This is a genomic window from Ponticaulis profundi (assembly GCF_042659465.1).
Lineage (GTDB): Bacteria > Pseudomonadota > Alphaproteobacteria > Caulobacterales > Hyphomonadaceae > Ponticaulis > Ponticaulis profundi.
In genome coordinates, this window is sequence record NZ_JBHSSW010000002.1 from 57,672 (window position 1) to 113,428 (window position 55,757).

General features: G+C 54.6%; 57 protein-coding genes (2 of these 57 cut by a window edge). 37 read left to right on the plus strand and 20 right to left on the minus strand.

Features of this window, described 5'->3' with window-relative positions:
• From ACFQDM_RS01155 to ACFQDM_RS01180, 6 genes are all read left to right on the plus strand, one after another.
• A protein-coding gene (locus ACFQDM_RS01155) for a histidine phosphotransferase family protein (protein WP_377374370.1) crosses the window boundary here: on the plus strand, positions 1 to 329 show its 3' portion. Its footprint begins 304 nt before the window's first position; only the last 329 of its 633 coding nucleotides appear in the window; its start codon lies beyond the left edge, outside the window; its stop codon occupies positions 327 to 329.
• 136 nt (positions 330 to 465) lie between these two features.
• Positions 466 to 3,246, plus strand: a complete 2,781-nt coding sequence (locus ACFQDM_RS01160) for a chemotaxis protein CheW (protein ID WP_377374371.1) — start codon at positions 466 to 468, stop codon at positions 3,244 to 3,246.
• A complete protein-coding gene (locus ACFQDM_RS01165; protein WP_377374372.1) occupies positions 3,243 to 3,698 on the plus strand; it encodes a chemotaxis protein CheW in 456 nt (151 codons plus the stop codon). Before ACFQDM_RS01160 ends, ACFQDM_RS01165 begins: the two co-directional genes overlap by 4 nt.
• A gap of 17 nt (positions 3,699 to 3,715) precedes the next feature.
• Positions 3,716 to 4,081 carry a response regulator gene (locus ACFQDM_RS01170; protein WP_377374375.1) on the plus strand — a complete coding sequence of 122 codons (366 nt, stop codon included), beginning with the start codon at positions 3,716 to 3,718 and terminating at the stop codon, positions 4,079 to 4,081.
• A 14-nt stretch (positions 4,082 to 4,095) separates the two neighbouring features.
• A complete protein-coding gene (locus ACFQDM_RS01175) occupies positions 4,096 to 5,256 on the plus strand; it encodes a protein-glutamate methylesterase/protein-glutamine glutaminase (RefSeq protein ID WP_377374378.1) in 1,161 nt (386 codons plus the stop codon).
• Entirely contained in the window at positions 5,256 to 6,095 is an 840-nt protein-coding gene (locus ACFQDM_RS01180) for a CheR family methyltransferase (RefSeq protein ID WP_377374381.1), read from the plus strand. The genes ACFQDM_RS01175 and ACFQDM_RS01180 overlap by 1 nt, the downstream gene beginning before the upstream one ends.
• Positions 6,096 to 6,127: 32 nt before the next feature.
• On the opposite strand, the gene ACFQDM_RS01185 is transcribed toward ACFQDM_RS01180, so the two are convergent.
• The 5 genes from ACFQDM_RS01185 to ACFQDM_RS01205 all read right to left on the minus strand — a co-directional run bounded on the left by ACFQDM_RS01185 (position 6,128) and on the right by ACFQDM_RS01205 (position 11,930).
• Positions 6,128 to 7,609 carry a PepSY-associated TM helix domain-containing protein gene (locus ACFQDM_RS01185; protein ID WP_377374384.1) on the minus strand — a complete coding sequence of 494 codons (1,482 nt, stop codon included), beginning with the start codon at positions 7,607 to 7,609 and terminating at the stop codon, positions 6,128 to 6,130.
• Positions 7,610 to 7,627: 18 nt separating this feature from the next.
• The gene (locus ACFQDM_RS01190) at positions 7,628 to 8,203 is read right to left on the minus strand and encodes a hypothetical protein (protein WP_377374387.1); all 576 of its coding nucleotides are present in this window, start codon (positions 8,201 to 8,203) and stop codon (positions 7,628 to 7,630) included.
• Between the two features lie 9 nt (positions 8,204 to 8,212).
• Entirely contained in the window at positions 8,213 to 10,369 is a 2,157-nt protein-coding gene (locus ACFQDM_RS01195; RefSeq protein WP_377374389.1) for a TonB-dependent siderophore receptor, read from the minus strand.
• 194 nt (positions 10,370 to 10,563) lie between these two features.
• Complete coding sequence (gene ctrA / locus ACFQDM_RS01200) at positions 10,564 to 11,277, minus strand: response regulator transcription factor CtrA (RefSeq protein WP_377374392.1); 714 nt, start codon at positions 11,275 to 11,277, stop codon at positions 10,564 to 10,566.
• 269 nt (positions 11,278 to 11,546) lie between these two features.
• Positions 11,547 to 11,930 (minus strand): response regulator, encoded by a 384-nt coding sequence (locus ACFQDM_RS01205; protein ID WP_377374395.1) that lies wholly within the window; start codon positions 11,928 to 11,930, stop codon positions 11,547 to 11,549.
• A gap of 211 nt (positions 11,931 to 12,141) precedes the next feature.
• Here ACFQDM_RS01205 and fliI point away from each other — a divergent pair, with 211 nt between their 5' ends.
• The gene (gene fliI, locus ACFQDM_RS01210) at positions 12,142 to 13,458 is read left to right on the plus strand and encodes a flagellar protein export ATPase FliI (RefSeq protein WP_377374397.1); all 1,317 of its coding nucleotides are present in this window, start codon (positions 12,142 to 12,144) and stop codon (positions 13,456 to 13,458) included.
• Entirely contained in the window at positions 13,458 to 13,868 is a 411-nt protein-coding gene (locus ACFQDM_RS01215; RefSeq protein ID WP_377374399.1) for a hypothetical protein, read from the plus strand. Before fliI ends, ACFQDM_RS01215 begins: the two co-directional genes overlap by 1 nt.
• 2 nt (positions 13,869 to 13,870) lie before the next feature.
• Here the strand turns inward: ACFQDM_RS01215 and ACFQDM_RS01220 are convergent, their stop codons facing one another.
• Positions 13,871 to 14,899, minus strand: a complete 1,029-nt coding sequence (locus ACFQDM_RS01220; RefSeq protein WP_377374401.1) for a hypothetical protein — start codon at positions 14,897 to 14,899, stop codon at positions 13,871 to 13,873.
• A 343-nt stretch (positions 14,900 to 15,242) separates the two neighbouring features.
• Between ACFQDM_RS01220 and ACFQDM_RS01225 the strand changes: the two genes are divergently transcribed.
• Entirely contained in the window at positions 15,243 to 15,917 is a 675-nt protein-coding gene (locus tag ACFQDM_RS01225; protein WP_377374403.1) for a sensor histidine kinase, read from the plus strand.
• Here the strand turns inward: ACFQDM_RS01225 and ACFQDM_RS01230 are convergent, their stop codons facing one another.
• The 3 genes from ACFQDM_RS01230 to ACFQDM_RS01240 all read right to left on the minus strand — a co-directional run bounded on the left by ACFQDM_RS01230 (position 15,918) and on the right by ACFQDM_RS01240 (position 19,162).
• Complete coding sequence (locus tag ACFQDM_RS01230; RefSeq protein WP_377374405.1) at positions 15,918 to 16,952, minus strand: alpha/beta hydrolase; 1,035 nt, start codon at positions 16,950 to 16,952, stop codon at positions 15,918 to 15,920. It lies immediately after the preceding gene.
• A gap of 29 nt (positions 16,953 to 16,981) precedes the next feature.
• Complete coding sequence (locus ACFQDM_RS01235; protein ID WP_377374407.1) at positions 16,982 to 17,632, minus strand: TetR/AcrR family transcriptional regulator; 651 nt, start codon at positions 17,630 to 17,632, stop codon at positions 16,982 to 16,984.
• 150 nt (positions 17,633 to 17,782) lie between these two features.
• Complete coding sequence (locus ACFQDM_RS01240; RefSeq protein ID WP_377374409.1) at positions 17,783 to 19,162, minus strand: flavin-containing monooxygenase; 1,380 nt, start codon at positions 19,160 to 19,162, stop codon at positions 17,783 to 17,785.
• 208 nt (positions 19,163 to 19,370) lie between these two features.
• Between ACFQDM_RS01240 and ACFQDM_RS01245 the strand changes: the two genes are divergently transcribed.
• The 3 genes from ACFQDM_RS01245 (at position 19,371) to ACFQDM_RS01255 (ending at position 21,920) form a co-directional block, all read left to right on the plus strand.
• Positions 19,371 to 19,850, plus strand: a complete 480-nt coding sequence (locus ACFQDM_RS01245; RefSeq protein ID WP_377374411.1) for a PaaI family thioesterase — start codon at positions 19,371 to 19,373, stop codon at positions 19,848 to 19,850.
• Positions 19,847 to 20,269, plus strand: coding sequence for a PaaI family thioesterase (locus ACFQDM_RS01250; RefSeq protein ID WP_377374413.1), 423 nt, complete (start codon positions 19,847 to 19,849; stop codon positions 20,267 to 20,269). The genes ACFQDM_RS01245 and ACFQDM_RS01250 overlap by 4 nt, the downstream gene beginning before the upstream one ends.
• A gap of 127 nt (positions 20,270 to 20,396) precedes the next feature.
• Positions 20,397 to 21,920, plus strand: coding sequence for a sensor histidine kinase (locus ACFQDM_RS01255; protein WP_377374415.1), 1,524 nt, complete (start codon positions 20,397 to 20,399; stop codon positions 21,918 to 21,920).
• On the opposite strand, the gene ACFQDM_RS01260 is transcribed toward ACFQDM_RS01255, so the two are convergent.
• Positions 21,912 to 22,925, minus strand: coding sequence for an NAD(P)/FAD-dependent oxidoreductase (locus ACFQDM_RS01260; RefSeq protein WP_377374417.1), 1,014 nt, complete (start codon positions 22,923 to 22,925; stop codon positions 21,912 to 21,914). The two genes, ACFQDM_RS01255 and ACFQDM_RS01260, sit on opposite strands and share 9 nt — an antisense overlap.
• 72 nt (positions 22,926 to 22,997) lie before the next feature.
• Positions 22,998 to 24,815 (minus strand): tetratricopeptide repeat protein, encoded by a 1,818-nt coding sequence (locus ACFQDM_RS01265; RefSeq protein WP_377374420.1) that lies wholly within the window; start codon positions 24,813 to 24,815, stop codon positions 22,998 to 23,000.
• Positions 24,816 to 24,955: 140 nt separating this feature from the next.
• On the opposite strand from ACFQDM_RS01265, the gene flbT reads away from it, so the two are divergent.
• From flbT to ACFQDM_RS01310, 9 genes are all read left to right on the plus strand, one after another.
• On the plus strand, positions 24,956 to 25,393 hold the full coding sequence (gene flbT, locus ACFQDM_RS01270; RefSeq protein WP_377374422.1) for a flagellar biosynthesis repressor FlbT: 438 nt from the start codon (positions 24,956 to 24,958) through the stop codon (positions 25,391 to 25,393).
• Entirely contained in the window at positions 25,341 to 25,694 is a 354-nt protein-coding gene (flaF, locus tag ACFQDM_RS01275) for a flagellar biosynthesis regulator FlaF (protein ID WP_377374425.1), read from the plus strand. Before flbT ends, flaF begins: the two co-directional genes overlap by 53 nt.
• A gap of 82 nt (positions 25,695 to 25,776) precedes the next feature.
• The gene (locus ACFQDM_RS01280) at positions 25,777 to 26,535 is read left to right on the plus strand and encodes an alpha/beta hydrolase (RefSeq protein WP_377374427.1); all 759 of its coding nucleotides are present in this window, start codon (positions 25,777 to 25,779) and stop codon (positions 26,533 to 26,535) included.
• Positions 26,536 to 26,765: 230 nt separating this feature from the next.
• Positions 26,766 to 27,596: a flagellin gene (locus ACFQDM_RS01285; protein ID WP_377374430.1), complete on the plus strand. Its 831-nt coding sequence runs from the start codon at positions 26,766 to 26,768 to the stop codon at positions 27,594 to 27,596.
• 367 nt (positions 27,597 to 27,963) lie between these two features.
• A complete protein-coding gene (locus ACFQDM_RS01290) occupies positions 27,964 to 28,788 on the plus strand; it encodes a flagellin (RefSeq protein ID WP_377374572.1) in 825 nt (274 codons plus the stop codon).
• Between the two features lie 432 nt (positions 28,789 to 29,220).
• Positions 29,221 to 30,045, plus strand: coding sequence for a flagellin (locus ACFQDM_RS01295; RefSeq protein ID WP_377374573.1), 825 nt, complete (start codon positions 29,221 to 29,223; stop codon positions 30,043 to 30,045).
• Between the two features lie 355 nt (positions 30,046 to 30,400).
• The gene (locus tag ACFQDM_RS01300; protein WP_377374433.1) at positions 30,401 to 31,225 is read left to right on the plus strand and encodes a flagellin; all 825 of its coding nucleotides are present in this window, start codon (positions 30,401 to 30,403) and stop codon (positions 31,223 to 31,225) included.
• Between the two features lie 67 nt (positions 31,226 to 31,292).
• Positions 31,293 to 31,646: a flagellar protein FlaG gene (locus tag ACFQDM_RS01305; protein ID WP_377374436.1), complete on the plus strand. Its 354-nt coding sequence runs from the start codon at positions 31,293 to 31,295 to the stop codon at positions 31,644 to 31,646.
• A 114-nt stretch (positions 31,647 to 31,760) separates the two neighbouring features.
• On the plus strand, positions 31,761 to 32,594 hold the full coding sequence (locus ACFQDM_RS01310) for a flagellin N-terminal helical domain-containing protein (protein WP_377374439.1): 834 nt from the start codon (positions 31,761 to 31,763) through the stop codon (positions 32,592 to 32,594).
• A 104-nt stretch (positions 32,595 to 32,698) separates the two neighbouring features.
• On the opposite strand, the gene ACFQDM_RS01315 is transcribed toward ACFQDM_RS01310, so the two are convergent.
• A complete protein-coding gene (locus tag ACFQDM_RS01315; protein WP_377374442.1) occupies positions 32,699 to 34,447 on the minus strand; it encodes a cation:proton antiporter domain-containing protein in 1,749 nt (582 codons plus the stop codon).
• A 230-nt stretch (positions 34,448 to 34,677) separates the two neighbouring features.
• Here ACFQDM_RS01315 and ACFQDM_RS01320 point away from each other — a divergent pair, with 230 nt between their 5' ends.
• A complete protein-coding gene (locus ACFQDM_RS01320; protein WP_377374445.1) occupies positions 34,678 to 35,325 on the plus strand; it encodes a MarC family protein in 648 nt (215 codons plus the stop codon).
• A 44-nt stretch (positions 35,326 to 35,369) separates the two neighbouring features.
• Here ACFQDM_RS01320 and pseB read toward each other — a convergent pair whose 3' ends face one another.
• Entirely contained in the window at positions 35,370 to 36,488 is a 1,119-nt protein-coding gene (pseB, locus tag ACFQDM_RS01325) for a UDP-N-acetylglucosamine 4,6-dehydratase (inverting) (RefSeq protein WP_377374447.1), read from the minus strand.
• Between the two features lie 102 nt (positions 36,489 to 36,590).
• Here pseB and ACFQDM_RS01330 point away from each other — a divergent pair, with 102 nt between their 5' ends.
• The 7 genes from ACFQDM_RS01330 (at position 36,591) to ACFQDM_RS01360 (ending at position 44,440) form a co-directional block, all read left to right on the plus strand.
• Positions 36,591 to 37,460: a glycosyltransferase gene (locus tag ACFQDM_RS01330; protein ID WP_377374449.1), complete on the plus strand. Its 870-nt coding sequence runs from the start codon at positions 36,591 to 36,593 to the stop codon at positions 37,458 to 37,460.
• A complete protein-coding gene (locus ACFQDM_RS01335) occupies positions 37,457 to 38,242 on the plus strand; it encodes a cytidylyltransferase domain-containing protein (protein ID WP_377374452.1) in 786 nt (261 codons plus the stop codon). Before ACFQDM_RS01330 ends, ACFQDM_RS01335 begins: the two co-directional genes overlap by 4 nt.
• Complete coding sequence (locus tag ACFQDM_RS01340; RefSeq protein WP_377374455.1) at positions 38,242 to 39,126, plus strand: SDR family oxidoreductase; 885 nt, start codon at positions 38,242 to 38,244, stop codon at positions 39,124 to 39,126. The genes ACFQDM_RS01335 and ACFQDM_RS01340 overlap by 1 nt, the downstream gene beginning before the upstream one ends.
• A complete protein-coding gene (locus ACFQDM_RS01345) occupies positions 39,084 to 40,160 on the plus strand; it encodes an N-acetylneuraminate synthase family protein (RefSeq protein WP_377374458.1) in 1,077 nt (358 codons plus the stop codon). Before ACFQDM_RS01340 ends, ACFQDM_RS01345 begins: the two co-directional genes overlap by 43 nt.
• Positions 40,160 to 40,690, plus strand: a complete 531-nt coding sequence (locus ACFQDM_RS01350) for a GNAT family N-acetyltransferase (RefSeq protein WP_377374461.1) — start codon at positions 40,160 to 40,162, stop codon at positions 40,688 to 40,690. Before ACFQDM_RS01345 ends, ACFQDM_RS01350 begins: the two co-directional genes overlap by 1 nt.
• A gap of 386 nt (positions 40,691 to 41,076) precedes the next feature.
• Positions 41,077 to 41,571 carry a hypothetical protein gene (locus ACFQDM_RS01355; protein WP_377374463.1) on the plus strand — a complete coding sequence of 165 codons (495 nt, stop codon included), beginning with the start codon at positions 41,077 to 41,079 and terminating at the stop codon, positions 41,569 to 41,571.
• Positions 41,572 to 41,749: 178 nt separating this feature from the next.
• The gene (locus ACFQDM_RS01360) at positions 41,750 to 44,440 is read left to right on the plus strand and encodes a hypothetical protein (RefSeq protein WP_377374466.1); all 2,691 of its coding nucleotides are present in this window, start codon (positions 41,750 to 41,752) and stop codon (positions 44,438 to 44,440) included.
• A gap of 9 nt (positions 44,441 to 44,449) precedes the next feature.
• Here the strand turns inward: ACFQDM_RS01360 and ACFQDM_RS01365 are convergent, their stop codons facing one another.
• Positions 44,450 to 44,998 (minus strand): pseudouridine synthase, encoded by a 549-nt coding sequence (locus tag ACFQDM_RS01365; protein WP_377374469.1) that lies wholly within the window; start codon positions 44,996 to 44,998, stop codon positions 44,450 to 44,452.
• Between the two features lie 9 nt (positions 44,999 to 45,007).
• Positions 45,008 to 45,325, minus strand: a complete 318-nt coding sequence (locus ACFQDM_RS01370) for a hypothetical protein (protein WP_377374471.1) — start codon at positions 45,323 to 45,325, stop codon at positions 45,008 to 45,010.
• 409 nt (positions 45,326 to 45,734) lie between these two features.
• On the opposite strand from ACFQDM_RS01370, the gene ACFQDM_RS01375 reads away from it, so the two are divergent.
• Positions 45,735 to 46,358: a 2OG-Fe(II) oxygenase gene (locus tag ACFQDM_RS01375; RefSeq protein ID WP_377374474.1), complete on the plus strand. Its 624-nt coding sequence runs from the start codon at positions 45,735 to 45,737 to the stop codon at positions 46,356 to 46,358.
• Here the strand turns inward: ACFQDM_RS01375 and ACFQDM_RS01380 are convergent.
• Both ACFQDM_RS01380 and ACFQDM_RS01385 read right to left on the minus strand, forming a co-directional pair.
• Positions 46,355 to 46,825: a MarR family winged helix-turn-helix transcriptional regulator gene (locus ACFQDM_RS01380; protein ID WP_377374476.1), complete on the minus strand. Its 471-nt coding sequence runs from the start codon at positions 46,823 to 46,825 to the stop codon at positions 46,355 to 46,357. The genes ACFQDM_RS01375 and ACFQDM_RS01380 overlap by 4 nt on opposite strands.
• Positions 46,822 to 47,238, minus strand: coding sequence for an organic hydroperoxide resistance protein (locus tag ACFQDM_RS01385; protein ID WP_377374479.1), 417 nt, complete (start codon positions 47,236 to 47,238; stop codon positions 46,822 to 46,824). The genes ACFQDM_RS01380 and ACFQDM_RS01385 overlap by 4 nt, the downstream gene beginning before the upstream one ends.
• A gap of 171 nt (positions 47,239 to 47,409) precedes the next feature.
• On the opposite strand from ACFQDM_RS01385, the gene ACFQDM_RS01390 reads away from it, so the two are divergent.
• Entirely contained in the window at positions 47,410 to 47,892 is a 483-nt protein-coding gene (locus ACFQDM_RS01390; RefSeq protein ID WP_377374481.1) for a DUF2721 domain-containing protein, read from the plus strand.
• Between the two features lie 12 nt (positions 47,893 to 47,904).
• Here ACFQDM_RS01390 and ACFQDM_RS01395 read toward each other — a convergent pair whose 3' ends face one another.
• Positions 47,905 to 48,366: an OmpA family protein gene (locus ACFQDM_RS01395; protein ID WP_377374484.1), complete on the minus strand. Its 462-nt coding sequence runs from the start codon at positions 48,364 to 48,366 to the stop codon at positions 47,905 to 47,907.
• A 272-nt stretch (positions 48,367 to 48,638) separates the two neighbouring features.
• On the opposite strand from ACFQDM_RS01395, the gene ACFQDM_RS01400 reads away from it, so the two are divergent.
• The 3 genes from ACFQDM_RS01400 to ACFQDM_RS01410 all read left to right on the plus strand — a co-directional run bounded on the left by ACFQDM_RS01400 (position 48,639) and on the right by ACFQDM_RS01410 (position 49,853).
• Positions 48,639 to 49,061, plus strand: coding sequence for a hypothetical protein (locus ACFQDM_RS01400; RefSeq protein WP_377374487.1), 423 nt, complete (start codon positions 48,639 to 48,641; stop codon positions 49,059 to 49,061).
• 110 nt (positions 49,062 to 49,171) lie between these two features.
• Positions 49,172 to 49,417 carry a hypothetical protein gene (locus ACFQDM_RS01405; protein ID WP_377374490.1) on the plus strand — a complete coding sequence of 82 codons (246 nt, stop codon included), beginning with the start codon at positions 49,172 to 49,174 and terminating at the stop codon, positions 49,415 to 49,417.
• A 106-nt stretch (positions 49,418 to 49,523) separates the two neighbouring features.
• A complete protein-coding gene (locus tag ACFQDM_RS01410; protein WP_377374493.1) occupies positions 49,524 to 49,853 on the plus strand; it encodes a hypothetical protein in 330 nt (109 codons plus the stop codon).
• An 81-nt stretch (positions 49,854 to 49,934) separates the two neighbouring features.
• Here ACFQDM_RS01410 and ACFQDM_RS01415 read toward each other — a convergent pair whose 3' ends face one another.
• Positions 49,935 to 51,467: a vWA domain-containing protein gene (locus ACFQDM_RS01415; protein WP_377374496.1), complete on the minus strand. Its 1,533-nt coding sequence runs from the start codon at positions 51,465 to 51,467 to the stop codon at positions 49,935 to 49,937.
• On the opposite strand from ACFQDM_RS01415, the gene ACFQDM_RS01420 reads away from it, so the two are divergent.
• Positions 51,466 to 51,657, plus strand: coding sequence for a hypothetical protein (locus ACFQDM_RS01420; RefSeq protein ID WP_377374499.1), 192 nt, complete (start codon positions 51,466 to 51,468; stop codon positions 51,655 to 51,657). The genes ACFQDM_RS01415 and ACFQDM_RS01420 overlap by 2 nt on opposite strands.
• Positions 51,658 to 51,721: 64 nt before the next feature.
• Here the strand turns inward: ACFQDM_RS01420 and ACFQDM_RS01425 are convergent, their stop codons facing one another.
• The gene (locus ACFQDM_RS01425) at positions 51,722 to 53,794 is read right to left on the minus strand and encodes a DUF885 family protein (RefSeq protein WP_377374502.1); all 2,073 of its coding nucleotides are present in this window, start codon (positions 53,792 to 53,794) and stop codon (positions 51,722 to 51,724) included.
• A gap of 143 nt (positions 53,795 to 53,937) precedes the next feature.
• Between ACFQDM_RS01425 and ACFQDM_RS01430 the strand changes: the two genes are divergently transcribed.
• Positions 53,938 to 54,729: a SapC family protein gene (locus ACFQDM_RS01430; protein ID WP_377374504.1), complete on the plus strand. Its 792-nt coding sequence runs from the start codon at positions 53,938 to 53,940 to the stop codon at positions 54,727 to 54,729.
• Positions 54,730 to 54,938: 209 nt separating this feature from the next.
• Positions 54,939 to 55,757, plus strand: partial view of a protein-disulfide reductase DsbD family protein gene (locus ACFQDM_RS01435; RefSeq protein ID WP_377374507.1) — the beginning only. 1,317 nt of this gene lie beyond the right edge of the window; only the first 819 of its 2,136 coding nucleotides appear in the window; it begins with the start codon at positions 54,939 to 54,941; its stop codon lies off the right edge, out of view.

Below are 55,757 nucleotides of genomic sequence, written 5' to 3' on the forward strand. Positions count from 1 at the left end.
TCCGCACAACGGAAAGCCTCAGCTATTCGCAGCTGCGTGTGATGATGAACATTGTCATGCTGGGGCTGGCGTGTCTTTCACGCGACGGCGACCTCGAAATTTCCATATATAACGGCAATGGTGTCGAGATCGCTTTGAGAGCAAGCGGGCGTCGCGCCAAGATGGCACCGGATGTGCGTGCTGCTCTGACCGGCGCTGAACCGGAAGATGGCTGGGACCCTCGAACCATCCAGCCTTATTTTACCATCTCGATTATTGAAGAAGTTGGTGGTAAGTTCTCATTCGAAACAGGTGAAGAAGAAGTGAAGTTCTTGGTTACTGGATTGTAACTGCATTAAGTGAAATTTTTTGAATTCTAATGAATTCGGGAATTCATTGAATAATATCACCGCAAGAAAGCAATTTCTTAATATAGATGCGCCAGTGTGTGCCCACTAGTCGGAATATAACTATTCAGGTGGGCACATGGACGACCTACTAAGTGAATTTATCACTGAAACAGCAGAAGCTCTGGATGTGATTGATGCGGAGCTCGTGCGTTTCGAGGCAGAGCCGAACGATCAAGGCATTCTCAATAACATCTTTCGCCTTGTTCATACGATCAAAGGCACGTGCGGCTTTCTGGGCCTGCCACGGCTTGAGGCTGTAGCCCACGCATCAGAAACCCTTCTTGGCCGGTTCCGTGATGGAACAGTGCCAGTCACACCAGCCGCTGTGACATTGGTTCTGGAATCAATTGACCAGATTAAAGACTTAATGTCGCACCTTGAAGACGAGCAGGCAGAACCTGCCGGTGACGATGCCGAGTTGATTGGTCGCCTTGAGCATGCGTCGGAGGGTGGTCTCTCTGAAGATACGGCACCCGCCGCTGAAGCGCATGCGCCAGCTCCTGCACCGGTCGTTGAGGCCGTCGCGGAAGAAGAGAAGAAGCCTGCGCCGGACAACCTGCCGGAAGGCGCGCGTTGGGACCCGGATCTCGGCCGTGAACTTCGCCCTGGCGAAGTGTCTCTTGCAGAACTCGAAGCGGCTTTTGCTTCTGCTGATGTGGAAGACATCACCGCTGAAGAGCCTGTTGTGGACGTCGCTGAAGAAGCTGCTGCCCCAGACGTTCCGGAAGTCAAAACCGTCAAGGTTGAGACCGCTGCGGAAGCCGCTGCGGCGATCGATCTGATTTCCAAGCATGACGAAGACCATACCGGTCGTTCTGACTCCTCACCACGTGCCAATCAGAGCATCCGTGTAAACGTGGATGTACTTGAGCACTTGATGAACATGGTTTCCGAACTCGTTCTGACCCGTAACCAGCTGCTTCAGATGGTTCGCGCAATGGACGATTCCGAATTCAAAACACCGCTGCAGCGTCTGTCGAACGTCACTGGCGAGCTTCAGGATGCGGTCATGAAGACCCGCATGCAGCCAATCGGTAATGCCTGGAAGAAAATTCCGCGTATTGTCCGCGACGCCTCAAATGACCTTGGCAAGAAGATCAAGCTGGTCATGGAAGGTGATCAGACGGAACTCGACCGTCAGGTTCTTGAACTCATTCGCGATCCGCTGACTCACATGATCCGCAACTCTTGCGACCATGGTATCGAGCTGCCGTCGGATCGTATGGCTGTCGGAAAACCGGAATCCGGTACAATCACGCTGCGCGCGTATCATGAAGGTGGTCACATCCACATTGAACTGCGCGATGACGGTGCTGGTCTCAAGACAAGCCGTATCCGTCAGAAAGCCATCGAGAAAGGCGTGATCACGCCGGACGAAGCTGAGTCCATGAGCGACAAGCAGATCAACAATCTGATCTTTGCGCCTGGCTTCTCGACAGCAGAAAAAGTCACCAATCTTTCCGGTCGCGGTGTTGGTATGGACGTGGTCCGCACCAATATCGAACTCATCGGTGGCGCCGTCGATCTGACATCGATGGAAGGCGAGGGCACGGTCTTCGTGATCAAGATCCCGCTGACGCTGGCAATTGTGTCCGCTCTGATCGTGGGTGTTGAAGGACAGCGCTTTGCGGTTCCACAACTCTCTGTCGTCGAGCTGGTTCGCACCGGTTCACACAGCGATCACCAGATTGAGTCGATCAATGGTACGAAGGTTCTGCGTCTGCGCGATCGCCTTCTGCCGGTTCTGCCGCTTTCCGGTGCGCTCAATCTTGAGCAAAACTGGAACGAGAACGAAAATCACTTCGTCATCGTAATGCAGGTCGCCAATCAAACCTTTGGTCTGGTCGTCGACGAAGTCTTCGATACCGAAGAAATCGTTGTTAAGCCGCTTTCGACCGTTCTGCGCAGCGTATCGGAGTATTCTGGTTCCACCATCCTTGGCGATGGTTCGGTGATCATGATCCTCGACCCGATGGGTATTGCACGCCTCGCAGCTTTCGACACGACGAACGCGAAAAACCAGGCTCAGACAAAGGCTGCTGTGGCTGCGAAGAGTGCCGAGCAGGCGCTGGAACGCACGAGCCTCCTGGTCTTCTCTGCCGGTGGTTCCGAGCCAAAAGCTTGCCCATTGTCTCTCGTCACGCGTCTCGAAGAGATCGAAGTGTCGAAGTTCGAAATGACAAACCGTGGTCCGGTTGTTCAGTATCGTGGACAGCTCATGCCAGTGGTTCACCTGTCCGGACACATGTCCATTGCTTCAGAGGGACGCCAGCCTGTTCTGGTTATCTCTCAGGGCAAACAGGTTGTCGGTCTCGGCGTCGATCAGGTTCTCGACATCACCGAAGATGTTCTGGACTTCAAGATTGCCGACGAAGCACCAGGCATTCTGGGTACAGCAGTCATCGACGGCAAGGCGACGGAAGTTATCGACATTGGTCACTTCCTCTCCATGGCTGATCATGACTGGGCCGAAGCGCTCGAAGAGTCCAAGCAGGAGCCTCAATCGGTTCTGCTCTTCGAAAGCAACCCATTCTTCCGCAATATGCTGGCACCGCTCCTCAAAGCATCTGGCTATCGCGTAACAGCGGTCGGTTCGGCTGAAGAGGCCCTCAATCTGCGCCTGATGCCGGAGCAATTCGACATCGTTCTGGCGGATATTGATGAGAATGCGGAAGCGTCTCGCTTCTTCGAGCAACTCTCGACCGACTCTGAATGGACGGAAGTGCCGCGCATTGCACTGTCGAACCGCGACACCACGCCGGGAACAGACTTCACCGGTTGTGTTCGCAAATCTGATCGTCACGGTCTGCTGGCCATTCTTGACCAGGCAGCAAACCTGAAAGGTAAAGCAGCATGAGCTCGACTGAGTACATTACACTGAAGATCGGTGGCCAGCTTTTCGGTGCTGCCGTGTCTGATATCCATGATGTGTTCGCACCTACGTCGATCACACCGGTTCCTCTGGGGCCTCCGGAAGTTGCGGGCGTGCTCAATCTGCGTGGTCGTATCGTGACAGCGGTGGACAGCCGTGCGCGTCTCGGTCTGCCAGCGCGCGACCCGGAAGCTTCAGTTATGGCGATTGGCATTGAGCTCGGTAACGAATCTTTCGGCCTGCTCATTGATGAGGTCGGAGAAGTGATGCGTCTGAAGGATGACGAGCGCGAGGAAGTTCCCACAAATTTGGACCCTGTCTGGGCACAAATTGCATCCGGTGTTTACCGTTTGGAAAAGGAACTTCTGGTCATCTTGCAGATCGGAAAAATCCTGTCATTTGCGACAGATAATGAAGCTGATCGGGCTGCGGCCTAAGAAGCAAGGAGAGTGATATGAAGCGCTGCTTGATTGTTGATGACTCTCGCGTCGTTCGTAAGGTGGCGCGACGTATCGTCGAAGATCTGGACTTCACGACGGAAGAAGCTGCAGACGGCTCTGAGGCTCTGGAAGCTTGCCGCAATCACATGCCGGATGCCGTCCTGCTGGACTGGAACATGCCTGTGATGAACGGCATCGACTTCCTGCGAGCGCTTCGACGTGAGCCGGGCGGTGACGCACCGATTGTTGTTTTCTGCACGACAGAGAATGACATGAACCACATTGCGGAAGCCATTCGCTCTGGTGCGAATGAGTACATCATGAAGCCGTTCGACAGCGAGATCATTGAATCTAAATTCGCTGAAGTCGGCCTGGTCTAACAGGCGGAAAACACATGTTGAGTGGCGTTCAAACCAGACAGGCTCCTGGTCAGCGCATTCGGGTTCAGCTGGTCGACGACTCTGCCGTCGTTCGCGGGCTGACACGTCGCTGGCTGACTGGACTGGATGACATTGAAATTGTCGCCGTCAGTGTTGACGGTGCACAGGGGGTCGCAGATGCCGCGACCCATCGTCCGGATGTGATCATCCTGGACGTGGAAATGCCGCGCATGGACGGGCTGGAAGCGCTGCCGCACCTGCGCCGTGCTGCGCCTAAGGCGAAAATTCTGATGGCGTCGACGCTGACGCACAAAGGCGCCAGAACCACAATTCAGGCTCTGTCACTTGGTGCTTCGGATTATCTGCCGAAGCCTGAGGCGAACCAGATTGGCGGCGCTGAGGCGTATCGCGATAGTCTGATCGACAAGATCCGTATTATCGGCTCGCCCGATCTGGCCCGTGCGCCAGCTCTGCCGGCCAAACCATTGCAGCCATTAGCACCGCGCCCGGTCGCTGGCAAAGCGCCGATCACGGCTCAGCCAACCAATCATGCACCAGGCCAGCCTGGCCTGCGTCCATTGCCGCTGACACGCATGCAGCCTGAAGCGATTGTGGTTGCGAGCTCGACAGGCGGTCCACAGGCTCTGCAGGCGGTTCTGCCGGCGCTGTGCAAATCCACGCAATTACCGATCCTGGTCGTTCAGCATATGCCACCGACCTTTACGGAGATTCTGGCGGACCATCTGAACGATGTCTGTGCGCACACAGTGTGTGAAGCCAAGCATGGACAACCGGTTCTGGCTGGGCATACTTATATTGCACCGGGTGGCTATCACATGACGGTCAAACGTCAGGCGGGTCGCCCGATCATTGAACTCAATCAGGACCCACAGGTGAATTTCTGTCGTCCTGCTGCAGACGTCCTGTTCAAGGGCGCTGCGGATGTCTGGGGTGGATCGCTCGCTGCGGTCGTGCTGACAGGTATGGGATCTGACGGATGTAAAGGCGTTGGCGCTATCCTCGAAAAGGGTGGGCGGTCTTTCATTCAGGATCAGGAATCAAGTGTCGTCTGGGGAATGCCGGGCTCTGTGTTTAACGCAGGTTTTGCTCATTCCGTTCACCCACTCGGTGAGGTCGCTCCGGCGGTCGAAAAATTCTTGCGAGGAGGCAGGTAATGAACCCGGCAGATTTCGATTTTGTGACGTCTGAGTTGAAACGACGCTCGGGTATCGTCATCGGGAAAGACAAGCTCTACCTGCTCGACAGCCGGCTGTCTCCGCTGGCCCGCAAAGAGGGGCTCGCATCGATTGAAGAACTGATCAGCGTTGTACGTACTCGTCGGGACGAGCGTCTGATGGCGCAGATCGTTGATGCGATGACTACGAACGAGACATTTTTCTTTCGTGACAAGACGCCGTTTGATCACCTCGAAAAGGTTGTCTTTCCGGAGCTGTCAAAAGCGCGTCCGGGACAGCGTATCCGCATTCTTTGCGCTGCGTGTTCAACCGGGCAGGAGCCTTACTCGATTGCGATGATGCTGGACCAGAACCCGAAGCTGGTTGGTGGCGCTCAGGTTGAGATTGTTGCGGCGGACATTTCTGATCGCGTGCTCGAGAAAGCGAAAGCCGGCCTCTACAGCCAGTTCGAGGTTCAGCGTGGTTTGCCGATCCGCTATCTGATGAGCTATTTCACCCAGCAGGGTGATCTCTGGAAGCTTTCTGACTCGATCAAGTCAAAGGTCAGTTTCCGCAAGATGAACCTTCTGGAGCCGATGAATGCTCTCGGCAGCTTCGATGTTGTGCTTTGCCGTAATGTGCTGATCTACTTCGATCTGCAGACCAAGCGCGACATTCTCAATCGCCTGTCGAAGCAGATGAATGACAAGAGCTATCTCTTGCTCGGTGCAGCAGAAACGGTTGTCGGTGTTTGCGATGCGTTCGCTGCGAGCAAGGATAATCGCGGTCTCTACGAAAAAGGTGGCGACGGACGCCGGTCCGGTATCCGCGCAGCCTGATTGGCTGGACTTGCCAGAAATCAGGACCCGCCTCAGCTATGCTGGAGGCGGGTTTTTTCTTTTTGTCCGAACAAGCGGGCACCGGGCTCTACGAGAAAGCCGAGCCCGCCCAGAAGAAGCGCAAGACTCGTCAGGGCGATATAGACATTGGCGTAGGTATCTGCGTGAAGGGCCGCGTGCAGAATAGCTGAAACAACCATGCTGAGACCCAGAACGGCCCGAAGTATCCGGCCAGCCGTTCCGTTCTGGCCTTTCCAGGCCGAAAGTGCGCTCAGAACAATTGCACCAACCCAGAAGACATATGTCAGAGCAATGCTTGGTGCGCCCAGCAGTGCTGCGATTAATGTGAAGGCAAACAGAGCAGAACTGCCCCAGACAAAGCCCGCCCATGCCGCTTCAAGACGTGGTTTCGCGCGACCTTTTTCTTTCGCTTTGAGGAAGTAGATGTTCATGCCGGACGCGACGATGATGCAAAGCAGCGCGCCCAGAATGAAATAAGCGACCTTCATGATCAGACCGCCAAAGTCACCGAAGTGCAGGCGGTAGACAGACGAGGCGATTTGTTGTCCCAGCGCGCCATTGGATGAGCCTTCCACACCTAGGAAGGTCCCAGATGCGTCGAACTCATAGGTTTCGCCATAGATCAGGCGATCTGTGTGCTCACCATAAATGCCGATATGCTGCCCAACTGTGCCGGGGTCGTGAACCACAACGAGGAAGGGCGGCGTATCTGGTGTCTCGATGGCCATGTTCTGCATGGCCATGGCCAGATCAGGCATATCCGATGGCGTTTCGTCGGGCGCTGCCTCTGCTCCGAAAATTGCATTGCTCAGCGCCTGTGTATCGCCGTTATAGCTCGTCACAGCGAGCAGATAGGCCACAACAACAAACAGGCCGATCACGGCGCCGGTGGCAGCAACAAGAATATGAAATGGCGCCGTCCAGACACTCAGCCTGTTATGCAAATCGGCCTGGATCAATCTTGGCTGGCCCGAACGTTTCAGTCTGAAGGCGTCGCGGAAGATTCGCGGGTGCGCCAGGAAACCGGAAATCGACATAGCCACCAGCATAACCCCGAGAATAGCTACGAAGATCATGCCGAAGGATTCTGGCAAATGCAGATAGTAATGCATGTGAATGAGAAAATCATTCCAGGCGGATTCGTACGGACCAACGAGTTCGCCATCCGCATTTGCGGTCTGTACTGAATTGTCGGTCGCCACGACAAAACGTGGCCAGTTATCTCGCGGCAGATAGAGATAAAGGTGTGAGGAATCCGGCTCTATCGCTAGGCCCGCTTCCATCGCAGACTGTGCCGCTTCAGGCGTTACGCTGCTGACAGAGGGTGTTGCCGGGTATTCCCACCAACCGAGTTCATCTTCAAAAACGGCGAGTGTGCCGCTCAGGCAGACAATAAAGAGCAATGCACTGATCGCGAGTGCCATAACGGAGTGCGCTGCCAGTGATCTGTCGACGCGCGTGTTGGAGGACTTAGGCCAGATGCTGCTTTTCATTGGTCTTGCTCCGGGAGTTTAGAGGAAAGCGCCGAGCGCGGACACGGTGCAGAGCCCTGCTGCGTAGATTGTTCGACGGATCGGGCGTGCTTCCATCAGCATCAGGACACTGAACAGCGCCCACAGCAGGATGGCCAGAATGATAGCACTGACGCCAACGGTTGCCGGATTGCCTGTTTCCGGTTTGAGCAATCGAAACATGGCGGCGGAGGCAAGCAAAGCCGCAATGCCTGCGATCGGGCCGGACACAAGAAAGGTCCAGATATTCTGAAGCACCCGCATGGCCGTCAGGGGCGCCTCTTCGGAGGTCTCACTACGCGCCTTGCGAACATAGGCGTGCATGCCGTCTACACCCTTCAGCAGGGGCGCCAGGATCAGCAGGCAGGCAAGGCTCATCAGGATGACGCCGCCCTGAGCAAGCCCCCGGTCCCCGTTTGCGAAGGTAAAGAGGATGGCAGATGCCGTTAGGCATGCCCATCCTATCAGGATCAGCGCGGGACGCTGACGCGTCTTCCAGGCAAGGTACAGCGAAGCCAGCCCCACAAGGGAGCTGGCTGTTGCAATCAGGAATAAAGTGAAAGCGATTCCTGTCATGGGATGATCCTAGAAGTTATATCCAAGCCGTGCGACGACGGTCCGGCGTACACCCGGGAAGCAATCGCCGCGGGTCAGGCAGGAAGTGAGATATTCTTCATCAGTAATGTTACGGGCGTTGATCTGGAAATCCCAGCGATCCCATTCATAACCGATCATCAGGTCACCCAGCGTGTAGCTTGGTGTGTCGTAGCGAATGGTCTCAGTCTCTGAGACGCTTGCACCGACATAGCGAATACCTGCACCTGCCTTGAAGCCGGAAAGTCGGCCTTCAGGTTCCCAGGTCGTCCACAGTGAGGCTGCACTGTCTGGCTGTGCTGACAGTTCAAAGCCATTCGGGTCTTCTGCGTCTATCGTGGACGCAGCGGCCTGAATGTAAAACTCGTCGAGCTGGAGGTGCGCTTCGAATTCGAAGCCTTTCAGGTTGGAGACACCTTGCTGTTGGGCGGCATCTCCCGGAAGGCTGTTCGGATTCGGCAGATTGGAAATCTCGATGTCGTAATAGGAGAGGGTAACGAGCCCCGGCACGAAGTCTGGCTCATATTTGACGCCGACTTCATACTGACGGGCCTCTTGTGGTTCCAGCTGATTACCCTGCAGGTCTGTTCCGAGCACTGGTTCAAAGCTTTCCGCATAGCTCGCATAAGGTGAAATGCCGTTGTCGAAGCGGTAGAGTACACCAACGCTTGTTGAGACGGCGTCGTCATCCTGCTGGGCTGTTCCGGTGTCATTTTCGACTTGGTCTGCGCGCACGCCGAGTGTGAAGCGCCATTTATCGTATGAAATCTGATCAGACAGATAGAAACCAAGGTCCTCGACGGTCTGCGTCGGACTGTCGACATACATCGCATCCAGCACGGCTTGATCTGGCACATTGCCATAAACAGGATTTGCGAGATCCAGAACATATCGGAAGTCACCCTGCAGGGCACCGCCGCCAGCAAAGTAAGCGCTGTTACTGTCGGTTTCTACATCCTGATATTGCACGCCCATGAGCAGGCTGTGATCAAGTACGCCGGTCGTGAAGTCTGCTTTCGCACGAACATCCAGCGCGTATTGCTCTGAAGTGTTGTCACCTTGATAAAAGGTGCGTGCAACGGTCGTGTCGGTGAGGCCTGTGATAGAAGACGGCAGGCCCAGATAAGCGTTGATATAGCGACTTTGACCTGCGCCAGTGAAGGCTGGCCACGCCTGATGATAGTCTGCCTCGCCGGAGCGCCAGAGCGCTGTGCCTTCGAGTTTCCAGATGTCATTGATCTGATGCTCTGCGAGCAATGTGACCTGGGTAGATTCTGTATCGAACCGGTTGAAATCAGGCTCACCTGCGTAGACATCCGGGTCGATATACTCACCTGTTGCTTCGACCGGATAAAGCGTGCCTTCGATTGGAATGAATTGCGCGCCGGTGTCACTGTCGGTTTCCTGATGCAGGCCAATCAGCGTGAAGCGTGTGTCCGGTGACGCAAGCCAGGTCAGGGAGGGCATTAACATGGCGGTCTGGTCGTCAACATAATCGACCTGCGTGCCGGTATCCCGATAAAGGCCAACTAGGCGATAAAGCAGTTTCCCATCTGTGCCGGACACCGGGCCGGTCACGTCGCCGGCAATCTGGTAGCGATCGAAATTGCCGACTTCGCCAACAATCTCACCACGAAAGTCTTCTTTCGGCGTCTTGGAGACAATGTTCATCAGCCCGCCGGGAGAGCCCTGACCATAAAGCACAGATGCTGGTCCCTTGAGGACTTCGACCTGTTCCATGGAATAGGTTTCTGCGCGTGTGGTGTTGTAGCTGCCAAAGAGTTCCTGAATGGAATCCCGGTAACGTGGAATGGACAGACCACGCGACGAGACAGAGTCCACACGCGTTGCAAAGCCATATGTCTCGCCCGTCACGCCAGATGCGTAGGTGAGAGTCTGCGACAGGTTCAATGCGCCCTTGTCGATAAACATCTCGGCCGTTTCGACGGTGACCGAGCGCGCTGTTTCGGTAATTGGTGTGTCAGACTTTGTGGCGCTGAAGGATCCGATCTGTCCGGTTACAATAACCATCTCCTGACGGCTCTCGGACTCATCGTCAGCGGTGTTCTGAGCAAAAGAGGCGGGCGCGAACGCAAGTACACCCGCGAATGCAAGCAAGCTCACGCCGTAGTTTAGGCGAGGTGACATCTGAAATTTCCCCAAATTCTAGATTATAATGAAAATCATTATCAAAAGGGGACTATGAAGTTAGATCTTGCGAGTCAATCTCATTATCATGTTCAGCGATGGATTGTTTTGCTCTGTGTCATGAATGCTTGAATTGCGGACACAAAAAAACCGGCGCCTGAACGCCGGTTTCGATGTTTCCATTTGAAGACGGCTTACGCTGCTTCTTCGCCACGCATGCCTGCTGCGTTCGGAGAAGGGTCACGCAGGACATAGCCACGTCCCCAGACTGTCTCAATGTAGTGTTGCCCCTTGGTCGCCTGAGCGAGCTTCTTGCGAAGCTTACAGATGAAGACGTCAATAATCTTCAGTTCTGGCTCGTCCATGCCGCCATAAAGGTGGTTGAGGAACATTTCCTTGGTGAGCGTCGTGCCCTTGCGCAGGGAGAGCAGCTCGAACATCTGGTATTCTTTGCCCGTGAGGTGAACGCGGTTGCCGCCAACTTCGACTGTTTTTGCGTCGAGGTTCACAATGATGTCACCGGTGCGGATCACGCTCTCAGCATGACCTTTCGAGCGGCGAACGATGGCTGTGATACGGGCAATCAGTTCGTCTTTGTTGAAAGGCTTTGTGAGGTAGTCATCAGCGCCATAACCAAGCGTTTTAACCTTCGCCTCAATGTCCGGGTTCCCGGAGAGGATGAGGACCGGTGTGTTCACACGGCTCATGCGAAGTTGCTTCAGAACGTCAAAACCTGAAATATCCGGCAAGGAAAGATCGAGAATGATGATGTCATACTCATAAACTTTGCCGAGGTCGACGCCTTCTTCACCAAGATCAGTTTGGTAAATGTTGAAACCTGCGGCCTTGAGCATCAACTCGATGCTTCGAGCGACTGCGTTGTCGTCTTCAATCAATAGTACGCGCATCAAGTCGTCTCCCGAATCACTTACAGTTTAACGCGTTGGCGGTCTTCATGTATAGGTAAACGCGCGAAGGGAAACAAAAGGTTAACGCAATATCATTTTTGCGTCGGCTATTTTAACGAAGATTGCACCACGTTTCGGGAGACGTGATCACAAGCCGTTAGTCATTCGCGTACGCTATTTTCAGAAATCGATTCGTCAGACGAGTCAAAGCCTGGTGCGCCGTCATTGCGAAGGCCCGTAAACTTACTTTATAAACAAGTTTGTAGCGGTTAAGCGCTCGGTTGGCTTGCGATGTGCGGTGATGGGATGAGCCGTGATAGCCGACGGATCATATCGTGTGATTGCAGTGGCTTCTGGCAAAAATCCACCCGACCGCAGGCCCGCGCTTCGTCCGTTAACGAATGCGCTCGAAGTTCGGAAACAAATAAAACCGGTGTATCGATCCGCATGGCGCGGATTTGTTTCACAACATCAAGGCCGGAAATATCGGGCAGCTCATCATCAACCAGAATGGCATCGAAGCTTCGGAACTTGAGCAGTTGAATGCCGCTCTCGCCGTGTTCGGTACATTCGGCCGAGTGACCGTGAGAGAGAAGCGTCTCCTGAAGCGTGCGCGTCACATCTCTTGATTGTGCGATCAATATTACGTGCATCTCGTCCCTCTTAGCACGGTTTCTGTCGCCGGACTTTGCAGTCCTGGTGAAAACTTGCGTGATTCATTGTAAACATAAAGAAAACGAACCCGAACTGTTCCGAAGAAAAGCAGAAAATTTCGAAATGCACGATTTGTGTTCGTTAACGACTGATTAGTCGGCGCACGGCAATCTGATGGAAAACACAACTTCAGTCAGGCCAGATAGTTCAATGCTTCAGGAAATGATCCGGCAGATCAAACGCGCGCCAACGGTCACCGCCGAAGGCGAAATCGTGGCGCTTGAAGGACTACGGCTGGAAGCCACGGGGCCAAGGTCCTCACTCCGCATTGGTGCGATTGCCCGCATTGGCACGATTGATGGCGCGCGCGCAGAAATCGTCGGGTTCAAGGGCGAGCGGGCCATTCTGCTTCTGTGTGAGACAAGTCAGGAAATCTATCCCGGCATTGCGGTCTTCTATGAGGCCGGTGTCAGCTATCTATATCCAAGCTCAGCCTGGCTCGGCCGCATTGTTGATCCGTTCGGCAATCCAATGGACGGCCGCGAAATTCTGCCGAAGGGGCCTTACGCCAAACCGATCGAAGTCCCGCCGCCGCCTGCGCATGGTCGCACACGAGTCGATGAGCGGCTTCATCTGGGTGTGCGCGTGATGGATCTTTTCACGCCATGCGGGCGCGGCCAGCGTCTGGGTCTGTTCGCGGGTTCCGGCGTCGGTAAGTCCACCCTGATGGGCATGCTCGCCCAGGGCGCGGATGCAGATGTGATTGTCATCGGTCTGATCGGTGAGCGGGGACGTGAGGTGCGTGAGTTTGTCGAGGACGCGCTGGGCGCATCAGGGCTGGCGCGCTCCGTCATCGTGACAGCGACGTCTGATGCACCAGCGCCGGCGCGTCGACGCGCAGCCTATGCGGCGATGACCGTGGCTGAATATTTCCGTGACCAGGGAAAGCAGGTCCTGTGTCTGCTCGACAGTGTCACGCGCTTTGCCATGGCGCAGCGTGAAATCGGGCTTGCGGCAGGTGAGCCGCCAACAACGCGCGGTTACACGCCATCCGTATTTGCTGAATTGCCAAAACTGCTGGAACGCGCCGGGCCGGGTGTGCATGGCACGGGTGCCATCACCGGGCTGTTCACAGTCCTTGTCGACGGGGATGATCATAACGAGCCGGTCGCTGATGCCGTGCGCGGTATTCTGGATGGTCACATTGTCATGTCGCGCCATATCGCAGAGCGTGGCCGCTATCCAGCTGTTGATTTGCTGAAATCCCTTTCGCGCTTGTCGAGCGCCTTGCAGGGACCAGAAGAGGCGGAACTGATCCGAAATGTACGCCGACTGGTATCGACTTACACCGATATGGAAGAGCTCATTCGGATTGGCGCTTATGCACCGGGTTCAGATCCGGATGTTGATCGCGCTGTGCGGCTGAATGAAAAACTCAATACCTTCCTGACTCAGAATGTGGGCGACCCGACGCCGCCTGAGGCTGTCCTGCAGGCGTTGAAAGAACTCTATGCTGAGGCGGCCTGATGCGAACGCTGGAAATCCTGCTCAAGCGCGCCAACCGGCAAATGGAAGAGCTGGCCATCAAGGCCAATCAGGTGGTTGCGCATCGGAATGATCTGATCACGCGGCGCGCCACATGCGAGGCAGCAACAACCGCGGAAGCTGCCATGATAGATGGCTCGCCGCTCGCCAGCATGGGCTTTGCAGCTTATCTCGATCTTCAGAAGCAGCGTCTTCGCCAGTTCGACGAAGAGCTTCAGGATGTTGAAGCCCAGCATGAAGCGGCGCAGCGCGAATTAAGTCGTGCTTTTGCTGAAGTCAAAAAGCTGGAAATGTTGATTGCCCGGCAGAAAGAAGCCAAACGTCTGGAAGATTTGCAAACAGAGCAATCCGCTTTCGATGAGCGCAGCTCACAGATGTTTGGTCGGAACTAAGCCTAGATCTGTACCCGAATGAACAGATTGTTCTTGTGGACATGCACGTCCACTTGCTCTTTAGGCACAGACAGCAGGGTCAGGCCGAGCTGAATTGACGCTTTTGCGTCTCCGCCCATGCCTGGGCAGTTGTCAGCCAGATTGAACAGTGTTTTGCGGGAGTCGATGATGGCACGACTGACGAATAGGTTCAGTGCGATGCCTTCGTCGACGCGTTCCGAGCGAACCGAAATCCGGTCTCCCTTGGCGCAGGCGCGCAGGATGCCGCCAATCAGATGCTGAATGCCCAGCGCGGCAAGTGGACGAGACCCAATCTGTGTGAACCAGGAGGTTTCCGTCTCCATGACGAGGTCGATCCCCATCTTGCGCGCATCCCGGCTGACCCGTTCTGCCGTGTCCAGAAGCAGTTCGTGGATCGGCGTTCGCGTTGCCTGGCTGAGATCGTCCTGCGCATAAGCGCGAATGGCCCGAACGGTTTCCAGCAAATGGGCGACATATTCCGCTGTTGCCTGACGTCCGGCGTCAATCATGGCTTCGTGCAGGGTCTGAAGGCTGATTTCAAGATATGAAAAAGTGCCGCTCAGTGTTTCGAGCGGCGCTTTGAGAGAATAGGGCTGTGCGTGTGGCGTCTGTTCTCTCGATGATCGGGATTTCTCAGCTTTCAGCTTGTGACGCAGCGTTGTGTTGATCGCGATCTGACGAAGCAATTCAGAGCTGAGATCGCGTTTATCAAGAACGGCTTCCGCGCCACCAGCAAACGCTTCGCGGCGGATAAGATCAGATCCATCAGAGGTCACCAGAACGATCGGCGCATCAGTAAAAGTACGAATACGTCGGATGTCGTCTTCAATGGAAACAGCGTCAGGGCGGCGGACATCAAGCATGATGAAGTCAGTGGAGGCTGTCTCACCACTTTGTTCAAAGTCGTCAATGCGCTTTGAAATGTCGATCTTCAGCTCGAGGTCAGACTGCACCATGTCGGAGACAATTTGCGCATCTTTGTCATTGTCCTCTACATAGTGAATTCGCATGTAAGGCCCTGCTTTTGTTCAGAACATAATACGAGCATTGATTCTTTAGTGCAATATATACTTAGCACTCATCCACAGACTCTATTAAACAGGTAATTTGTCCTGTTAATTTTTGTTCTGTTGAAAACGATTGCCTCCCTACTTGCTGGTTTTGTTTAAAAGTGACTTGTCGGTCTTTACCGATTCATTGCAGTCATAGTGGATCGTTGTCGGGGTGAACATCGTCACACCGGGGAGGCCTGCAATTAGCAAGAGCGAAACAGACGAGTCGTTACCAGCTGGGGCGGAACAGGGGCGTGCTTCGTCGGTCAGTCATGCCAGCAATCTAAATACAGAACATGTATTGGAGCAGGTTTCTTCTGCGCTTTCGCACGATATCCGCACGCCGCTTCGACATATGAAGCATTTCCTCGATTTCTTCGAGCGCTCCTTGAAGGAGCCGCTCAGTGATGAGGCACGTGAACATCTGGAGATCGTGAAAGAAAGCCTTGAGGAAACGGCAGACATGGTCGATGAGCTTGTCGCCTTCGGACGTGAGCACCAGAAGCGCCCGGCCCGTGAGGTGTTCTCAGTCTCAGAGATTGCACAGCTGGCCGTCGGGCGGTTGAAGGATTTGTGGCCGGAACGGGATATTACGCTGGAGCTGGTCGGTAACGCTTTGATCGACGCAAATCCAGCGCGGACCCACGCATTGCTGTTTCATCTGTTTGAAAACGCTGCGCTGCATTCTGACAAAGCGTCCGTTCAGCTGTCGGTATCCTTCCGCAAGATGGAAGGCGAACGAGTGCGCGTGATCATTGACGACAATGGCCCCGGACTGCGCCTCTCAGAGGATTCCGCTTTTCGTCTTTTTCAGAAGCTTTCAACAGAAAGCGATCGCCAGGGTGTGGGTGCGGGGCTGCCGATGGCGCGCCGCCTTGCAGAGGTGCAGGGCGGTGAGTTGCACCTTTCGCCGGAGACGTCAGCCTCCGGCGGTGCAAGATTTCTGCTCGATCTGCCAGGTGAGCTGGCTGATTGATCAGTGAAGCTCTTTGAGCTTGTCTTTCAAAAGCATACAGATTTCTTCGCAGGCTTTTTTGGCAGCAGGCGCAACGCCGACAAATGCCGTAAAGCCATGCGCAAGGCTGTCATAGCAGCGATAATCAACATCCACCCCTGCATCACTCAGGCGGTCAGCATAGGCTTTGCCCTGATCTACGAGCGGATCAAAGCCGGCGGTGGCGACAATGGCGGGCGCGAGGCCATCCAGCTGCATCTCATGGATTGGCGACAGGCGCGGATCTTCCGGGTCAGCATCATCGGGCATGTAATGCTGCATGAACCATTCCATCGTGTCCCGCGTGAGCGGATAGCTGTCGCCGAACAGGTGCATGCTTGGTGTATCTGAAGCAACGTCTGTTGCAGGATAAATGAGGAGCTGAAAGACCGGCTGCGGCTTGTGCTCGCGCTTCATTTCCTGAGCGACGATGGCGGCAAAATTTCCCCCCATGGAATCGCCAGCGACCATCGCCTGACCGGGAAGGGCGCCAAAGGAATCGGCATTTAGCAGCGCCCACTCGTAAGCGGCGACAGCGTCATCCAGGCCTGCAGGCCATTTGTGCTCAGGAGCCAGTCGATAGTCGACCGAGACGATTGGAAGACGACAGATCTTCGCCATCATGCCGCAAAACGCATGTGATGTATCAAGGTCGCCAATGACACCGCCGCCGAAATGGTAAAACACCATGAGCGGCATATTTGGGTCCTGATCGGCGGGTTTGTAGACGCGCGTCGGGATTGTACGGTCTTCCAGCACAATCTCGCTGTCTTCGGATGTCACGCCGTCTGGGAGCGATGTTGCGAACATGGCGAGACCGGCGGCTGATCCTGCGCGAGCATCCTGTGCAGACAGGGATGACATGGGCGGCTGGCTCGCCGCACCATTGGCGAGAAACTGGAAATGTGGGTCGAGTGTACGTCCGCCGAGCTGAACGGGCCGCCCTCCTGCAATTTTGACCAGAATGCCGGGTGGCAGTTTCAGCATCAGTCTGACAAGCGTTGCCTGAAAACTCATTTGTCTCCCCCTGAGATGTCTTGTTCTGTTTACTCGGTTTTTATGTCTTTTATGAGATCGCGCACACCATTCAAAATCATATTGGTGGCGAAGGCAGTAACCTGATCGATGATCTGTCCCTCGTCTCCGGTCTTTCGGGACACCATGCAGTCTCCGAGTTCGCGAGCAACGCCAATTGCTGCCGCAGTCAGGTATTCGGTATCCACATCGCCAGCGCCCTGACGAGCGAGGAAGTCTTCGATATCATTGCGAATTTCCTGAAAGACGGCCTGCATTTCAGGTGTGTCGACACGAACGCCGACTAGCGGGATGTGGTGCAGATCGTCAGCCTGGTTTGTCCGCTTGGAATCCATCAGGAACTGGAAATACGCCCGGATGGCACCACTGATATAATCTTCAAAACTCGTCGCCGTTTTGCGGACATCCTGCAAGCGGGGCCGAAACTGCGTGACGGACTGGCGCGCGAGCGCCTCAAAGACTTCTTCCTTTGATTTGAAGTAATTATAGAATGTGCCCGATGCGAGGTCGGTCCCGCGGATGATGTCGCGTACCGTGGTCGCTTCAAAGCCGAGTTCGGCAAACACATGTCTGGCGGCGACCAGAATGGCGTCCCGATTGGCGGCTTTTGCGCGTTCTCGTTTTCCCGTTTCCGGCTTTGCGGCGATGAAAGTCTTGCTCAAGGTTACGCGCTACTTCTGTCTGTACTTCAGGATAATCGGCAGATGGCAATCATGGTAATGGGAATCTGTCAAAACCTAAAGCGATTGGGCAAAGTCCCCGGTGCCATGCCCGGCCACTTTGCCCAATCAGTGGCATCACATGCCGCGCGCTCAGACAGTCGCCTCCGCCCGGGCTTCAACAGGTATGACATTGCCGTGTTTATCGGCGCGGGCTGCGCCGCGTTTCAACTCCTTCTTCAGGTCAGCACAATAAGCGTGAAAGTCGACCTGAATGGTATGCCGCGGTGAGTTGTAGAAATGGCCGGTGTGAAATTCGTTGTCGGCCTGAATGATGTCGTCGATCTGGTCTGCTGGTGGCAGGGCGTATTCGCCTGCGAGATATGCGCCGACGAGTTTTGACTGTTGTTCTGCGAAATTCACCAGCGTTGGCAGAGGCTGAGCCAGCCCCATGAAGAACAGATTGTCGAAGCCGGGGCGCACCATCCGCTTGAACAGATCGAAGCGGTTGTCTTTATCAGGGGTCAGCGCTGGGTCAGTGAAGAATGGGAAGCTGATATTGTATCCCGTCGCCCAGACGATTGCGTCCAGCTGCTCGCGGCTGCCATCCTTATAGATGACGCCATCGCCATCAAGGCGCTCAATAGCACCCTTGATCTTGATGTCGCCGCAGCCAACTCGCGTCAGAAACTCACCCGAAACGGATGGGTGACCGTCCAGAGGTTCATGATCCGGCTTCGGCAAGCCATAGTCTTCCATATTGCCGATGGCTTTCTTCACCGCCTTGCGGGCCAGCTTGCGGCCAATGCTTGTCGGGATCCAGCGTGGCAGAACCGCTTTGTCCGCGGGCTGTCCGTTCATGTATTTCGGCATCACCCAGATACCACGGCGCAGTGAGATGTAGAGATTCTTGGCGATCGGCTTCTGAGACAGTTCTGAGGAAATATCCATTGCGGAATTGCCGCCGCCCACGACCATCACATTCTTGTCCCGGAAGTCGAAAGGTTCGAACGGGTCGCGATAGTTGTGGCTGTGAACTTGATAGCCATTGAATTCGCCAGGATATTCGGTCGGAATGCGTGGGTCCCAGTGGTGACCATTGCAGACAATCAGCACGTCATAGACGCGGGTCTCGCCATTGGAGAGACGCACGCTCCAAAGGCCGTCGTCGCGGCGTTCGGCATGTTCGACGCCGGTATTGAAAGTGATCGTTTCCCGCAGCCCGAAATGATCGACGTAATTGTGGAAGTATTCCAGCAATTGTGCGTGGTGCGGGAAGTCCGGGTAGTGCGACGGGATCGGATAATCCTCGAAGGCGAGACGCCATTTGGATGTGTCGATATGCAGGCTCTCATAGCAGGACGACATGCCGTTTGGATTGTTGAAATACCAGTTGCCACCGATATCGTCTGACACTTCAAAACAGTCATACGGAATGCCGTAATCCTTCAGACGCTTCGCTGTGGTGAAACCCGATGGTCCCGCGCCGACTATGCATGCCTTCGGCAAACGCTTTTCGCCATCAAAAGCCATGATGGTATATCCTCCCAAACTTGCAGGTATTTCCTGTCTGATCTTGGGTTGAATGCTATGATACTTAACGTGGACGTCAATGGGGCAGAATGAAAATTAAAGCGTTCGGCTTAGTCAAAAATGCCTGCCGTAGCGGAAGGTTTGAATATCCCATCGCTTCGAAAAATGGCTTTCAACGCCCCGGTCAATCGGTGTAGATCATTACGCCATGACAACTGACCCTGATTTTTTCGATCTGGTGCGCCAGTATGCACCGAACGTGATCAACAATGTCCCCTATGCTCAGAAGCTGGGGTTCGAGCTGATCGATCTGGAGCCTGGACGTGCGATTGCGCGCGCTGGCTATAGCACGGAAATGATTGGTGATCCGGCGACCGGGGTCATCCATGGCGGCGTCGTCACAGCGCTGCTTGATAACGTTTCAGGCGTGGCGGTGATTGCCTCTCTGAAAGAACTCAAATCCACGGCGACGCTGGATCTGCGCATCGACTATATGCGCCCGGCTGAAGTCGGACGTGATGTTATCGCTGAGGCGGAATGCTATCACCTCACGCGGAATGTCGCCTTCACGCGGGCCTGGGCCTATCACGAGAGCAAGGATCATGTGATTGCCACGGCTGCCGGTTCCTTTGCGCTTAACGACATTCAGAATTTCGGTGGTCAGATTCCGGAAGGTGCCCTGAAATGAGCGGTGAAATTCTTGCGCGTCAGAGCAAGCTGCAAGGCTTTCTCGATCACACACCCTTTGCCAATTTTCTGGGGCTTCGCTGTGAAATCATGGGCGATGAGATGACGGCCATTCTGCCATTTCAGAGCAAGCTGATTGGCAATACCACAATTCAGGCGCTGCATGGCGGCGCTATCGGGGCCTTTCTCGAGCTGACTGCGATGGCACAATTGTTCCTGTTGTCTGAAGTGAATGCGCTGCCAAAGCCGGTCAATCTGACAATCGACTATCTGCGCCAGGGCCGTGCCGAAGATCTCTTCGCGCGTGCAAGCGTCACCAAACAGGGGCGCCGGATTGCAAACGTTCGTGCAGAAGCATGGCAGTCAGAACGTGAGAAACCAGTTGCGACACTTCAGGCGCACTTCCTGCTCAATAATTAAGATCTTCTGTTTTCAACAGTTCAAATAAAGCGTGTCATGCGTCAAAAAGACGGCGCATTTTTACTGACTATGAACCCGTTTAATTAACCGTTCGATTTTACGTTCGGCCAATCAAATGGGTAGCATTATGTTTGACTGGTCAGGCCTGAAAAATCTTCTTTCGATCCGCCGGGACGATGAGGTCCTGCTGCGAGCGCAGTTGACGGCGCTCGATCGTCAGGTGCCGCTCCTCTACATTATGGTCTGGGTCGGTGCCGTTGGTCTGGCAATGGATTATTACGGCACGGCCTCGAATGAAGCTGTCCTGATTTTTCCGGGGATCATTACACTCATATTCGGCGCGCGCGTTTTCGCCTGGTACAAAAACCAGGGGCAGGTTGATGACTTGCCAATCAATGTCGTCGTTCGGAAATTGAAAGTGGTGTTCTGGGCGGTTGGTTTTCTCTCCGTTTCGATCACCGCCTGGGGATGGATGCTGGCGTCCATGGGGTCGTCCGCACAGCAGGCGCATGCGAGCTTTTTCATAGCCTTTACACTGGTGGGCACTGTCTTTGCGCTGGTCCATTTCGCGCCGGCGCCAACATTGGCGATATTGGTGAGCGGCAGCTGCCTGGTCACGTCCGCCTTCGTCTCAGGTGATACCTCTCAGATGATCATCGCGGTCAATCTTGCGGTCATCCTGGTTATGGTGCTGGCCCTGGTGCATGCCTTCCAGAAAGGTTTTGTGAAACAGGTCCGCGCGCATGAAGCGCTGGAGCATGCCAATCACGAGATGAAGAAGCTCAATGCGGAGCTGACCTATCACCGCGATAATCTGAAAAAAGAGGTCGCCCACCAAACGGCGGCACTCCGAAGCCAGACAGAAAAGCTGGAAAAAGCGCTCGAAGCGGAACGTGAACTCACGGACATGCAAAATCATTTCGTGGCGATGGTCAGTCATGAGTTCAGGACGCCTTTGACGGTCATTGATGCCAGTGCACACCGCGTTGAGCGACGCATTGATGCCATGTCTCACGACGATGTCCGCGAGCGTATGAACCAGATCCGAAAATCGGTTGGACGGCTCTCCAGCATGGTTGAGCGAACGCTGGATGCTTCGCGCATCGCCAGCGGTCAACTCGCCTTTGTTCCGGAAGATGTGTCGCTTGCCAATTTGCTGCGCGATGTGGTCGGGCGTCATCGTGAAATCGCGACCGACCATGATATCCAGCTTCATATAGAGGATGTTCCAGAGCACATGCTCGGTGATCCACGTCTGTTGGATCAGATCATGAGCAATCTGTTGTCTAATGCGATCAAATATTCAAAGGGCAATCCGGTCATTCGGGTGTCGCTGATCGGGGCTGATGACAAGGTCACACTGAAAATACGAGACCATGGTGTCGGCATTCCGAAATCAGAACTTCATCATGTTGCCGATCGGTTTTTCCGCGCGTCGACCTCGAAAGGATTTTCAGGAACAGGCATTGGCCTCAACCTCGTCAGCAGCCTGGTGAAGCTTCACAATGGTTGCTTTCACATCGACAGCGAAGAAGGGCAGTGGACGGAAGTCACCATAGCTCTGCCAATCGGGAAAGACATGGTTTGTTGCTGTGGTGAGGAAGCGGGTGTTCAGGTGGAGGAGCGCCCGCTCCGGTCGGCCTCAGCCTGACGAGACGGTTTTCAGGCGTTCGCCCAGAACCCGTCCGCTTAGCCAGGCATTCTCAATCGTTCCACCAATATGCCAGTCACCACATGTGCCAATTTTGAGGTCGGGCTCCCAGCTTGCCGGAACGCCGACACCGGACTTCGGCGTGGCATAGAGCCAGCGATGGGCGGTGGCGATATCTGGCGTTTCGGAGCAGTCTGTTGCGGCGGCAAATGCGCTTACCAGTTCCGTCAGCACATCATCGGCTGACCAGTCGACATGATCTTCGCTCCATTCAGAGCTTGCCTGCAGCACCCAGGCTTCAGCACATCCGCGCTCCGGTTTCGCGCTATTGCGCACAAGCCTCGAAAAGGGACGTCCGTCCATATGGATCAGATCGAAATCAACCGGCACAGGGGCTGAAAAGGATAGCATGGCAGTCCAGCAAGGCGAGGACTCCACATGTTGAGCCTGTTTTGCCAATTCGGGTGCGATGCCATCCAGCAGGATCGCTGTTTGCTCGGCTGGTGCGGAACAGATCACGCCATCACACGCGAAATCGGGCATATCGTCTTCGAACGTCAGAACCCAGCTATCGCCATTCTGGCGTACTTCATGAATGCGGATGCCGAAGTGACAATCGAGTTCAGAAGCGAGGCCTTTGATGAGACCGTTCATCCCCGGGAGGCCGACATAATAAAGGGCTTCAGCGTCATCTGCGGCCTCAATACGGCCGGCAGAGTTCAGCTGTCCAATACGTGCCTGCCAGGGCTTCACCAAACCGGCTTCAACCCAGGTTTCCGTTAGCTCAGCAAATTCGCTCGATTGAGGGCGAAAACCAATGGCACCATGATCAAAGCGGATTTCTCCGTCTTTGCCTGGCATGCGGCGCGTTGAGCATCGTCCGCCTGGGCCACGTCCCTTGTCGAACAATGTTACCTCATGCCCGGCTGACATCGCTTCTTTTGCACAGGTCAGACCTGCAATTCCGGCACCGATCACGGCAAGCTTCATCTGGTTTCCCTTCATCGCTTTCCCCAAACTAATACGCCCGCTCGGAAAGGCGAGCGGGCGTCAAAAGTTTTTCGCTAAAGGCGAGCTTCAGGCCGCGTTCGTGTCAGACTTAGATGCCTGTTCAGACGCCAGATCCGCTACATAGCCTGTGAACGGTTCCAGCGCTGATTTCCAGTTGGAAATTGTGTCCGGTGAGAAGACGATTGCTGTTGGATACCAGGGCAATTGTCCGGTTCCAAGGAATGGCCAGGCGTTGGGTGAACCGATGATCGCGGTACGTGCACCGGAGGCGGCCGAAATATTGGTCGTTGCGTTCATGGGACCAACCACCAGATCCATTGCGCAGCAAAGCGCAGCCAGATCATCAAGATCGTTTTTCAGGTCGATGCCTTCAAGCTGGTGGATTTTAACGCCGAACTCTTTTTCGGCACGCTCAATATCTTCCTGACATTCGCCATATTGCAGGTTGATCCAGACCGTACCTTCGGTTCGCAGCGGTGCTTTCCACTGTTCGAAGGGAGAATAGTATTTGGAACGTTTCGCGGTCATCAGCATCGACTTCCAGAGGAAGCCGACTTTAAGGCCCGGGCCAAGCGCGGCAAGTTCGCGTCGCCAGTGATCCACACGCTTTGGGTCAGGCGTCAGGAAGCCACCTTCTTTCGGGAAGGCGTCGATTGAGGTCCTAAGTGCGCGTAGCACACTTGCCATGGGCGCCCAGAAGTCAAAGGATTTCCAGTTGGTGATGGTTGGGCAACCCCGAACCGGAATGCCGTTGCTTCGGATCGTGGCATGCTTGACGATCTTCGCTTTCGGGAAAGATCGTTCCATCAGCTGAACGAGGCGGGGCGCAACCGCAATGGTCAATTGTCCATCAGGGCCGAGCCGCTCCGTCAGGTCATGTGCCGCGTTCAGGAACAGAACTTCATCGCCCAGACCCTGTTCGCCTACGAGCAAGAAGGATTTGCCCTCAAGGTCTTCACCATCCCATTGCTGGCACGGGATCGAGAAAGATGTCGCCTTGGAGTATCGCGGATTGTTGCGGCACTCATAAGCGTCCCAGGCGCGATCCAGCTGGCCGGTACCGATCAGGGAAATCGCCTGCGCGTGTTTGCACTCGGCTTCTTCATTGTCTGGCAGAACGCCCATCTCGAGCGCTCGATCGAATTGCTGTAGCGCTTCATGGTGCTGGCCCTGTGTGGCGCGGCAATAGCCAATATTGTGATAGGCGCGCGCAAGGCCAGGGTCGATATCGAGCGCCTGATTGTAGAACAGGACGGCTTTATCGAAATCCGTCTGCTCCATCATGACGGTGCCGAGCGAGTTCCAAAGCAAGGACGAGCCCTGATTGGTATAAATCGAGGTGCGAAGGACTTCGATTGCGTCGTCAAACTGGCCTTTGTCCCTCAGAACGCAGGCCAGATTGTTCGGGCCTTCCACCATTTCCGGGGACATGCGGCAGAAAATGCGGAAGAATTGCTCGGCCACATCATAAAGTTCCATGCGCCAGGCCAGAAGACCGAGGTTCTGATAAATCTCAGGTTCTGTCGGATCGAGGCGATGGGCGCGCTCATACATCTCCAGCGCCAGGCTAGCGACACCCAGTTTATCGAGCGCGATGGCTGTGACGTGGTTGGCGAGCGCAATGTTCTCATCGATGGCAAGCGCTTCGAGGCCAAGGATCGCCGCCTCACGATAAGACTGTTCGCTGATCTTGCGGACAGCGCGTTTGAGAACGGGAATGGCTTTGCGAAGCTTGCCGTCTGCTTTGCTCGATTTGAAACGCAGAACGGTCTGTAGGGCTTTACTCTTGCCTGCGTCACCGGCTGAGTCGACGGGCAGGGGAATGGCGTTGCCGCTGAATGACAGGGCTTGTTCGATAGAGCTGCGCTGCACGGCGTTCGTCATGGGGCTCTCCGCAATTGTTCTCCTAAGCAATTGCCATGATGGTTTTAAGAAACGGCTAACCGATCTGCCCTGAATGCAATCAAGCATTAACCTGAATGACGTATGGAGTAATTGACACCCAAACTTGGCTGGAGGAAACCATGCCGCTCAAATTGTCCCTGAAGCCAGGCGAAAAATTCGTTGTAAATGGTGCAGTCATTCAGAATGGCGATCGCCGGGGCGTGCTTTTGTTGCAGAACAAAGCATCGGTTCTGCGTGAAAAAGACATCATGCAACCGGACGAGGTTACCTCTCCTGCACGGCGCATCTATTTTCCCGTAATGATGATGTATCTGGATCCTTCAGATATTTCGCAACCTTATGAGGAATTTGTGATGAGAATGACGGAATTTATGTCCGTTATTAAGAACCCCGTTATACTTAAAGAGTGTATAGCTTGTTCGAAGGATGTGATGGCGGGCCAATACTATAAAGCGTTGAGCCGCTGTAGAACTATAATGGCCTATGAAGAGGAGTGCTTCGAGCATGTCAATCAAGGCTTATCAGCAGACGGCGAGGCGGACAGAGAATCCGCGTGATATAGAATATCGGCTGTTTTCGCAGGTGACAGCCGCGCTCGTAGACGCACAGAAAGCAGACAAAACCGAGATCCGCGCAAAGATTGATGCTTTGGATTGGAATCGTCGCGTCTGGTCCGCTTTCGCAATGGATTGCGCAAACCCGGACAACAGTCTGCCAGCACAATTGCGTGCGAGCATCATTTCTCTGTCGATCTTTGTCGGCAAGCACACCTCTGCAATCATGCGTGAAGGTGAAGACATCCAGGATCTGATCGACATCAATCGTCTGATCATGCAGGGTCTGTCGGGCGAATCCTGATCTCGCCCGTCAGCCAGTTTTTTCTTTTTGAAATAGCAGCTTCATTCTAACGTCCCCTCATAACGATATGGGGGAATTTGATATGAGTGGTACGCTTCTGATGATCCACGGCATTGGCTGTGGTGGCGAAGTCTGGGACGTGATGCGGCCGGGCTTTGCGGCGGCAGGTTGGACCTGCGAAGCGCCAACACTTTTTCCGGATTTGCGAACGATCGAGACGCCGCCGGAGAGCATCGCTCAGCTCAGCTTCCAGGACTATGTCGATGACATGGCGCGCCGCTGTGACCGTATCTTTCAGGCGACCGGCGAGAAACCTGCGGTCATCGGTCATTCGATGGGTGGCCTGATCGCACAGAAACTCGTGGAAGCGGGCAAGGTCAGCAAAGCTGTCTTTCTGACGCCGGCCCAGCCCAAGGGGTGTAGTGCGCCGGGCCTGTCTATCCTGATTACCTTCGCCAATGTTGTCCTCTCCGGTGACGTGAAGAAGGGGCACAAGATCTGGAAATTCGGCTTTCGCTATGGCGTTCTGAACTGTGTCGACAAATCCCGTCATGATGAGCTCTATGCACTTGCGCGATATGACTCTGGCCAGGTTTACCGCGACATCGCAGATGGCGTGGAGGTTGATGAAGCGACATTTACGGTGCCGACACTGACCATCGCCGCCGGCAAGGACCGCGCAACGCCGGCGAAGTCTGTTCGCAAGATGACTGACAAGTATGCCGGTGCGCCTGTGCCAACCGATTTCATCGAATATGCAGACCATGCGCACTGGATCGTTGATGAGCCGGGCACCGTTCAGGTCGTTGACGATATTGCCGACTGGCTCGCCACGCACTGAGCAACATGCGGCAAGTCCTGCCGCCTTCGGTCTCCTTGTTCCCGGCATGCTTTTCCCAGCCAGAAAAAGCGTGTGTAGGGATGAAATAAATTTCAATAAAAATAGCGCACTAGGCGTTTACATCTGATTCACCAATGCGGCACGCGGATTGCGGTTTCTTCGGCAGGACAAAATGTCCATCCAGCTAAAATGGCTGGCACAAAGCCTATCCAGAATGGAAGGAAATCAAAATGGCTGCCCTTTCTGTAAACACCAATTATGGGGCGATGGTCGCCCTGCAACAACTGAACAGCACGAACATGGCTCTTTCCAGCACTCAAGAGCGCATCAATACCGGCCTGAAGGTCGCGTCTGCGAAAGACAATGGCGCCGTTTACGCCATTGCTCAGGGCATGCGCGCGGACCTGAAGGGTTTTGGTGTCGTTCTGGATAGCCTGGATCGCGTCTCGTCAACGACAGACGTCGCGCTTGCTGCTGGCGCTGCTATCTCCGATCTTTTGATCGATATGAAAGAGAAAGCACTGGCTGCATCGGACGAAACTCTGACGGCGTCGCAACGAGCTGCGTTCAGCGAGGACTTCAAGGCGCTCCGTGATCAGATTTCCACCATTGTCGGCAATGCCGAGTTTAATGGCGTCAACCTGATCAACGGTTCAACCAACGAGATTTCCGCGTTTGCTGATGCGAATGGTTCAAATAGCATCACAGTGCTGGATGAAAACCTGTCTCTGGGTGGTGGCATCGTCACAATCGGCGCCACCGCATCACTGGATACGGCAACAAACGCTTCGGGGATGGTTTCCACGATCGAGACATCGATCAACAACCTGAACCAGGCGCTCGCGCGTCTTGGCACTGCGTCCAAGTCGCTTGAGGTGCACACAACGTTTGTGACCAGTCTGCGTGATACGCTCGAGGCCGGGGTCGGCAATCTTGTCGACGCGGACATGGCTCGGGAGAGTGCGAAACTCCAGGCTCTGCAGACAAAGCAGCAGCTTGGCGTTCAGGCGCTGTCCATTGCGAACCAGGCGCCGCAAATCATCACTCAGCTGTTCCAGTAGACCATCCGGGAGCAGACGGAGGTCGGGTTTTCATACCCGGCCTCCACTTGCTCGCAACCTGATTGGAGCCCGCATATTTATGCGAAAACAGAAGCAACAGGCAGCCGCCGGTGGGTTATCCCCCGGCGGTTTTTTCTTGACCCGGCAGGCAGGTTTTGCCGGGGTAGGTAAGTATTGCCCGGCACTTCCGCCGGAACGGGAAAATTGCATCTAAGCGCGTAAACTTTTGGCGCAGCAATCCCGTACTTCCACGCTTTTTCCATTAACTAATCGCGTTTGGCCCAACCCTTGCAGTCCTTGTCTGCGAGGCAAAAGGCCTGTGTGAGCAAAATGCTCGCAAGACATAACCAGAATGGAGATCGCTAAAATGGCGAGTGTGAATACCAATTATGGTGCTATGGTTGCCCTGCAGCAGCTGAACGCAACCAATCGTGACCTTGAAACGACTCAGAGCCGTATCAATACAGGCCTCAAGGTTTCTTCCGCAAAAGACAACGGCGCTATTTACGCAATCGCTCAGGGCATGCGCGCTGACGTGGTTGGCTATGGTGTTGTCTCTGACTCTCTGGACCGTACGAAGTCGACCGTTGATGTCGCGATCGCTGCAGGCGAATCCATCAGCGACCTTCTGATCGAGATGAAAGAGAAAGCACTTTCTGCATCTGACGAGTCTCTTACCACCGCGCAACGTGCTGCCTTTAACGAAGACTTCAAGGCGCTGCGTGATCAGATCGCAACCATCGTTTCCAACGCTGAATTCAACGGTGTAAACCTCATCAACAACTCCACGGCGTCTATGGAAGCATTTGCTGATGCAGACGGCACATCCGTGATCACGGTTCTCGATGAGAACCTGTCTCTTGGTGGAGCCATCGTGACTCTTGCGGCAACGGCTTCCCTCAACTCTTCAAGCGTTGCATCTGCTGCTGTCACGACCATTGAAACGTCACTCGACAACATCAACCAGGCGCTCGCACGCCTCGGTACGGCGTCCAAATCTCTCGAAGTGCACTCGACCTTTGTTGCCAAGCTCAGCGATGTGACAGAAGCCGGTATCGGCAATCTCGTCGACGCGGATCTGGCCAAGGAATCGGCCAAACTGCAAGCGCTTCAGACGAAGCAGCAGCTGGGTGTTCAGGCACTCTCTATCGCCAACCAGGCGAGCAGCATTTCGCTCTCCTTCTTCCAGTAAGAAGGACGGCGCGCTTCGCGCACCAGACAATAGAAAGGGTGGCAGCCCTTCGAAACACTACCGGGCCAATTGGCCCGTTTTTTTTTGTTTTAAAATTTCGCAAAGACAACCCTCAGGGGCGCATAAAAATAGTCAAATTTTTCAGTAAGTTAGAAATAAATTTGAAAAAAATTATATCGAAAACGTTTACGGAAAAATCAGCAAGGAAATTTTTGCCGGTCCCTTTTTGCCGACCCGGCAAAACCTGCCGGAGATCGGAAAAAGTTTAAGTAGTCTTCCTGATCACGTTAAGGCTTTTACCCGATAAACCGGGCGAGACGCGATTTTCCATTAATCTTCAGTTTGGTCCGGCATTTGCGATGCCCTTTTCGGACAAAAAGTCCAGCCGAGCAAAAGGTTCGGTGAATAAATAAGAAAATGGAGATCGCTAAAATGGCGAGCGTGAATACCAATTACGGAGCAATGGTTGCTCTGCAACAACTGAACTCGACCAATTCAGACCTCGAGACTGTTCAATCCCGCATCAACACAGGCATGAAGGTTTCTTCTGCTAAAGATAACGGCGCGATCTACGCTATTGCTCAAGGCATGCGCGCAGACGTTGCTGGCTTCGGTGTTGTTCAGGAATCTCTGGACCGTGCAAGCTCGACTGTTGACGTTGCGATTGCTGCTGGCGAAGCCATCAGTGACCTGCTGGTCGACATGAAAGAGAAAGCTCTTTCTGCTTCTGACGAGTCTCTGACAACAACTCAGCGCGCTGCGTTCAACGAGGACTTCAAAGCCCTTCGCGACCAGATCACAACGGTTGTTTCAAATGCCGAGTTCAATGGCGTCAACCTGATCAACAACACGACAGCTGGTATCAACGCTCTGGCGGATGCAGACGGCACGTCTGTCATCACGACAGCTGACGAGAACCTGTCGCTCGGCGGTGGCATTGTTACGCTTGCTGCAACAGCGACAATCGGCACAGCTACGCTGGCTTCTGGCGCTGTTGGCACGATCGAAACGTCTATCGACAACCTCAGCCAGGCTCTCGCTCGCCTCGGTACAGGTTCCAAGGCGCTCTCAGTTCACTCTGAGTTTGTCACCAAACTGAGCGATGTAACGGAAGCTGGTATTGGTAACCTGGTCGATGCGGACCTGGCTAAGGAATCTGCGAAACTTCAGGCGCTTCAAACGAAGCAACAGCTTGGTGTTCAGGCGCTTTCTATCGCCAACCAATCAAGCAGCCTGGCGCTGTCCTTCTTCCGCTAAGGGAAGACCAGTACTACATAAAAAATTCAAAAAATCAGGGTTATACCCTTTCACTGCCGGGCCAATTGGCCCGGCTTTTTATTTTGTGCCGACCATTGAAAATCGTCCGGCGGCAAAAATTACCTGGCAAAATGTGCCGATCGGCAATTCAGTTCCGAAGCGTAAATGGCCGTTAACGCTACTCATGTTTTTGTTAACCAATACAATGCCGTAGGCGCGCAGTTGGGGCGTTTTCAACCTTAACCATGCCGGTGGCACTCCTTTTGCGATGTGAGGTCACGGGAAGAATCCCGGAGAGCAAAATGCTCAGAGAGTTCCCGAGATGGAACCTCAAAGACCAGAAAGGAAAGCCAAAATGGCAAGCGTGAACACAAACTATGGGGCAATGGTTGCCCTGCAACAACTGAACTCAACAAACAAAGACCTTGAGACAGTTCAATCCCGCATTAACACCGGGCTGAAAGTTTCGTCTGCGAAAGACAATGGCGCGATCTACGCTATTGCTCAGGGCATGCGTTCTGACGTCGCCGGTTTTGGCGTGGTGAAAGAGTCTCTCGATCGTGCAAGCTCGACAGTTGATGTCGCTGTTGCTGCTGGCGAAGCCATCAGTGACCTGCTCATCGACATGAAAGAGAAAGCACTGTCTGCGTCTGATGAGTCTCTGACCGCTACGCAGCGCTCGGCCTTCAATGAAGACTTCAAAGCACTGCGTGATCAGATCACCACCATCGTTTCCAATGCTGAATTCAACGGTGTGAACCTGATCAACGGGTCAACCAACGGCATCAATGCGCTCGCAGATGCTGATGGTACTTCCGTGATCACCACAGTTGATGAAAACCTCTCTCTTGGTGGTTCGATCGTTACGCTTGCGGCTACGGCTTCCCTCAGTTCTGCGGGTGTCGCGTCTGCAGCCGTTTCAACGATTGAAACTTCGCTTGAAAACCTCAACCAGGCCCTTGCGCGTCTGGGCACAGGTTCAAAAGCGCTCTCAGTGCACTCCGATTTTGTGACGAAACTGAGTGACGTGACAGAGGCAGGTATTGGTAATTTGGTCGATGCTGACCTGGCCAAGGAATCTGCGAAATTGCAAGCACTTCAAACCAAGCAACAGCTCGGTGTGCAGGCGCTTTCTATCGCAAACTCTTCAGCCGGAATCGCATTGTCCTTCTTCCGCTAGTGGCAATCTGGACGGAGCACTCTTTGAGGGTGCTCCGTCGCTTGCCGCATAAGGAAAGGTTCAGGCAATGGCCGGAGATCTTGATCTTAGTAGGATTGCAGCACCGCTATCCGTTGAGGGTGTCAGAGAGCTTTCAAATCCGAATACGCAAACGCAGCCGAAATGGTCGGATGCAGATTTTGAGTCGCCCGATGTTTCCGGGCAAAGGCGAAAGGCGCTGGAAACGGCGCTCGCAGTTGAGAATATCTCGACCAAGGGGAAACTCGTCATTGAACAGGACGAGGAAACGGGGCGGTTTATCCAGAAAATTATAGACCCGAATAACGGGGAAGTGCTCGAGCAATGGCCTGAGGAAGAATTTCTCGAAATGGCTAAGTTGATGGGTGAGGCGTATGGACTTCTGATCGACCGTAATGTCTGACTGCGGCAGAAAAGTTCGGATTTTTTTGAACACGCCAACTAATCATTAACGTTAAGGGCCCAAAACTTCTATCCGAAGCAGGAAAGTTAATTGATTCCTGCCAGGAGAGAGAAAATGGTCTCGAGTATTCACACCAATTCTGCCGCCATGAGTGCGTTGCAGACGCTGGCAGGCACCAATTCGGAGCTCGAAACGGCTCAGAATCGCGTGTCCAGCGGTTATAAGGTAGCTGGATCCAGAGATAACTCTGCGGTTTACGCAGTCGCGCAGAACATGCGTGGCGATGTGGCGGCGCTGACCTCGGTCAGTGCGAGCCTTGATCGTGCCAACTCCATTACAGATGTCGCAATCGCGGCAGGCGAGGCAATCTCGGACCTGCTGATTGAAATGCGTGAAAAGGCGGTTTCTGCCAAGGACCCGTCCATCGATTCCATCGCGCGTGAAGCGTATAACAACGACTTCAAGGCGCTGATTGACCAGATTGGCAAGATCATCAGAACGGCTGAGTTCGATGGTGCTAACCTTCTCGACAACTCACTCACGAACGGTATTGCCTTCCTTGCGGATGCGCAGGCAGTCGAAACACTGTCCGTGTCTTCCGAGGATTTCTCATTTTCAGGCGCTATTCTGACGTTCGGGACAACCGATAGTCTTGGCACTGTTGCGCTGGCATCTGCAGCCGTAACAGCGGTCAATGCCAGCCTGAACAATGTTAACGCAGCGCTGTCTCGTCTGGGCTCCAGTGCCAATCAGATTGATGCGCACCTGAACTTCGTCAGCAAGCTGACCGACAGTCTTGATGCCGGTATTGGCTTCCTTGTGGACGCTGATTTGTCTAAAGAAAGTGCACGATTACAAGCGCTTCAGGTCAAACAGCAGCTGGGCGTTCAGGCGCTGTCCATTGCGAACCAGAACCCGCAAACCATTCTGTCCCTGTTCCAGGGGTAGAAGAAAAACCAGTTCGGCGATTAAGGATCTGGTCTTCCCTAGTCGCTTACTTGAAGGCCCGGAGGCGCATTCCTCCGGGTCCTTTTTGTATCTGGAGACCGGCTCTAGGCCGCTTCTGTGTTTTCCCGTGCGTCGCGCTGATATTCCTCGTCGCGGTCCATCGCAATCTTACTGCGCACGGTCTCGCTGTCATAGCCGTACTGGTGCAGGGCTTCGCCTGCCATTTGCAGGCCTGCTTCAACGACTTCCGGCACGACGTGATTTGCGCCCGCTTTTTTCAGAAGGACTGCGTGTTCATGATCATGCGCCCGCGCAATGATCGGAATGTCCGGGCGCATGGCGCGTACTGCGCGAGTCATTGCTTCAACGCCGCGCGCGTCGTCAATTGTCGCGATGAAAAGGGCAGCGCCATCTATTCCTACCGAATGCAGCATTTCAGGTCGTGAGGCATCACCGATATAGGCTTTCCAGCCAGAATCCCGGGCCGCAGCAGCCAGTTTTGGGCTGCGCTCAATGGCAACGATTTCGGCTTCTTCGTGGGTCAGTACACGGGCGATGACCTGTCCGACACGTCCGAAACCCGCCACGATCACGTGGCCGCGCTCATCAGAGAAGTCCGAATTGTCGGTCACCTCTTCTTCAGTCTTTCGGTTCAGTCCGGCCAGCCATTTTCCGAGTCTTGAAAGGGGAGGAATTCCTAGCATGGACAGGCCTGCAACGGCGGCCAGGGGCGCCCCGATATCCGATGGCATCAGTCCGGACGCGGTCGCGGTCGCCAGAACCACAAAAGCGAATTCCCCAGCCGGCGCCAGAAAGAAGGCGGTCTCTATGGACAGGCGCGCATCACGCTCAAAAATATAAACGGCCAGGAAGGCGGCAATCAGCTTCAGGGCCAAAAGGCCGAGCAGGCCCGCTATGATCAGTCCCGGATTGCCAAGAATGCCCGGAATATCGAGTCCCATGCCGACCGTCATGAAGAACAGGCCGAGCAGAATGCCTTTAAATGGTTCGAGATCCACTTCGGTCTGGTGTTTGAACTCTGTCTCGCCCAGTAGAATGCCGGCAAGGAAAGCGCCGAGCGCCAATGATAGGCCGGCTGTTGCCGTGATAGCCGCTGCGCCCACCACGGTCAGCAGCGTGAGTGCCATCAGAAAATCGCGCCCGCCTGATGAGGCAACCATCTGAAACAGCCGACGCAGCACGAATTTGCCAATCAGAAAGATGATCGCGATGGCGATCAGGCCCTGAACAGAGGCTTCGAGAAGGACGGTCGAGATCTTCTCATCGGCGTTCAGATTAACGAGGCCGACAAAGATCAGAATGGGGGCGACCAGCACATCCTGAAACAGAAGGACGCCAAATGAGGTTCGACCAACGGGCTTTGCGGCTTCACGGTTCTCGACAAGGAGCTGCATCACGATCGCAGTTGATGAAAGAGCGAGGGCAAGGCCTACGACCATTGCAATCTTGATGTCGACACCCAGCGCGCCGACCACCAGTGAGATCGCAACGGCGCTGAGTGCGGCCTGTAATCCGCCGATTCCGAAGACGGTTCGCCGCAGTCCCCACAGTTTTTCAAACGAAAACTCCAGCCCTAACAGGAAGAGTAGGAACAACACGCCTAATTCCGCAAACGGCGCCGCTCCCTCCGGTTCGGATATGGAAATAAATTCGAGGACGGGCCAACGTTCTGTCAGTGCGCCGAGCGCATAGGGGCCGAGAATGATACCCGAGACCATAAAGCCGACGACGGCGGGCAATTTGAGGAAGCGAAAGACGGGTACGGCGACGCCGGCCGCGAACAGAAACACCAATGTGTCTTTGATCAGAATGTCTTCGCCATGTGTTGCCATTTGAAATTCGCCCTGTTCCCTTGTTCGAAACCTAGCGGGAAATGAACAAGTCTGTCAGCGTTTAAGGGTAAAGTTTTGTCAGAAAGTTGGAAGCTGATGCTGGAAAATAGCCACCATTTGCGGGAACTGCTTGCGACAAGCTCTGAGGATTAAGACAGAGTTGTGATATTCAGCTTGTGATCGCGATTTCCGGGTTGCTTTTTGATCGATAACACGTCAGAGCGAGCGCCATGTCCACTGAGCTTCTAAATCTGTTTTCCGCAACGTTTGTTACGTTCTTCGTCCTGATCGACTGTCTGGGCGTTGCTCCGGTGTTTGCGTCCATGACGGCACCAGGCGGGGCGAAATATGCGCGGCGCATGGCGATCAAATCCGTCATCGTGGCGACGATTATCGTGTTCGCCTTTGCTTTCGGTGGCGCATGGCTTCTGGATCAGATGCACATCTCGATTGATGCCTTTCGTGCGGCAGGCGGGGCGCTGCTCTTTCTGATCGCGCTCGATATGGTTTTCGAGAAACGGACAGAGCGCCGCGAAAACCGTGCTGAAGAACACATGTCAGATCACCATGTTCCGGAAGACGATATTTCGGTTTTCCCACTCGGTATTCCAATGTTGGCGGGACCGGGCACCATCGCGACGGCCATGCTCTATATGGGTAATGCCGAAGGCGATGTGATGGAGCAGATTGTGGTGCTTTCGGCGCTCGGCATCAACATGGTGATTGTGTTGATCGTGTTCTTGATTGCAGGGCCGCTAATCCGTTTCATGGGTGACAGTGTCGCCGGTGCGCTGACGCGTATTCTGGGCGTTATCCTCGCCGCATTGTCGATCCAGCTGCTGATTGACGGCATTAAAGGCGCGTTCAATCTCGGCTAAGCCAGCGCAGGTGATGGCTTAGCCTGTTTTATCTACTCAATCGGTTACGCGGATTTTCGTGCCGCATCGCCCGGCTTGTCAGTTGTTGCTGGTGCAAGGTCCGGGTAGGCGAGCTTGAGCATTCCCATCAGGCCGCGAGCATCGAGACGTTCCGGATTGCGGTTCGATGCGTAGTAGAAGCCTTCTTCGACTGTGCTTGCGCCAAGGTCGAGCCAAGTATTCAGAAGCTTCTGGTCGAGAGCCGGCAGAATGGCGTAGCGGTCCCTGATCTCGATCGTTGAGCGACCGTCATCCTCGGCAACCATGGTCTCGTGCAGCTTCTCACCCGGGCGGATGCCAATGATCTTGTGCGGCAGGGAAGGGGCAATGGATTTTGCCAGATCGACGACAGTCGTCGATGGGATCTTGGGGACAAAGATCTCGCCGCCCTTCATCAGTTCCAGGCTGGAAAGAACGAAGTTCACGCCCTGATCGAGTGTGATCCAGAAGCGGGTCATACGCTCGTCTGTGATCGGCAGATGGTCTGCGCCCTCAGCAATAAGCTTCTTGAAGAACGGCACGACAGAGCCGCGTGAGCCAACAACATTGCCATAGCGCACCACCGAAAAGCGACAGCCGTCGCGACCGGACAAATTGTTCGCGGCGCAAAAAATCTTGTCGGATGCAAGCTTGGTCGCGCCATAAAGGTTGATCGGGCTTGCCGCCTTGTCGGTGGACAGGGCAATGACGCGTTTGACGCCAGAACGGATGCACGCATTAACCACGTTCTCTGCACCCATAATGTTTGTCTTTACGCATTCCATCGGATTGTATTCAGCGATAGGCACATGCTTGAGAGCAGCGGCATGAATAACGTAGTCGATATCGCGCATCGCCATTTCAAGGCGGGCTTGATCGCGAACATCGCCAATAAAATAGCGCAGAAAGTCATGCTTCTGCGTCGGAAACTCCTGAGCCATTTCATATTGTTTCAGCTCATCACGAGAGAAAACGACCAGGCGACGCGGCGTCCAGTTTTCTGAAATGATCTTGACCAGTTTTTTGCCAAACGAGCCGGTACCACCAGTGATCAGAATGGATTTGCCATTCAGATCCGGAAACGGACTTTCAAAATCGCGAGTGATTCCAGACAGGAAATCTTCTGACTCTTGCGCGAAACTCATGGTCTGAACCCTCTCGTTTTGGCTCAAATTCTTCGATCCCGTTAAACATATCCCGCTTTTGCTTTACCAATCCTTAGCGTCCCTAACGTTAATTTGAGAGCTATGAAGAACACGCCTGTTTCTGTTGTGCTGTGCGCACGCAATGAAGCTGATCGGATTGAAAAGTCGATCCGGGCCATTCAGGCGTGTCAGCCAGACGAGCTGATTGTGGTCGATGGTGGTTCAACGGACGACACTGTTGCTATTGCTGAACGTCTGGGAGCACGCGTTATCCGGTCCGGCGGCAAAGGGCTTGCGCCTGACCGTCAATTGGGTGCCGATCACGCAACTTGTGACCTGGTCGCCTATATCGATGCGGACCATCGGCCGACGCCAGATGCAATCAACGGCTTGCGCCGGGACATGGAAGAGTTTGGGCTCGACGTGGTTCAGGCAGGTGTCGGTATAGAAAACAACGGCTTCTGGAACCGCGCAGAGCATGACGCCATGGTCGTCTTTCAGCATAAGCCAGGGCCGCGCAGCCAAATGATTGGTGTCGCACCGACGCTGTATCGCCGTGAAGTGCTACAGGCTGTTCGCTTTGATGAGGTCAACAAAGACCAGTCCGACGATGCGGACCTGTTCAAGCGGATCGTCGACACTGGACTCTACACGTTTGGCGTCGGACGTACAGTTGTCCCGCAAGAGCATCACTCTGATTTTTCGGAATATGTCGGAAAGTTTCGCTGGTATGGCCGCCGCGATGCAGAATTCATTCGAACGCATCCGGACCGCGCTCATTCCATGCTGTTTCATCTGTTCGTTCGTTATCCGATCTGGAGACCGATCAAGGCGGTCGCGATGGGCAAACCTCGCGCTGCGATTTATTTCTGGGTGTGTGGTGGCATCCGGCTTGGGATCGTCATCAGGAAAACGATCTCAAATCTGTTTTCATCGCCATCGCCCAAGACTGAAACAGGAGATGTCACATGACCCTTGCTGTGGTTGTACAAGCTCGGATGGGGTCATCGCGCTGCCCTGGTAAAGTGATGATGGATCTCGGTGGAGCGCCGTTTCTAAAACGCTGTCTGGACCGATGTGATCGCATTCCGGGGGCCGACCTCGTCGTATGCGCCGTACCCGACAACGCGCATGATGATCCAGTGGCTAACGCTGCCGCAAGCTGGGGATACGCGGTTGTGCGTGGTTCCGAGACGGACGTCCTGGCGCGATACGCAAAGGCGGCTCGGGAAGTCCAGGCCGATGCAATCATGCGGGTCACATCCGATTGTCCTTTGATTGATCCGGAGATCTGCGGAGAGACCATTCGTTACTGGCAGACGAGCGGAGCGGATTATGGCTGCAACAACATGCCACCAGGCTTTCCGCATGGGCTGGATTGTGAGGTCTTCGATGCAGATGCACTCTTTGCAGCAGAAGAACTGGCAACCGATCCATATGAACGCGAACATGTCACGCCATGGATCCGCAGCCATCCATCCTTGAAACGGTCGACAATTCAGGGGCCGGGAGGTGGTATCGAAACCTTACGGTGGACGCTCGACTATCCGGAAGACGTCGAAATGTTTCGCGCGCTTTACGCTGCGTTAGGAGATTGCGCACCGATGGCCAGCGCCAGCGAATATCTCTCAATGTGTCTTCGCAGGCCTGATATCCCTGCGATCAATGAGATGCGTCACGATCCGGCGCGGCTCGCGGCGACTTTGCGGGCCGACCTGACGAGCGAGATGGTCTCTCTGCGAGGAGCGGCCTGATGACGGTTCTGGTTCTTGGTGCAACTGGTCTTCTTGGCCGTGCGGTTATGAAAGAGCTGAAGGCTCGAGGTATTCGGGCACTCGGGGCGGCCCGCTCAGGAACAGATCTCGCGGTGGATATTTCCAACCGAATGGCTCTGTTTCGACTGCTCTGTCGGGTCGACTGTCAGACGGTGATCAACTGCGCCGCCAATATCAATCTGGCGGAATGCGAAGCTGATCCTGAAATGGCATACAAGGTGAATGGCGCTCCGGTTGGTGTGCTTGCAGCCTGGAGTCTGCAGACCGATAATCGCTTCATCCAGATTTCGACCGATAATTACTTCGAAGGGTCTCTGCCGGTACAGCATGACGAACAAGCGACCGTGAAGCTGAAGAACGTGTATGCGGCATCGAAATTTGGTGCAGAAACGATGGCTCTGAAATCGCCTTTGAGCCTCGTTCTGCGCACAAATATTTGCGGCGCAGAGAAAGGGTTCGGAAAATGGGCTCTGGATGGCCTGTTGAATGAAAATCCGATCTCTCTTTTCAACGACTACTTCACTTCGACCATGCATGTCGGTGCCTGCGCGCAGGCGATCGTTGATCTGATGCTCAGCAAGCAGACCGGATTGATGAATCTTGCGTCCCGGGAAGTGTCTTCGAAGGCGCAATTCGTTCACGCCATGGCGAGCGAGCTCGGTATTACACTTGACTGGGCAGTTACCAAATCAGCGGCAGGCATGGCGCCGGAGCGCGCACTTTCCTGCGGACTTGATGTCAGTCGCGCTGAACAGGCGCTCGGTCGTCACTTGCCAGATCTCAAAGACACAGTACGCGCGCTTATCGCGGAGGATGCCAGATGCGTTACGCTCACGAATTTAAAATCGGCAATCGCCGTATAGGCCTCAACGAACCGACTTACTTCATTGCGGACATTGCCTCCTCACACGACGGTGAATTGTCCCGTGCGAAAGAGTTGATCTGGCTGGCCAAGGAAGCGGGCGCGGACAGCGCCAAGTTTCAGCATTTTCTGGCCCGTGACATCGTGTCGGATGAAGGTTTTCAGGCGCTTGGTGGTCAGATGGCGCACCAATCTGACTGGAAACAATCGGTCTATGATATCTTTGAAAAGTACCAGACACCGCGTGACTGGACGAATGAACTCGTTGCGGAGTGCAAAAAGGCTGAAATCGACTTCATGACCACGCCATATGACATGGCGGCGATTGAGTTGGTGGACCCGTTTCTGAAAGCCTTCAAGATTGGCTCGGGCGATATCGGCTGGTCGCAATTCATTGAGGCTGTATGCGATCGTGGGAAGCCCGTTTTTCTGGCGACCGGCGCAGCAGATATGGATGATGTCGAGCGCTCGGTTGAGGCGGCACTTGGCAAGACGCGTGAGCTTTGCCTGATGCAGTGCAATACCAACTACACAGGCAGTCTCGAGAATTTCGCAAATGTGAACCTCAATGTTCTGAGGAGTTTCGCGCTGAAATACCCGGGTATGCCTCTGGGATTGTCAGATCATACGCCCGGCCATTCAGCTGTGCTCGGCGCTGTGACACTGGGCGCATGTGCTGTCGAAAAGCACTTTACCGATGACAATGACCGCGACGGTCCTGATCACCCGTTCTCCATGAATCCGCAAAGCTGGCGGGATATGGTCGATCGCACGCGAGAGCTCCAACTCGCGCTTGGTGACGGAGTGAAACGGATTGAGGCGAATGAGATCGACAGCTCTGTGGTGCAGCGTCGCTGTATGCGTCTCGCAAAGCCGGTGTCTGAAGGAGACATTCTCAGCGAAGATTGCCTGGAAGCCCTGCGTCCAAGGCCGGAAGGATCTGTGGAGCCGTTCGAGCTTGAACTTGTGATCGGTCGGCCAGTTCGGGCAGCCCTGAAAAAGGGTGACGCCCTGATGTGGGAGCATGTTGGCTGATGCTGTTGGGTGAATATACGGGCCTGCGTGCCATTGAAGAGGATGACCTCGAGCAATTGCTTGTCTGGCGCAACGATCCCGCCATGCGTCGCTATTTCCGGGAGTATCGCGAACTGTCTATGGCGAACCAACGCGCCTGGTATGAAAGCAAGGTCTTGGGCGACCCTGCGACGCGCATGTTTGCGATCGTGGAACGCGGAACTGAGCAGCTCATCGGTGCCGCGGGTCTTTGCTATATCGATTTCATCAACCGGAATGCTGACTTTTCGATCTATATCGGTGCGGACGATCTCTACATTGATGATGAGTTGGCCCCGGATGCCGGGCGTGTGTTGCTGAAGTATGGGTTTGAGGAATTGCACCTGCATAAGGTGTGGGCAGAAATTTATTCCATAGACGATGCCAAGCAGCGTCTTTTCTATGAGCTTGGTTTTGCCAGAGAGGGCGTCCATCGCGAGACTCACTTCACCGAGGGTGGGTGGGTCGATAGCCTGTTTTATGGACTCCTAGCCCGCGACTTCGAAACATAAAGCTCGTATTATCAAGGCTTAAAGATTTTTCATAGTTTTGCTATTGATAATCATTCTCAGTTATGAATAAGCTAGTCTCGTTGAAAGGGACACGGCCTGTAGGGGCGATGTATCGGGATGTCGGCAACTCGGCTCTTCTGTCTGTCGGTTGCGTTATTCCGAAGTTCAGACGGCGTTGTGCAGTCACGTGGCGCGGTTTGGATTTGCAAATGGTTTGGCAGTTTGTCGGCCCCGGCGCATCGCTCCTCCCCAAGACGTGTCCTCCCGTTCAACACGCTTGAAATCCAACTGGCCGCAACGGGTCCTAGCAGTCACGAGCCATGTCCGGTTCTGGAAGCACCTCCTTCGGAACCGGCCCCGTTGCGGCCTCCTTTTTGGGGTCCATTATGCCAGATTCAGCTTTTCACCGGGATGTTACCTTGTCGGAACTTGGTCATGGCGCGGGGTATTTCCTCTGGGGATTTCGGGCGTTCGCGTTTGGGCGCCATCAATGTGGGTGCCTGAAGCGAGGCTACAATGTTTTGTTTGATGCGCTCAGTAACGACGTACTAAACGACATTTCTGATTTGAGTGCTTTGCTGGGCCGTGTCGGGGGACGCCGTATCAAGCTGGCGAAACCTGGCTGTATGCATGTCACCCACGATGAGGCGTCATTGCTGGCTGCGATCTGCGCCGCCCAGGATGGGGATGTCGATCTGAGAGATGCGCACCTTTCCTGGCTAATGGCCGGAGACGCCGATCAACGTGTGAGCTATATCTGTGAACGTGTTGGCGGCCTGTTTCGTGTGATTGGTTATCCTATAAATGCGCCTGGGCAGCAGGTGACTCACGAGGAGCCGTCGGTCTCTCTGAACAGCTTGCAGGTGGTTGGAACAGCGTGAGCATGTTCTTACGGGTGGGCTTTTGAGCGCCGTCCCATTAACGGGTTTGCCCCGGAAATTTCGTGTCACTTCGCGTATTTTGACGTGCTTCGTTAAGAACTCCGTTATCTGAATTGTGGATAATCAGAGCCAAACCCTGCCAGCAGTAGGCTGGTCTGGGATGTTTGGTGGCACTCCTATGGTGGATCTGGTTCCCTTCGATTTCTCGGCTTTGTCGGGATACTATAATGCGAAGATCAATTATCGGCTGGCGTCTCAGACCTCAGCTGCGAGCCAGGCTGCGTCTGCCACTCCGAACTCAAACGCTGTCGCAGATAGCGAACTGCCATGGCGCCAGGAAGTCGATGCCAAGAAAGCGCTTATCTCTGCGATGGGGGCGGGTGCTTTCATCTCGGACAGTGCTGCGCGCGAAGCGCGCGGGGATAGCAGCGATGTTACAAAAATTCTGCTCGCATATGAAGCCCTGGCGCAAGCCAAAGTCATCGCAGACGCCGCGTTGGAAGGTGATCTCCCGGTTGGGCAGGAGGGGCGTGCTCAGAAACGCATCCTTGAGGCGATCAATGATGTGTCCGGATTTCTAGACAGCGTCGACATCAAGAAATCGATCCTGATCACGGGTGAGCGCGTTTCCGTCGCTCAGAGTGAAGTCGCGATTGCGCGCTCAACGTATGAGTACAATACGAAAGTGCTGCACGAAGGCGACTATGACGCGGAAGTTGCTGCTTTTCAGGGTAGCAAGACATTCAGCATTCAGGTCGACAAGATCAACTCCACACAAACCGTCAATATCGATCTCGCCGAAATGGGCGGGACGGTTCGAAACCTCGATAATGTTGCAGACTTCATCAACGGTAAGCTCGAAGAAGCCGGAATTCGAACACGGTTTGAGCGTGTAAAGGTTGGCACCGAAAACGAAGATGGCGTGATTGAAGGCAATCAGTTCGGCTTCAAGATCGAAGGTGTTTCCACCGAACAATTGTCGTTCTCGTCAACGGATACGCAGACAGCAGCTGTCATGGTTGGTCAGTCCGGCGGTGCAGGCAATAGCGGTGGTCAATTTTCCGTCTGGACGGGCATCGACACCGACACGGTTGAGCGCGCGACAGCCTCCAGGCTGGGCGAAGATGAAAACGACACAGAGTTTACGGCAACGGCTGTGCATCCGGATGGCGGTTATGTCGTCGTCGGCACGACAACGGGCGTCGTTGGAAACGGTGAGACTAAGGGCGAGCAGGACGCTTTTCTGGCGCGCTATGATAGCCAGGGAAAAATGGTCTGGTCCCGCAGCCTGGGCGCAGCAGAAAATGCCGAGGGTCTGGACATTGCCGTGTCATCGACTGGTCAGATCGCAATCACCGGCGTCACGACAGACAAGCTGACATCAGGCTCAGTTGGTGGTCAGGAAGATACGTTTGTCACGCTCTACGATGCAGACGGCATTGAGCAGTGGACGCGTCAGCGGGCTGCTTCATATGATGACCGGGGTACGTCAATTGCGTTCGCGTCTGATGGTTCGATCTTTGTTGGCGGTACAACCGCATCATCCATGACGAATGATGCGCTGGCCGGTGGTTCAGATTCCTTTGTCGAAAAGCTGGATGCGCAGGGCAATCAGGTCTGGATCCGCCAGTTTGGGACAAGCGGCAATGACAGCGTTACCTCTGTTGCGGTTGCCGATGATGGCTCCATCATTGTCGCAGGCACCGAAGATGGTGAAGGTGTGGTCCGCCGCTTTGAAAGCGACGTGGATACGCCAAACGACTGGTCTGTTTCGCTCGGCAATCTTTATGGCGGTCAGATCAATGACGTTAAAATCGCTGCGGATGGCTCTGTTTTCATGGGCGGCGTCACACGCGCGGCAGGCGAAAATGCCACCGGCTTTACAGCAACCTCGCAAAGTGACCGCGATGGCTTTGTGGCCAAGCTGAACCTGACAGGCAATTCCGCGAATCTGAACTGGATTCAGCGCCTTGGCGGTGAAGGCTATCAATCTGTTGAAGGCATTGCGCTGAGCGGGGATGAAGTGATCGCCGTTGGAACAGGTGAGGCTGTTTTCGGTACCGGCTCATCCGACAAAGATCAGTCCGCTTACATGACGTCGCTGGCGCAGACGACAGGCGCGCAGGACTGGACACACAGCATAACCGGACGCGGCGGAGCGGCGACGGCATCTGATGTTGTCCTCAATACGAATTACTCATCCACGCTGGATGCCTTTGGCTTGCCGGATGGCGAAATGGTCGTCTCTGATACAGCTTCGCTGACAGACCGGCTTGCCCTTCGTGCTGGTGACCATTTCTATGTCGCGGTCGATGGCGGGTCAGAGAAAAAAGTCACGATTGAACAAGGTGATAACCTGCGTTCCCTGACCTTCAAGATCAATGCTGCACTGGTTCTGGACGGGACCGCAGCCGTCCGTCGTGGTTCTGATGGTCAGAGCCTGAAAATCACGCCAGCAGAGGGCTCCAAGATCGAACTGATTTCCGGTTCTGAGGGCAATGACGCGCTTGCCGCGCTCGGTCTGACCGAAGGGTTCGTCATGGAAAAACCAGTTCGGACAGGCGATGACGAACAGAATGACGGTCCTGAGATCGTGACGATGGGGCTGACCAACAAAGTGTCTTTGGAAACGCAGGAGAGCATTCAGGATACGGTTGATATGCTCGACACCGCGCTGCGTGCACTGCGCACGGCCTATCGTTGGGCAATTGATGATCCGACTTTGACATCGCTTCAGAACAATAATTCGAACGGCAATACGAGTGGCGCTGTTCCGGCCTATCTGACAGCGCAGATTTCCAATCTGCAAGCTGGTCTGCAGCGTCTGTCTGCAGGCGGTGGTGGCGGAGCTACGAGCCTGTTTGCCTAAGAGGCGGCCCTAAAGGTCGCGCCAACGGCCTGAAGGCAGGCCGTCCAAAGACCAGTCACCAATCGCATAGCGGATCAGCCGAAGCGTTGGGAAACCAACAGCGGCTGTCATGCGTCTTACCTGCCGGTTCTTTCCTTCGGTAATGCGTAGTTCGATCCAGCCATCCGGAACGGATTTGCGATATCTAACCGGCGGATCGCGTGGCCAAAGCCAATTGGGTTCGGCGATGCGTCTGGCCTTGGCGGGCCTGGTCCGGCCATCCTTGAGATCTATGCCGGTCTGAAGCGCGTCCAGCGCCTCATCCGTGATGTCACCTTCAATCTGCGCGAGATAGGTCTTTTCCGTCTTGAATTTTGGGCTGGCGATCCGGTTCTGAAGGCGACCATCGCTCGTCAGGACCATCAGGCCTTCACTGTCGCGATCCAGTCGACCAGCTGGATAGACGCCTGGAACATCAATGTAATTGGACAGAGTTTCCCGGTCAGACCCGCTGGTGCCGGAATCTGTGAACTGTGAGAGCACATTGAATGGTTTGTTGAACAGGAGGGTGCGCGTCATCAGCGGCTTTTAATGGTCGGTGACGAGATCGTCAAAGAGGTCGAGTGTCTCACTGTCCCTCTGGCGCCCAATGCCGTCGCCGAGATAAAAGCACGGGTGCTTCACCGAATGCAGGCCACCTGCAACTTCGTAGTGGACCCAGCCACCATTTGGCATTTTGACCGATCTCACTTTTGCGCCGCAAGCCGGACAGTTGTGCTCGTGCCGCGATTTGTATTGCGTGCGATCACCGAGTTCCCGAAGGATCCAGCTGGCTGCGACGTGCACCACATCACCAGACTGGAGTCTGCGTGTATGCGCTTTGCGATAGACGAGTTGAACCGGCATGTCGTGCAATCCTTCCTTGCCCGATCAGAACGCCTATTTTCCTAATAAAGTGCAAAACGACCTCAGCCGAAACTGAGGTCGCTACATGGAGGTTGGTCTGGGGAACCAACGTGGGAAACAAAGTAGCGCGGCATTACGCCTGATTTGATTCAGTCGAATGACGGATTTGTTTCAGATTCATGACATGTGTCATTTTCCTGATATTTGTGGGCACGGGCTGTCGAATTGCAAGCTGTTGTGAGCCGAGGCGGGACCTCGTATAGCTTCGCTGACCTTTTCGGGTTGTGACCTCTTTTGTGATTACCTCAACGGTTCGACTATGCCTTTGCTCGCATTAAATCCGGAATTGCCTGTGACGGAACTTCAGGCGAAATTTTCTGAAAAGCGCCGCCTCCAGATTTCGGATTTTTTGACCAGGGAATCGGCTGAGGCCCTAAAGGCCGCGCTGGAGAAACGTGAGTGGAATCTGGTCCTGAACGACAGAGAGCGTCATATTGATCTTCCAAAGTCGGAATTTGCGAAAATCGGATTGTCGCGCATGCAGGCTGCGATCAAGCAGGCACAGGGGCGGGCGGCCTCTGAATTCCAGTACGTTTATGAGAACATCCCGATCGCGGATGCGGTGCAGTCCGGACGTTTGAATGATGATGTTCTGAAGGCGGCATACGAGTTGATGAATTCAGGCGAGGTTATCGCGGCTCTGCGTACCATAACGGGGCTCGATATCGACTTTTGCGACATGCAGGGAACCAAGTACGGGCCGGGTCACATGCTGACGCCACATGATGATGCGGTGGCTGGGAAGAACCGAAAGTTCGCTTACGTTCTCGGCATGACGCGGGATTGGTCGGCGGTCTGGGGTGGTCAGCTTCAGTTTCTGACCGAACAGGGCGATGTGCTGGAGAGCTTCGTGCCGAAATTCAACACGCTGTCGATTTTCGAAGTGCCGATCTTGCATCATGTGACGCAGGTCGCGAATTTTGCGCCGCGTGCACGGATTTCCTGTACGGGTTGGTATCGGACGAAAACCTAGGACTCTTTAAAGCTCGCATTGAATTTACGCACGAGCGTATGAAGCTGCATCAGCTCTTCCAGAGGCAGTGCGAGCTGGCAGGCGACCTGAACCGGTATGTCTTCGATATCGCTGCGCAAAGCCTTTCCCTGATCAGTCAGTGATACGCGAACACGTCGCTCATCCTGTGGATCGCGGCGGCGCATCACGATGCCTGCGGTCTCAAGGCGCTTCAGAAGCGGTGTCAGCGTTCCCGAATCGAGCCCGAGTGCGGAGCCGATCTCGCCGACCTGCAAATCGTCATTCTCCCACAGGACAAGCAGTGTGAGATACTGAGAATAGGTAATGCCGAGCTTATCCAGGAAAGGGCGATACAGCCGAGTCATACGGTTTGCGGCTGTATAAAGGGCAAAGCAGAGCTGACGATCCAGTTGTAGCGTGTTCTCGATCGTCAGGTCTTGCGGGTCTGAGTCTTTCTGTTGCGTCATTTCACCCTTACGACCGGTTTCACTTCAATATTGCCTTTGATGGCATTTGAGTATGGGCAAACCGCATGCGCATCTGCAACCAACTTTTCGGCCGCATCCTGATCAAGGCCTTCCAACTCAGCTTCAATTGTCACGCCAAGGTCAAAGCCACCGGATTTGTTGGCATTCAGTGAGACGCCAACGGTGATCGCTGATCCCTCCAGGGGAATTTTCTTGCCTTGAGCAACATGATTGAGCGCGCTGTCAAAGCAGGCTGCGTAACCGGCAGCGAACAATTGTTCAGGGTTCACACCATTGCCAGAGCCGCCCATCGCTTTCGGGATCGACAGGTCGGTTTTGAAGGCGCCGTCGAGTGTTTCGGAGGTCCCGTTGCGTCCGCCAGTCGCGCGCGCAGAAGTTTCGTAAATTTTCATGTCAAAGCTCCATGTGTGAGATAATCGTAATGTGAGCAATAATATTGTGCACAATAAAAAAAACGCAAGTGCGAAATCGCTTTGTGGCGAAAACAAACATTTGCTTCGCCGATTCCTCCTCTATGGTGAGGCTGAAGCGTCAGTCATAATGAAGCAGTTGGGGATGAGGGCATGATCGGTCTGTCACTGGGCGACATCACGGTATCTATTCAGCTGGCCATCGCGCCGATTTTCCTGCTGGTCGGTACTGGATCCCTTTTGAACGTTGTGACCACCCGGCTGGGCCGCATCATTGATCGCGCAAGAATACTGGAGCAGGCCGTTGAAGCAGGTGAGGATGCCGTGCTGGAAGAGCGCCATGTGATGGAACTCAATGTGCTCGACAAGCGCATGCGCTTTGGAAATCGCGCGGTTCTGTTCTCCACCATTTCTGCCGTACTGATATGCCTTTTGGTGATCCTGATCTTTCTGTTGGATTTGCTGGGGCTGCCCGCTGCGGCTTTGATCGTTGTGGTCCTGTTTGCAGGTGCCATGGCATCGCTAAGCATTGGGCTCATCAGCTTCCTGATCGAGGTCTCGATTGCAACGCGCGTGCTGCGAGTCCGCCATGAGTTGCTCGCGCGCCGTCGTATCGTTCAGGAAGAAGCGGGTTAGCGCCCGGGACTTTTATTTGCGAAAGCGAACTTCCACCATGCGATTCATCGGGGTCGCAAGGCCATCACTTGTCAGCGCATCTGTTTCGCCCATCGCAATGATCTCAATCACTTTGACGCGCAGGTCTGCGTCCTGAAGTGCTTTCTGAACGGCCTGTGCGCGTTTGCGTGATACCGCGAGATTGACGTCGGACGCGCCGCTGGCATCTGAATGGCCTTCAATTTCGATGGCAGATAGTTCACAGGTCGCTTCGCTTTCGACAATCTTGCCGATCACTTTACGTGCGGTCTCGTCGAGGGTTGTCTGGCCAGATGCAAAGTAAACCTGAAAGTTTTCTTCATGGCAGGGCGGGCCGGCGACCATATCTTCAGCTTGCGGCGCGAGCGGCGGAGGCGCTGCAGGCGGTGATGTTGAGCAGGCAGCCAGCGCTGCGCCGCCCAGAAAAATTCCGATCAGAGTTTTATCGAACGTCATTGTCAGCCCCTTGGGATTACCGTCTCAGCCCTGAAATCATGGTCCGCTGCTTTCTTCTGTGCGTCAATTCTTAACGCGTGAGGACGCGATTGGCTCATCAGTTTGGTGCTGCTGGAGCGGGAAACTGAGTGGTAATGTAGATGAGGGCGTGTGGAATCCGGCCCGATGTTAACATCTTTTTCCAATTTTCGGGGTGCGGTGCAGGGTTTGCTTAACCATCCGGAAAGCACTCCGTGAGGTTATAGGGGAAACACCAGAACGGAGCCTGTTCTATGCTGAAAGACCTCATTGCACATATCGCGAGCGACAGTGACATGTCGCGGCAACAGGCTGAAACAGCGCTCGGGATTGTACTGAATGCATCAGAGCGCCAGGGATCGGCATTCTCCCTACGCCTTTTCAAAATCATGCCGGAGGCAGGTGAACTGTCAGCGAAAGCAGGCGAAGAACTTGGTGCTGCAACAGGCGTGATCGCTCGTTTGATTGAGCAGACACCTGGCGGGCGGATGTCTGTTGCGACCTCCATGATCCGTAACCTTCAGAAGGCGGGCCTGGGTCACAACCAGATTGCTGGGCTGTTTCCTTCGATTTCGAATTATTGCGAGGCGCGTTTCGGTCTCAAAGGCTTCGCTCACCTTGGCGACCTCCTCAGCGAGCCGCGTACCGAGGTTGATACTGCAGATGCTGTCGCCTGATTTTAAAAGTTCACACGCAAGGCCTTGAAGAGCTGCTCAATGAGCAGCTCTCTTTTTTTGTGTGAAACTCATCGCTTGCTGCCTATTGCGGCTTACCGTATCAGCAGGATATGGAACGCTTTATTGCCCAGACCGAAATACTGATGCAGGCGCTTGAAGCCGCCGCACACGAAGTCGTGCCAGAGAGCAAACTGGTAACAGTTGATCTGGAGCCATTGAATGAAGATGTGGGCGGCGACCAAAGTGTTGATGTCCGAATTCTGAAGTCTTCTTATCGTGTTTGCTTTCTTCAGGGCACACTGATGCTCGGTTCAAGTCCAGCTCTGAAAGCGCGCGCAGTTTTCAGAAAAATGTAAATTTAGACTTAACGTTCAGGCAAATAATGATCTTGTTTTGTTCTCATTTTATCTTGCAATGAGAACAAACGAAGAATACAAAAGGGCATGGGAACGGAGTAAGAACATGCGCTTGGTAAATTTCAACGGACAGTCTGGTCGCTCATATTCTTTCGAACGCATCGGCGTAGATGAAAACTGGGCCAATCGCGAAGGCATCGCTATCTTCGCTGCGTCTGGTGCCTTTGGCTGGCGGGTGATCCGCATTGTTGAACTGGATGGTCGCCCGGACAATATTCAGCCTATCTGGGCTTTCCGTGACGCACAGCGCTATGGTGCGCGGGCCGTGTTCTTCGCACAAAATCAACGCATTCTGGATCGCAAGACGAGTATTGCTGATCTGCGCGACGGGCTCACCCCTGTCTGTGAAGCACGTCAGACCGGGGTCGCCGCCTGAGGTTTGATGTTCGCAGACAAAGAAAAGGCCGGGTTGCCCGCCCGGCCTTTTCTCACGTTCTCTGAAAACAGAGGTGTGCGATCAGTCGCCGCCTCTGTTTTTTTGTTCGAGGGTTTCCTGCGCTGCGGCAGTTTTTGCAGAGCGTGCAAGTTGAACGAACTCTGAGCGATAGCCGAAGGCATCTTCACCGCGCGCATCGAGCGCCAGCTCAATGACGGAGTCATAGTCGAAATCATCCGAGATGAAGCTCGACCCTTTCAGTAGCTGACCAAAACCTGCAACCGCTGTTGCAAAGCGCGTATAAAGCGGAGCCTCGTCAAGCGTTTCGAACGCCAGATCATTCGTGATTGGCACTTCGATCAGTTTGGACGTGTCTTCGTCCGGCAGTTTGTAACGAAGTTTCAGGAAGCCGTATTCAGCTGATGGGTCAGCGTTGGTTTCGCCCGATTTGTTACCTTCATATCGGCGCTCGCCGGTCAGGGCGCTGTCGGCATCGACAGGGGTAACCTCATATAACGCCGTGACGGTATGGCCAGCACCAATTTCCCCGGCATCGACCTTGTCATTGTTGAAGTCGGCCTCTTCAAGCATCCGCGTTTCATATCCGATCAGACGATATTCGGAGACTTTGGCAGGGTTGAACTCCACCTGGATCTTCACGTCCTTTGCAATGGTGAAAAGCGAGCCGGACAGGTCATCATTGAGAAGTTTCCGGGCTTCATTGACGGTGTCTACATAGGCGGCCATGCCATTTCCGGCCTGAGCAATCTTTTGCATCATGGCGTCATTATAATTGCCGCGCCCAAAGCCCATCACAGACAGGAAGACTCCGCTGTCGCGCTTTCTTGAGACGAAGTCTTCAAGACGCTCATCGCTTGTCACGCCGACATTGAAGTCGCCATCGGTCAGCAGCATGACACGGTTGACGGAATCTTCGTCAAAATTCTGTTCTGCGAGGCTATAGGCAAGCCGCAACCCTTCGCCGCCAGCTGTTGAACCGCCAGCAGCCATGCCTTCCAGTGCAGCCATAATCTTTGACTTTTCATTGCCCGGCGTTGGTTCCAGAACCATTCCGGCAGCGCCTGCATAAACGGCGACCGAGATGGTGTCCTTCTCAGACATATTGTCGACAAGCATACCAAGCGCTTTCTTCGCTAATGGAAGCTTGTCAGGCGAGCTCATCGAGCCAGACACATCGACCAAGAGCGTCAGGTTCATGGCCGGGCGTTCGTCAGCCTCGATATTGTACCCCTGAAGTCCGATCTGGATCAGTTCATTCCCTGATTTCCAGGGTGATGGCACTACGCTCACATTGGTCGAGAATGGTGGGTCAGCGGCTTCCGGAAGCGGGTAGGAATAATCGAAATAATTGATCAGCTCCTCGACACGTACCGCATCCTTCGGTGGCAAAGTTCCATCCGTCAGGAAGCGCCGCGTCCGGGCATATGATGCTGTGTCGACGTCGACGGAGAAGGTCGAGACGGGCTCGTCTGCAACGCGTTTGACCGGATTGTCATCCACATCCTCATAGCGCTCGCGATCCACCGGCGGTGGCTCCATGATTGGCATGGGTGTCGGCGAATAGGCTTGGCTTGGCGAGACTGCGCGCTGCATGTCCATAACCCCGCTTGCTTTCGGCGGTGGTGGCGGTGGCGGAGCAGGCGGCGGCGGCGGCGGCGGTGGTGGCACCACATTCTCAACCGTCGTTTCTCCGGGCTGTTTCGATGAACATGCGTTTAAAACTAAAATTGAGCCTGCGGCGAGCATTGCCAGCTTCAACTTGGAATTCATGCGTCCCTCCTGAAATTCCAGTCCAGTTTCCTTTCAGTCATGTCATCTTTGTGGCGATTTGTCTTGTAGTTGTGGCATTACTCGGGTGCTTCAGCGGCACTACTGGCTGGCATTTGCTGGGCAATCCATGCGTCGACGTCCCGTTCAACGAGCATGAGCGGGCGAGATCCCGGTGCCAGAATGACGCTGTGAAATTCACGAATATTGAAACGCGGGCCGAGAATGGCTTCCGCGCGGATGCGTAGATCCTCAAACCGCGTTGCCCCCTGAATGGCGGCGCAGGCAAGGCCGGGTTCGACAGACATGCGATCAAGGGCGTCGTTCGCTTGCGTCTCGGTCCATCCCAGTCGATCAATCAGTGTCTGCTTTCCTTCCGCTGGCGTCATCGCACCGGCAAACAGGTTGGTTTCGATATCTGCTTCGGTGAGCGCTTCAAACCAGCGATAAAGTCGGATTGCATTCACACTCTCGGCGTTGTCAAAACTCTCTCGGAAATCCATGACCCGTAGAGCGTAATGCGGCCAGCCAAGGTCGAATGCTGCGTTGTTAAGGTGCCGTGAGAGCTGAGGCAGATCTTCGCGGTTTTCCTGCATCAGAGGCAGAAGCGCGGCGCCGGGATAAAACTGCAGCATTGCGTCGACAATCGTCACCGCGATCGGGCGCCTTGCAATGTCGCCATAATCCAGAGCGATATTCGGAGATGCCTCTGTAAAGGTTGGCGGCTGAAGCGATGATTCCGGAATTTGGTCCGGCTGGGCCCAGGCTGGCTGAGGCTCAGGTGTGCCAATTTCGACCAGGGGCACGATCGGCATAGGCCGATCCAGCAGAGCGCCGGCAAAATTCTCAAGCTCATCCAATGCGTGTGTAATCTTCTCGAAGCGCTCCGAATAAACCGGCCCTTCCGCCACTGTGTCAGTTTCGGCGACGGGCTCTTCTGGCTGAATGTCTGCGCCCTCATCAGGCTCGCGCGTGAACGGGGCTGGCTGATTGGCCAGCCAAAGGCGCAGCCGTTCACTCAGCGGAAGGTCCGGATCAATTTCCGGTACGTCCAATTCGGTTGCTTCTGCTTCTGTTGTTTCCGGTGACGGCTCACCTGGCGGCGTGCCTGAGTCTTCGTCTTGCAGTGGAAGCCGGGACTCGAGTTCGGCTTCTATATTACTAACCTCGACCTTTGGCCGCATGAGCGCATCGAGCATGCCCTCGGCAACAACAGCTTCGCGTTGCGCCAGCGCTGCGCAATCGGTCGCCGTGAGTTCGCCGCTTGTGACCTGAGCGATCAGAGCTTCATAGTACTCGGATGTGAAAGCGTGCGGTGGTGTGCTGCTCATCCATGCTGCTTCAATGCGATCGAGTGCGGCACGGAAGTTTCCGACATTTTCTCGCAGTTCAGGCGTGAAGAAGCGCATGAAAGGCGGCTGAAAGGTCGCTCGCTCTCCCCAGGCAACGCGGCCATTTTCTGCTTCATAGGCGAGCAGCCGTGCATCTCGCAGGGCCGTGCGGGCTGTTTCGTTGAGAATGGCGCTTTGATCAATCTGATCGATCATGCGTCGTACACTTTCCAGGGGCGGCGCGATCCCCGCCGCCAGATCCATATCCATCCGGCGAATTTCGCGATCAACTTCAGCAAACAGATCTGAACTGATATCGGGACGCGGAGGCAGCGCTGACTCTGTTTCAAGCTGAGCAACGGCATCAACATAATTGAGCACATCGGACAGCGCGAAACTCAGATGATCAACCGGGTAGGGGCGGGAGTATTCAAGGCTGATCTCGCCATAGCCAAAACGGCTGGTCTGCACCAGAAATCGATAGGCATGATGCAGCTCCCAGAAAGCCGAGAAGTCGTATGCGGATTCTTCCGGCGGATACATGTCGGTCAGGCGCTCGAATGCCAGAATCCGGCGGTTGCGCAACATTTCGAAGGTGGCGGGGGTCTCAAGCTGTTGATTTCGGATCTGTTCCTGAAAGCTTGGCGGGAAAGCGTCACTGCCAGATGATGAAGGCGCTGTCTGCGACTGTTCAAGTGTGTTCAGTTCGCGATAGAGTGTCTGACGTTCAACGACGCTGTTTTGTTGGGCAGCACGCTGGCCACCATTTCCGCAAGCAGAAATCGCGATGGCGAGTACGAGCGGTGAAGCAGCGCAGGCCATGCGTGAAAACAAAGGTTTACCAGTGATTGTCAGATGATCTGTTGAGCGCATCAGGAATAATGATCCATTTGAGGTGAACTGGTCGGTTGTCGCAGATTTTGTTTTCCGATAAGGACGCCTCTGCATCAAGATAGGAGAGCCCTATGGAATCCACACCGGCCGGACAAGGCCCGCAACTCACAGGCAATGTGCTTTTTTACAAAAAGCCAGAGCCGCTTTCGTTCGAAGCTCACGGCAAACTGGGTGTGAAGCGTATTGATGATGCGTTTTCGTTCCTGCGGTCGGCCCACGCTGTACCGGTGACGGTCAGCGAGTTTGGCCAGTGCGCCGGTTCTTATCCGATCATCTTCGTCGGCGCGGACAAGACGCCAGTCGCTGCCATGGGGATTCGTCAAAACCAGAACCTCTACATTCAACCGAATGGTTTGCCAGAACCAGAAACCTACATTCCGGCGTTTGCACGTCGTTATCCGTTCGTTTTTGCGTCTGACGAGCAGAATGACCGTCTACTGCTTTGCGTCGATCGTGAAGCCCCAATGGTCAGCGACAGCCCTGAAATCGCATTCTTCGATGGCAACCAGCCTTCTAAGTTTACGCAGGACGCGATTGAGTTCTGTAAAGAATTTGAACGCCAGCGTCGCGCAACTCAGGAATTCATCAAGCTGATCAGCCAGTACGATCTGTTTGAAGAGAAGACAGTCGCTTTCACGCCGCGCGATCAGAACGGCAATGAAGGTCCTCAGCAGAAGATCGCCGATTATTTCGCAATCTCCGAAGAGAAGCTGAACGCGCTGCCTGCTGACAAGTTCGTTGAGCTTCGCGACAATGGCGCGCTGGGTGCGATCTACGCCCACTTCGTATCGCTTCTGAACTGGCCTGGCGTCATTCAGCGTGGCATGCGCATGAATGCACCACAGCCGCAAGGCAATGCATAATCAGCCAAGAGCTGACTCGATTTGGGGGCGCACTGTGAATGCAGGTGCGCCCCTTTCATTTGTGACATGTTCATCACTCTGTGCTGACCTAATGTCACATTTGTGCGAGGCGGGTTCGCGTTATGGTCGCCCTCTTCTATATGCAGTCGATTGTATTTTCCCTGCTGGTTTAGAGGCCGGCTCGAAAGAGTGAGAGAATGTCCGGACGCTTGAGTAAGCTTCTTGCTGCAATAATGCTTCTGCTCGCATCGGCCTGGCCGATGGCGCAGGCTTTGCCGCGTGACGCTGGTCGAGCTGTTGTTGACCTGATCGCCGACCATGAAGCGGTTGCGCCAGGCTCAACCTTTCGCGGAGCGCTTACGCTCCTGATCGATGACCAATGGCACGTTTATTGGAAGAATCCTGGCGATTCCGGTCTCCCGCCTGAGCTGATCTGGGATGAGGCAACCAATGTGCAGACCGGTGAATTCCTCTGGCCTGCGCCGCACCCGCAGCCCCTCGAAGGCCTGATGAATTACGGCTATTCTGACAAACTGGTCTTGCCGTTTGAAATTCAGGTTCCAGAGGATGCCAGCGGTGAAGTTCTGCTGACCGGCATGGCGCAATATCTGATCTGTATGGATATCTGCATCCCGGAAGAAGCGCAGGTCTTTCTGCCTGTTCCGGTCGCAGACACATCTGTCCCGAACAATGCGACACGCGCAGACTTTGCATGGGCCGAACAGCGCGTGCCGACGCCACTGGACGGCCGCGCAGTCATCGACCGCTCTGCTGGCAATGAATGGGTGCTTTCGGTCGAAAGTGATGCGTTGAACGCCGCACTTAGTGCCGATATCGAATATGTACGCTTCTTTCCGGAAGATCACCAGATTCTTCACGCACCTGAGCAAGGTTTGCGTAAGGGCGACGCGGGGCTCGCACTTACCTTACAGGAAGCTGAAGGTCTGGGCGGCGATGGCGCGCTAGCCGGTGTGCTCGTTGTCGCGGGAACTGACAAAAGTCGCTATGCTGTAGAACTGACGGCCCAA

Coding starts and splice junctions, on each gene's coding strand:
- ACFQDM_RS01160 (WP_377374371.1), top strand. CDS start 466: ATGGACGACCTACTAAGTGAATTTATCACTGAAACAGCAGAAGCTCTG.
- ACFQDM_RS01165 (WP_377374372.1), top strand. CDS start 3,243: ATGAGCTCGACTGAGTACATTACACTGAAGATCGGTGGCCAGCTTTTC.
- ACFQDM_RS01170 (WP_377374375.1), top strand. CDS start 3,716: ATGAAGCGCTGCTTGATTGTTGATGACTCTCGCGTCGTTCGTAAGGTG.
- ACFQDM_RS01175 (WP_377374378.1), top strand. CDS start 4,096: ATGTTGAGTGGCGTTCAAACCAGACAGGCTCCTGGTCAGCGCATTCGG.
- ACFQDM_RS01180 (WP_377374381.1), top strand. CDS start 5,256: ATGAACCCGGCAGATTTCGATTTTGTGACGTCTGAGTTGAAACGACGC.
- ACFQDM_RS01185 (WP_377374384.1), bottom strand. CDS start 7,609: ATGAAAAGCAGCATCTGGCCTAAGTCCTCCAACACGCGCGTCGACAGA.
- ACFQDM_RS01190 (WP_377374387.1), bottom strand. CDS start 8,203: ATGACAGGAATCGCTTTCACTTTATTCCTGATTGCAACAGCCAGCTCC.
- ACFQDM_RS01195 (WP_377374389.1), bottom strand. CDS start 10,369: ATGTCACCTCGCCTAAACTACGGCGTGAGCTTGCTTGCATTCGCGGGT.
- ctrA (WP_377374392.1), bottom strand. CDS start 11,277: ATGCGCGTACTATTGATTGAAGACGACAACGCAGTCGCTCGAAGCATC.
- ACFQDM_RS01205 (WP_377374395.1), bottom strand. CDS start 11,930: ATGCACGTAATATTGATCGCACAATCAAGAGATGTGACGCGCACGCTT.
- fliI (WP_377374397.1), top strand. CDS start 12,142: ATGCTTCAGGAAATGATCCGGCAGATCAAACGCGCGCCAACGGTCACC.
- ACFQDM_RS01215 (WP_377374399.1), top strand. CDS start 13,458: ATGCGAACGCTGGAAATCCTGCTCAAGCGCGCCAACCGGCAAATGGAA.
- ACFQDM_RS01220 (WP_377374401.1), bottom strand. CDS start 14,899: ATGCGAATTCACTATGTAGAGGACAATGACAAAGATGCGCAAATTGTC.
- ACFQDM_RS01230 (WP_377374405.1), bottom strand. CDS start 16,952: ATGAGTTTTCAGGCAACGCTTGTCAGACTGATGCTGAAACTGCCACCC.
- ACFQDM_RS01240 (WP_377374409.1), bottom strand. CDS start 19,162: ATGGCTTTTGATGGCGAAAAGCGTTTGCCGAAGGCATGCATAGTCGGC.
- ACFQDM_RS01245 (WP_377374411.1), top strand. CDS start 19,371: ATGACAACTGACCCTGATTTTTTCGATCTGGTGCGCCAGTATGCACCG.
- ACFQDM_RS01250 (WP_377374413.1), top strand. CDS start 19,847: ATGAGCGGTGAAATTCTTGCGCGTCAGAGCAAGCTGCAAGGCTTTCTC.
- ACFQDM_RS01255 (WP_377374415.1), top strand. CDS start 20,397: ATGTTTGACTGGTCAGGCCTGAAAAATCTTCTTTCGATCCGCCGGGAC.
- ACFQDM_RS01260 (WP_377374417.1), bottom strand. CDS start 22,925: ATGAAGGGAAACCAGATGAAGCTTGCCGTGATCGGTGCCGGAATTGCA.
- ACFQDM_RS01265 (WP_377374420.1), bottom strand. CDS start 24,815: ATGACGAACGCCGTGCAGCGCAGCTCTATCGAACAAGCCCTGTCATTC.
- flbT (WP_377374422.1), top strand. CDS start 24,956: ATGCCGCTCAAATTGTCCCTGAAGCCAGGCGAAAAATTCGTTGTAAAT.
- flaF (WP_377374425.1), top strand. CDS start 25,341: ATGTCAATCAAGGCTTATCAGCAGACGGCGAGGCGGACAGAGAATCCG.
- ACFQDM_RS01280 (WP_377374427.1), top strand. CDS start 25,777: ATGAGTGGTACGCTTCTGATGATCCACGGCATTGGCTGTGGTGGCGAA.
- ACFQDM_RS01285 (WP_377374430.1), top strand. CDS start 26,766: ATGGCTGCCCTTTCTGTAAACACCAATTATGGGGCGATGGTCGCCCTG.
- ACFQDM_RS01290 (WP_377374572.1), top strand. CDS start 27,964: ATGGCGAGTGTGAATACCAATTATGGTGCTATGGTTGCCCTGCAGCAG.
- ACFQDM_RS01295 (WP_377374573.1), top strand. CDS start 29,221: ATGGCGAGCGTGAATACCAATTACGGAGCAATGGTTGCTCTGCAACAA.
- ACFQDM_RS01300 (WP_377374433.1), top strand. CDS start 30,401: ATGGCAAGCGTGAACACAAACTATGGGGCAATGGTTGCCCTGCAACAA.
- ACFQDM_RS01305 (WP_377374436.1), top strand. CDS start 31,293: ATGGCCGGAGATCTTGATCTTAGTAGGATTGCAGCACCGCTATCCGTT.
- ACFQDM_RS01310 (WP_377374439.1), top strand. CDS start 31,761: ATGGTCTCGAGTATTCACACCAATTCTGCCGCCATGAGTGCGTTGCAG.
- ACFQDM_RS01315 (WP_377374442.1), bottom strand. CDS start 34,447: ATGGCAACACATGGCGAAGACATTCTGATCAAAGACACATTGGTGTTT.
- ACFQDM_RS01320 (WP_377374445.1), top strand. CDS start 34,678: ATGTCCACTGAGCTTCTAAATCTGTTTTCCGCAACGTTTGTTACGTTC.
- pseB (WP_377374447.1), bottom strand. CDS start 36,488: ATGAGTTTCGCGCAAGAGTCAGAAGATTTCCTGTCTGGAATCACTCGC.
- ACFQDM_RS01330 (WP_377374449.1), top strand. CDS start 36,591: ATGAAGAACACGCCTGTTTCTGTTGTGCTGTGCGCACGCAATGAAGCT.
- ACFQDM_RS01335 (WP_377374452.1), top strand. CDS start 37,457: ATGACCCTTGCTGTGGTTGTACAAGCTCGGATGGGGTCATCGCGCTGC.
- ACFQDM_RS01340 (WP_377374455.1), top strand. CDS start 38,242: ATGACGGTTCTGGTTCTTGGTGCAACTGGTCTTCTTGGCCGTGCGGTT.
- ACFQDM_RS01345 (WP_377374458.1), top strand. CDS start 39,084: ATGCGTTACGCTCACGAATTTAAAATCGGCAATCGCCGTATAGGCCTC.
- ACFQDM_RS01350 (WP_377374461.1), top strand. CDS start 40,160: ATGCTGTTGGGTGAATATACGGGCCTGCGTGCCATTGAAGAGGATGAC.
- ACFQDM_RS01355 (WP_377374463.1), top strand. CDS start 41,077: ATGCCAGATTCAGCTTTTCACCGGGATGTTACCTTGTCGGAACTTGGT.
- ACFQDM_RS01360 (WP_377374466.1), top strand. CDS start 41,750: ATGGTGGATCTGGTTCCCTTCGATTTCTCGGCTTTGTCGGGATACTAT.
- ACFQDM_RS01365 (WP_377374469.1), bottom strand. CDS start 44,998: ATGACGCGCACCCTCCTGTTCAACAAACCATTCAATGTGCTCTCACAG.
- ACFQDM_RS01370 (WP_377374471.1), bottom strand. CDS start 45,325: ATGCCGGTTCAACTCGTCTATCGCAAAGCGCATACACGCAGACTCCAG.
- ACFQDM_RS01380 (WP_377374476.1), bottom strand. CDS start 46,825: ATGACGCAACAGAAAGACTCAGACCCGCAAGACCTGACGATCGAGAAC.
- ACFQDM_RS01385 (WP_377374479.1), bottom strand. CDS start 47,238: ATGAAAATTTACGAAACTTCTGCGCGCGCGACTGGCGGACGCAACGGG.
- ACFQDM_RS01390 (WP_377374481.1), top strand. CDS start 47,410: ATGATCGGTCTGTCACTGGGCGACATCACGGTATCTATTCAGCTGGCC.
- ACFQDM_RS01395 (WP_377374484.1), bottom strand. CDS start 48,366: ATGACGTTCGATAAAACTCTGATCGGAATTTTTCTGGGCGGCGCAGCG.
- ACFQDM_RS01400 (WP_377374487.1), top strand. CDS start 48,639: ATGCTGAAAGACCTCATTGCACATATCGCGAGCGACAGTGACATGTCG.
- ACFQDM_RS01405 (WP_377374490.1), top strand. CDS start 49,172: ATGGAACGCTTTATTGCCCAGACCGAAATACTGATGCAGGCGCTTGAA.
- ACFQDM_RS01410 (WP_377374493.1), top strand. CDS start 49,524: ATGCGCTTGGTAAATTTCAACGGACAGTCTGGTCGCTCATATTCTTTC.
- ACFQDM_RS01420 (WP_377374499.1), top strand. CDS start 51,466: ATGTCCATAACCCCGCTTGCTTTCGGCGGTGGTGGCGGTGGCGGAGCA.
- ACFQDM_RS01415 (WP_377374496.1), bottom strand. CDS start 51,467: ATGCAGCGCGCAGTCTCGCCAAGCCAAGCCTATTCGCCGACACCCATG.
- ACFQDM_RS01425 (WP_377374502.1), bottom strand. CDS start 53,794: ATGGCCTGCGCTGCTTCACCGCTCGTACTCGCCATCGCGATTTCTGCT.
- ACFQDM_RS01430 (WP_377374504.1), top strand. CDS start 53,938: ATGGAATCCACACCGGCCGGACAAGGCCCGCAACTCACAGGCAATGTG.